General features: G+C 65.6%; 47 protein-coding genes and 1 pseudogene (1 of these 48 running past the window's edge). 25 read left to right on the top strand and 23 right to left on the bottom strand.

What is annotated here, in order from left to right:
• Together V6M56_RS07390 and V6M56_RS07385 are read right to left on the bottom strand one after the other, a co-directional pair.
• Positions 1–528, bottom strand: partial view of a hypothetical protein gene (locus tag V6M56_RS07390; protein WP_332682505.1) — the beginning only. It extends 3,048 nt beyond the left edge of the window; only the first 528 of its 3,576 coding nucleotides appear in the window; it begins with the start codon at positions 526–528; the stop codon falls past the left edge of the window.
• A gap of 115 nt (positions 529–643) precedes the next feature.
• Complete coding sequence (locus V6M56_RS07385) at positions 644–2,227, bottom strand: hypothetical protein (RefSeq protein WP_332682503.1); 1,584 nt, start codon at positions 2,225–2,227, stop codon at positions 644–646.
• A 388-nt stretch (positions 2,228–2,615) separates the two neighbouring features.
• Here V6M56_RS07385 and V6M56_RS07380 point away from each other — a divergent pair, with 388 nt between their 5' ends.
• Positions 2,616–3,731, top strand: coding sequence for a sensor histidine kinase (locus tag V6M56_RS07380; protein WP_332682502.1), 1,116 nt, complete (start codon positions 2,616–2,618; stop codon positions 3,729–3,731).
• Positions 3,719–4,504, top strand: coding sequence for a LytR/AlgR family response regulator transcription factor (locus V6M56_RS07375; RefSeq protein ID WP_332682500.1), 786 nt, complete (start codon positions 3,719–3,721; stop codon positions 4,502–4,504). Before V6M56_RS07380 ends, V6M56_RS07375 begins: the two co-directional genes overlap by 13 nt.
• 431 nt (positions 4,505–4,935) lie before the next feature.
• On the opposite strand, the gene V6M56_RS07370 is transcribed toward V6M56_RS07375, so the two are convergent.
• From V6M56_RS07370 to V6M56_RS07345, 6 genes are all read right to left on the bottom strand, one after another.
• Positions 4,936–5,823 carry a hypothetical protein gene (locus V6M56_RS07370; RefSeq protein ID WP_332682499.1) on the bottom strand — a complete coding sequence of 296 codons (888 nt, stop codon included), beginning with the start codon at positions 5,821–5,823 and terminating at the stop codon, positions 4,936–4,938.
• A complete protein-coding gene (locus V6M56_RS07365; protein WP_332682498.1) occupies positions 5,820–6,470 on the bottom strand; it encodes a hypothetical protein in 651 nt (216 codons plus the stop codon). The genes V6M56_RS07370 and V6M56_RS07365 overlap by 4 nt, the downstream gene beginning before the upstream one ends.
• A 562-nt stretch (positions 6,471–7,032) precedes the next feature.
• Positions 7,033–8,535, bottom strand: a complete 1,503-nt coding sequence (locus V6M56_RS07360) for a tripartite tricarboxylate transporter permease (RefSeq protein ID WP_332682496.1) — start codon at positions 8,533–8,535, stop codon at positions 7,033–7,035.
• Between the two features lie 5 nt (positions 8,536–8,540).
• Positions 8,541–9,008 carry a tripartite tricarboxylate transporter TctB family protein gene (locus tag V6M56_RS07355; RefSeq protein WP_332682495.1) on the bottom strand — a complete coding sequence of 156 codons (468 nt, stop codon included), beginning with the start codon at positions 9,006–9,008 and terminating at the stop codon, positions 8,541–8,543.
• Between the two features lie 125 nt (positions 9,009–9,133).
• Positions 9,134–9,889: an HpcH/HpaI aldolase family protein gene (locus V6M56_RS07350; protein WP_332682494.1), complete on the bottom strand. Its 756-nt coding sequence runs from the start codon at positions 9,887–9,889 to the stop codon at positions 9,134–9,136.
• 55 nt (positions 9,890–9,944) lie between these two features.
• Positions 9,945–10,913 carry a Bug family tripartite tricarboxylate transporter substrate binding protein gene (locus tag V6M56_RS07345; protein WP_332682493.1) on the bottom strand — a complete coding sequence of 323 codons (969 nt, stop codon included), beginning with the start codon at positions 10,911–10,913 and terminating at the stop codon, positions 9,945–9,947.
• 126 nt (positions 10,914–11,039) lie between these two features.
• Here V6M56_RS07345 and V6M56_RS07340 point away from each other — a divergent pair, with 126 nt between their 5' ends.
• From V6M56_RS07340 to V6M56_RS07330, 3 genes are all read left to right on the top strand, one after another.
• The gene (locus V6M56_RS07340) at positions 11,040–11,978 is read left to right on the top strand and encodes a 2-hydroxyacid dehydrogenase (RefSeq protein WP_332682492.1); all 939 of its coding nucleotides are present in this window, start codon (positions 11,040–11,042) and stop codon (positions 11,976–11,978) included.
• Between the two features lie 85 nt (positions 11,979–12,063).
• Positions 12,064–12,786: a GntR family transcriptional regulator gene (locus V6M56_RS07335; protein ID WP_332682491.1), complete on the top strand. Its 723-nt coding sequence runs from the start codon at positions 12,064–12,066 to the stop codon at positions 12,784–12,786.
• A gap of 207 nt (positions 12,787–12,993) precedes the next feature.
• On the top strand, positions 12,994–13,797 hold the full coding sequence (locus V6M56_RS07330; RefSeq protein WP_332682490.1) for an IclR family transcriptional regulator: 804 nt from the start codon (positions 12,994–12,996) through the stop codon (positions 13,795–13,797).
• Between the two features lie 101 nt (positions 13,798–13,898).
• Here the strand turns inward: V6M56_RS07330 and V6M56_RS07325 are convergent, their stop codons facing one another.
• Positions 13,899–15,230, bottom strand: coding sequence for an MFS transporter (locus V6M56_RS07325; protein WP_332682489.1), 1,332 nt, complete (start codon positions 15,228–15,230; stop codon positions 13,899–13,901).
• A gap of 242 nt (positions 15,231–15,472) precedes the next feature.
• On the opposite strand from V6M56_RS07325, the gene V6M56_RS07320 reads away from it, so the two are divergent.
• A complete protein-coding gene (locus V6M56_RS07320) occupies positions 15,473–16,282 on the top strand; it encodes an MBL fold metallo-hydrolase (RefSeq protein ID WP_332682487.1) in 810 nt (269 codons plus the stop codon).
• Between the two features lie 956 nt (positions 16,283–17,238).
• On the opposite strand, the gene V6M56_RS07315 is transcribed toward V6M56_RS07320, so the two are convergent.
• The 3 genes from V6M56_RS07315 to V6M56_RS07305 form a co-directional block, all read right to left on the bottom strand.
• The gene (locus V6M56_RS07315; RefSeq protein ID WP_332682485.1) at positions 17,239–17,895 is read right to left on the bottom strand and encodes a GntR family transcriptional regulator; all 657 of its coding nucleotides are present in this window, start codon (positions 17,893–17,895) and stop codon (positions 17,239–17,241) included.
• Between the two features lie 65 nt (positions 17,896–17,960).
• Positions 17,961–18,764: an IclR family transcriptional regulator gene (locus V6M56_RS07310; RefSeq protein WP_332682484.1), complete on the bottom strand. Its 804-nt coding sequence runs from the start codon at positions 18,762–18,764 to the stop codon at positions 17,961–17,963.
• Positions 18,761–20,026 (bottom strand): CaiB/BaiF CoA transferase family protein, encoded by a 1,266-nt coding sequence (locus V6M56_RS07305; protein WP_332682482.1) that lies wholly within the window; start codon positions 20,024–20,026, stop codon positions 18,761–18,763. Before V6M56_RS07305 ends, V6M56_RS07310 begins: the two co-directional genes overlap by 4 nt.
• 228 nt (positions 20,027–20,254) lie before the next feature.
• Here V6M56_RS07305 and V6M56_RS07300 point away from each other — a divergent pair, with 228 nt between their 5' ends.
• Positions 20,255–21,175, top strand: coding sequence for a hydroxymethylglutaryl-CoA lyase (locus V6M56_RS07300; protein ID WP_332682481.1), 921 nt, complete (start codon positions 20,255–20,257; stop codon positions 21,173–21,175).
• 19 nt (positions 21,176–21,194) lie between these two features.
• Here V6M56_RS07300 and V6M56_RS07295 read toward each other — a convergent pair whose 3' ends face one another.
• Positions 21,195–23,147: a TRAP transporter large permease gene (locus tag V6M56_RS07295; RefSeq protein ID WP_332682479.1), complete on the bottom strand. Its 1,953-nt coding sequence runs from the start codon at positions 23,145–23,147 to the stop codon at positions 21,195–21,197.
• Between the two features lie 267 nt (positions 23,148–23,414).
• On the opposite strand from V6M56_RS07295, the gene V6M56_RS07290 reads away from it, so the two are divergent.
• The 9 genes from V6M56_RS07290 (at position 23,415) to V6M56_RS07250 (ending at position 33,125) form a co-directional block, all read left to right on the top strand.
• Positions 23,415–24,419: a TRAP transporter substrate-binding protein gene (locus V6M56_RS07290; protein WP_332682478.1), complete on the top strand. Its 1,005-nt coding sequence runs from the start codon at positions 23,415–23,417 to the stop codon at positions 24,417–24,419.
• A 192-nt stretch (positions 24,420–24,611) separates the two neighbouring features.
• Positions 24,612–25,547, top strand: coding sequence for an amidohydrolase family protein (locus V6M56_RS07285; RefSeq protein WP_332682477.1), 936 nt, complete (start codon positions 24,612–24,614; stop codon positions 25,545–25,547).
• The gene (locus V6M56_RS07280; protein ID WP_332682476.1) at positions 25,547–25,852 is read left to right on the top strand and encodes a NifU family protein; all 306 of its coding nucleotides are present in this window, start codon (positions 25,547–25,549) and stop codon (positions 25,850–25,852) included. Before V6M56_RS07285 ends, V6M56_RS07280 begins: the two co-directional genes overlap by 1 nt.
• Before the next feature lie 61 nt (positions 25,853–25,913).
• Positions 25,914–26,342: a GlcG/HbpS family heme-binding protein gene (locus tag V6M56_RS07275; protein ID WP_332682475.1), complete on the top strand. Its 429-nt coding sequence runs from the start codon at positions 25,914–25,916 to the stop codon at positions 26,340–26,342.
• 57 nt (positions 26,343–26,399) lie between these two features.
• Positions 26,400–27,197 carry an oxygen-binding di-iron domain-containing protein gene (locus V6M56_RS07270; protein ID WP_332682473.1) on the top strand — a complete coding sequence of 266 codons (798 nt, stop codon included), beginning with the start codon at positions 26,400–26,402 and terminating at the stop codon, positions 27,195–27,197.
• A gap of 20 nt (positions 27,198–27,217) precedes the next feature.
• Positions 27,218–28,186, top strand: a complete 969-nt coding sequence (locus V6M56_RS07265) for a hypothetical protein (RefSeq protein WP_332682471.1) — start codon at positions 27,218–27,220, stop codon at positions 28,184–28,186.
• Between the two features lie 303 nt (positions 28,187–28,489).
• Complete coding sequence (locus V6M56_RS07260) at positions 28,490–30,076, top strand: AMP-binding protein (protein ID WP_332682470.1); 1,587 nt, start codon at positions 28,490–28,492, stop codon at positions 30,074–30,076.
• A 176-nt stretch (positions 30,077–30,252) separates the two neighbouring features.
• Positions 30,253–32,316: an acetate--CoA ligase family protein gene (locus V6M56_RS07255; RefSeq protein ID WP_332682469.1), complete on the top strand. Its 2,064-nt coding sequence runs from the start codon at positions 30,253–30,255 to the stop codon at positions 32,314–32,316.
• The gene (locus V6M56_RS07250; protein WP_332682468.1) at positions 32,313–33,125 is read left to right on the top strand and encodes an enoyl-CoA hydratase/isomerase family protein; all 813 of its coding nucleotides are present in this window, start codon (positions 32,313–32,315) and stop codon (positions 33,123–33,125) included. Before V6M56_RS07255 ends, V6M56_RS07250 begins: the two co-directional genes overlap by 4 nt.
• A gap of 69 nt (positions 33,126–33,194) precedes the next feature.
• Here the strand turns inward: V6M56_RS07250 and V6M56_RS07245 are convergent, their stop codons facing one another.
• The 7 genes from V6M56_RS07245 to V6M56_RS07215 all read right to left on the bottom strand — a co-directional run bounded on the left by V6M56_RS07245 (position 33,195) and on the right by V6M56_RS07215 (position 42,279).
• On the bottom strand, positions 33,195–34,286 hold the full coding sequence (locus V6M56_RS07245) for a polyamine ABC transporter substrate-binding protein (RefSeq protein ID WP_332682467.1): 1,092 nt from the start codon (positions 34,284–34,286) through the stop codon (positions 33,195–33,197).
• Positions 34,287–34,336: 50 nt separating this feature from the next.
• Complete coding sequence (locus V6M56_RS07240; protein ID WP_332682554.1) at positions 34,337–35,428, bottom strand: ABC transporter ATP-binding protein; 1,092 nt, start codon at positions 35,426–35,428, stop codon at positions 34,337–34,339.
• On the bottom strand, positions 35,425–36,204 hold the full coding sequence (locus tag V6M56_RS07235; protein WP_332682465.1) for an ABC transporter permease: 780 nt from the start codon (positions 36,202–36,204) through the stop codon (positions 35,425–35,427). Before V6M56_RS07235 ends, V6M56_RS07240 begins: the two co-directional genes overlap by 4 nt.
• A 6-nt stretch (positions 36,205–36,210) precedes the next feature.
• The gene (locus V6M56_RS07230; protein WP_332682463.1) at positions 36,211–37,128 is read right to left on the bottom strand and encodes an ABC transporter permease; all 918 of its coding nucleotides are present in this window, start codon (positions 37,126–37,128) and stop codon (positions 36,211–36,213) included.
• Positions 37,125–39,191: an NADH:flavin oxidoreductase gene (locus V6M56_RS07225; RefSeq protein WP_332682462.1), complete on the bottom strand. Its 2,067-nt coding sequence runs from the start codon at positions 39,189–39,191 to the stop codon at positions 37,125–37,127. Before V6M56_RS07225 ends, V6M56_RS07230 begins: the two co-directional genes overlap by 4 nt.
• A gap of 95 nt (positions 39,192–39,286) precedes the next feature.
• Positions 39,287–40,198 (bottom strand): beta-keto acid cleavage family enzyme, encoded by a 912-nt coding sequence (locus tag V6M56_RS07220; protein WP_332682461.1) that lies wholly within the window; start codon positions 40,196–40,198, stop codon positions 39,287–39,289.
• Positions 40,199–40,254: 56 nt separating this feature from the next.
• The gene (locus V6M56_RS07215) at positions 40,255–42,279 is read right to left on the bottom strand and encodes an FAD-dependent oxidoreductase (RefSeq protein ID WP_332682459.1); all 2,025 of its coding nucleotides are present in this window, start codon (positions 42,277–42,279) and stop codon (positions 40,255–40,257) included.
• A gap of 242 nt (positions 42,280–42,521) precedes the next feature.
• Here V6M56_RS07215 and V6M56_RS07210 point away from each other — a divergent pair, with 242 nt between their 5' ends.
• Positions 42,522–43,430 (top strand): IclR family transcriptional regulator, encoded by a 909-nt coding sequence (locus V6M56_RS07210; protein ID WP_332682458.1) that lies wholly within the window; start codon positions 42,522–42,524, stop codon positions 43,428–43,430.
• Here V6M56_RS07210 and V6M56_RS07205 read toward each other — a convergent pair.
• Positions 43,422–44,765 carry an aspartate aminotransferase family protein gene (locus V6M56_RS07205; protein ID WP_332682457.1) on the bottom strand — a complete coding sequence of 448 codons (1,344 nt, stop codon included), beginning with the start codon at positions 44,763–44,765 and terminating at the stop codon, positions 43,422–43,424. The two genes, V6M56_RS07210 and V6M56_RS07205, sit on opposite strands and share 9 nt — an antisense overlap.
• A 14-nt stretch (positions 44,766–44,779) precedes the next feature.
• Positions 44,780–46,366, bottom strand: a complete 1,587-nt coding sequence (locus V6M56_RS07200) for an aldehyde dehydrogenase family protein (protein ID WP_332682454.1) — start codon at positions 46,364–46,366, stop codon at positions 44,780–44,782.
• A 181-nt stretch (positions 46,367–46,547) separates the two neighbouring features.
• Here V6M56_RS07200 and V6M56_RS07195 point away from each other — a divergent pair, with 181 nt between their 5' ends.
• From V6M56_RS07195 to V6M56_RS07165, 7 genes are all read left to right on the top strand, one after another.
• Positions 46,548–47,849, top strand: a complete 1,302-nt coding sequence (locus tag V6M56_RS07195) for an NAD(P)/FAD-dependent oxidoreductase (protein WP_332682453.1) — start codon at positions 46,548–46,550, stop codon at positions 47,847–47,849.
• Positions 47,850–47,871: 22 nt separating this feature from the next.
• Positions 47,872–48,816 carry a hypothetical protein gene (locus V6M56_RS07190; RefSeq protein ID WP_332682452.1) on the top strand — a complete coding sequence of 315 codons (945 nt, stop codon included), beginning with the start codon at positions 47,872–47,874 and terminating at the stop codon, positions 48,814–48,816.
• A 25-nt stretch (positions 48,817–48,841) separates the two neighbouring features.
• Entirely contained in the window at positions 48,842–49,609 is a 768-nt protein-coding gene (locus tag V6M56_RS07185; protein WP_332682451.1) for an enoyl-CoA hydratase/isomerase family protein, read from the top strand.
• 608 nt (positions 49,610–50,217) lie between these two features.
• The gene (locus V6M56_RS07180; protein ID WP_332682449.1) at positions 50,218–52,005 is read left to right on the top strand and encodes a peptide ABC transporter substrate-binding protein; all 1,788 of its coding nucleotides are present in this window, start codon (positions 50,218–50,220) and stop codon (positions 52,003–52,005) included.
• 146 nt (positions 52,006–52,151) lie between these two features.
• Positions 52,152–53,111: an ABC transporter permease gene (locus V6M56_RS07175; RefSeq protein ID WP_332682447.1), complete on the top strand. Its 960-nt coding sequence runs from the start codon at positions 52,152–52,154 to the stop codon at positions 53,109–53,111.
• Positions 53,077–54,018 (top strand): ABC transporter permease, encoded by a 942-nt coding sequence (locus V6M56_RS07170; protein WP_332682445.1) that lies wholly within the window; start codon positions 53,077–53,079, stop codon positions 54,016–54,018. The genes V6M56_RS07175 and V6M56_RS07170 overlap by 35 nt, the downstream gene beginning before the upstream one ends.
• A 19-nt stretch (positions 54,019–54,037) precedes the next feature.
• Complete coding sequence (locus tag V6M56_RS07165; protein WP_332682444.1) at positions 54,038–55,885, top strand: ABC transporter ATP-binding protein; 1,848 nt, start codon at positions 54,038–54,040, stop codon at positions 55,883–55,885.
• 34 nt (positions 55,886–55,919) lie between these two features.
• Here the strand turns inward: V6M56_RS07165 and V6M56_RS07160 are convergent, their stop codons facing one another.
• Entirely contained in the window at positions 55,920–56,825 is a 906-nt protein-coding gene (locus tag V6M56_RS07160; RefSeq protein WP_332682443.1) for a cell wall hydrolase, read from the bottom strand.
• Between the two features lie 430 nt (positions 56,826–57,255).
• On the opposite strand from V6M56_RS07160, the pseudogene V6M56_RS07155 reads away from it, so the two are divergent.
• Positions 57,256–57,671 (top strand): annotated as a pseudogene (locus V6M56_RS07155) (hypothetical protein); the annotation flags it as partial.

The following is a 57,671-nucleotide window of genomic DNA, read 5'->3' as shown; positions in this document are numbered from 1 at the left end:
GGCGGGCTTGTCCGCGCTTCCCTGATTGCCCATCAGGATGTCCTTCGCGACCGCGCCCGGGACCGGCTTGGTTCCGTTTCCCGGCGCCGCGGCATCCAGCGGTATGTCGGGATCGCGCCGGGTCCAGTTGCCGGCGAAGGCCGACCAGTCGGTGCCGCAGAAATCGTTGCCCGACCAGCTGGAGACGTACACGACGCTGCTCGTCTGGTCCCCGGCCGGCGCGAGCGCCAGGGCGATGGCATATTCGCCGGTCGACAGCTGCGTCGTGTCGAAGGCGGTCACCTTCGCCTCGGAAGGCAGCCCCTCGCCGAGGGAAACCTGTCGCCAGCCGGTCGGCTCTGCCGGATCGCGAAAGCACACCCAGAGCCGATGATCGGTGCCGATCGAGAAGGCCGCCGGATCTCCGTTCCGGTCGTGAACGGCGCTGATCGGATGGAAGACCGACACCGTACGGCTGGCACGATAGTTCGGCATGATTTCGGCGTCTGTTTTGGAAACGATCGCGCCGACGGGCGTGGGCTGGCTCATCTGTCAAACTCCCCGTGTCTCTATGGTCGAGCGGCGCGGCGGCAGGCCGGCGCCGGGAGATTGCGTCGGCAAGCGATCACACTTCGACGCCGTGCGGAGGGCCGAAGCCCGTCGGTCAGTTGATGTAGGTCACGTAGGCGACCAGGCTCTGGTCCGAATCGAAGCGGACATCCTTGTAGGCAAAGCGGTTTCCTGCGGGGAAAACGATCGCGGCCGAGATGTCGCCCATCGCGGCCTCCAGTTCATCGGAGACATTCGCGAATGCGGACTGGGAAACCGACGCGGCCTTGTCCTGGAACTGCTTCTGATAGGTGTTCAGGAACAACGAGAAGACTTCGCTGATGCCCGCCCAGATGTCGCCGACGAAGCTGTTTCCCCAGGTGTCGCTCGACGATTCCCCCTCCTGGACCTCCGTGCTCTCGGTGACCAGGGATCCGTTGCTGCTTGCCTTCAGGCGAACGTCGAAACTCCACGGGAGGACATAATTGCCGCTGAAGCTGGAATCGGTTTTGTCCCAGCCGACGAACTCGACGGTGATCGTCGTTACCGCCGTATAGGTGACCTTCACATGATAGGTGGCGCTGGCTGGGTCCAGCGTCACCGTGCAGTCCAGCTTCTCGATGATGTTCTGATAGACGGCCTGGAGGAGGCCGAGCCCCTCCAGCTTCTGGCCCTTGCCACCGTTCTGATTGCCGTAAAGATCGACGGATTGAGACGTGCTCCATTGGGCCGGACCGGTTCTGGTGAAGGTCGGGACGCCTGGGCTGCTCGTGCTCACGGTCAAACCGGTGCTTGTCGGTTTGGTGGCGCTGACCGCTGCTGCGATCGCCGGCAGCAGCAATGGCTCGACATATGCCCTGTCGAACAGGGGGCCGTCGATGGCGACGGCGCCCTGGTACTGCTGCGTGTTGGGTCCAGCGACCCAGTTGAAATCGAAGATCCCGGCGCTGTTCGCCGTCGGCGCGCTCCTGCCTTCGGTCATCATCAGGTAGTTCAGGGTGCTCAGATCATCGTATGTGCCCGGCGGGTCGTATTTCGAGACCGAGAAGTTGTAGCTGGTCGGAACCAGATCGGTCAGGAGATCGGCGGACGCGTTGCCCGCCCCGTTGCTGCTGGTGACGACGTAGTTCAGAACCCATTGCTGCGCCGCGCTCTCGATGCTCCGGGCCCAGCTCTGGAGGGCGGTTTCGAGTGTTTGCGTGGCGACGGCGTCGGTCACCCGGTTGCCGTCGGCGTCAGTGATCGTGACATTTGCCCAGACCACCGTGCTCAGTTCCAGAAAGAGCTGCCCGACTGAAAGCCGCTCATTGGACAGGGCGTTCTGAACCTCCGCGGGAAGCTGGTCGATCTCGGCACTGCCCGGAATCGCGCCCTGTCCGATATTCGCCGCGAAGGTGATCGCCCAGCCAGCGATATCCTGGCTGACTGTCACGTAGTGGATGACATCAAGATATTGAAGCGCCCCGGCAGTGAACTGCAGGGTCACCGCAGCCTGGTTGCTGGCCAGATCGTGTCCGGAGAGCCGAAGCGTCGGCGCCGCGATTTTTGCATCGACAAGGCCCGGCGACTTGTCGACGGGGACATCAGGGTTGAGCTGACAGTTGATCGTCACCTTCCAGAAATTCGCATATGCGATGCTGCTGTTCAGTGCGCTCTCGGTGCTTGCCAGCACCAGGTCGTAGCCGCTCAGGTCAGGCATGTCCTACTCCCGGTCCGGTGAAGAAGGCTGGATTCGGAGATGCGCCTGGCTTTCCGACTGCTGATCGGCGCGCGCCCAGCCCGGGTCTCGCCATGCTCCGCGCTTCGGCGGGACCTCGATGCAGTCATGCTGGACCTCCCGCTACGGCCCAGCGGCTTCCGCATCGATCGGCGGAGACGCTGGCCTCTTGCATCGGCGGAAAGCTGTCGTCGGGTCCTTCGGGCGGACACGAAACATTAACCGCTCGGCCAAAAGCCTAAGGTCGTTGCGCCGATCGGCGCTTGCCCAATTCGATGAAACGGCCGATCCAGCCGATGAATCGACATTTCCACGGCCGAGCGGTCGCCGCATCGTGGCAGGCCGCGCGATCGGCAAGGAATGCGATTGGATGAACATGCCAGCCGGATATCGAAGGCTCGCTGAGCTGCTCCCCTTCGCGGCTGCAGCTGGAGCGGCGGACGGCATCTCATCGACCCCGGTATCCTTCTGGCGCGCGAATGCGGCGGCCTGGATCTTCATCGCGTTCTTCGGCCTGGTCTCGCGGCTCACCGCCTTCAACGATGTCGCGCTGGCGGTAACGCTGACCCTGGTGCTCGACCCGATCGGCTTCGTGCTGACGGCCGCGGCGTACAAGTTCTACCTGGAGCGGACCAGCCATCGCGGGGCCGTCGTCGCCGCCTGGGCGCTGGCCTGCTCCGTCCCCGGCGGGCTGTTGCAGATGGTGATCTCCAATGCGCTCAAGGACGGCCTGTTTCCCGACATCCCGGAGGGTAACATCGCGGTCAACGATGCCGTGCCGGCAGTCTTCTACACCGCCGTCTTCCTCGGCTGGTCGCTGGCCTATTTCTGGATCCGGGCGGATGTCGACGCCCGGTCGGAGCGGGTGTGGCGCAGCGAAGCGCAGGCGGCCGCGACGCGGGCCGAGCTGCAGCGCCTGCGCCTGCAGTTGGACCCCCACTTCCTGTTCAACGCGCTGAACACCGTGGCAATCGCGATTCCGGACAATCCCGAAGCCGCGCTGGAGATGATCCACCGCATCGCCGCCTATCTCCGCTACTCGCTGGACCAGCAGACCCGGCCGGTGTGCCCCTTGAGCGAGGAGATCGAGGCGGTGCGGGCCTTTGTCCGCATCCAGGAGTTGCGCTTCGAGGGCCGCCTGCGCTGCTCCGTGGAGATGGATCCGGCAGTGCGGGCCGTCGCCGTGCCCCATCTGGTCGTGCAGGGGCTGGTGGAAAATGCCGTGAAGCACGGGCTTCGGTCGTCCGCCGAGACGCTCGATGTCCGCGTGACCGCCCGGCGGATGGCCGGCGACGCCGTCGTGATCGAGGTCGTCAACCCCGGCCGGCTGGCCCCACGCGCCGGCGACCGGCCGGCGATGGGCCTGGCCAACACCCGGCGGCGGCTGGAACTGCACTATCCGTTACGTCACGAGCTGTCCCTGGTCCAGAACGGCGACGCCGTGGTGGCGCGGCTGCTGCTGAGGGGGAACGCATGCTTCGCGTGATGCTGGTGGACGACGAGCCGCCGGCCCGGCGGGGCCTGCGGCGGCTGCTGCGGGCGCATGCGGATATCGAGGTGGTGGCCGAGGCCGGCACGGTGTTGGAGGCGCAGGCGCAGACATCCGCGCTGCACCCCGATGCGATCTTCCTGGATGTCGAGCTGACCGACGGCTGCGGTTTCGATCTGGTCGCACTGCTGCTGCCGGTGCCGGCGATCGTGTTCGTCACCGCGCACGATCTCTACGCGGTGAAGGCGTTCGACGTCTCGGCCGTCGACTTCCTCCTGAAGCCGCTCGATGCGGGGCGGCTGGCCGTGACGGTCGAGCGGTTGCGCCGGCACCGGCAGGACACAGCACGCGCCGCGGTGCCCGATCGGGAACGGCGGGACGACGTCGAGCTGGATGCCGATCCCAAGCACGGCGATCCGCAGCAGCGCATCCATCTGCGCATCGACGGCAAGTCGGTGATTGCGCCGCTCCGCACGGTCACCATGCTGGCTGCGGAGGCGGATTTCACCCGCGTTTTCCTGAAGGGCGCACGGGACTATCTGATCTGCCGGCTGCTGCGGCATTTCGAGGCTCAGCTGCCCACCCCGCCCTTTGTCCGCATCAGCCGCTCGCTGATCCTCAACCTGGATCAACTGGAGCGGGTGGAGTGGCAGGAAGCCGGGCGCTGCAGCCTGTCGCTCGGTGGCGACATCGGACCGGTCACGCTCGGCCGGATCGCGGCCCGTCGGTTGCGGCAATGCATCGACAACCGCCGAATGATCAGCGCTTAGCCTGGACATGGTCCCGCTGTCCAAGAGTCCGATCGGGTCACGGCTCCTCCTCCATGAGGGCAGCCTCGGATCAGCCGAAAGGGGCTTTGAAGATTCGCGGAGCGGTAAGCGGACATTTGTCGTCGGTAAACGAGGTCTGGGCCCTCCGGACTTCGCATGTGGCGTTCATGCCAGATCGCCGTGCGTCCATCCGGACGCAGAGATGGCGATCTAGCTCTTTGTTGCAGCATCGGATTCAGCCGAAAACCGGATTCCACTTTTCGGTCCGATGCTCTAGTGAATCAACCACGGCACGGCCCTGCCCTGCCGCAGGCAGCACATGTGGTTCTCGAGACAGCCGATCCGACCTTCCTGCACGCATAGCTGATTGCGCCTGCAAGCCTCCGTTATGACACGTTGGCGATCAACTGAAGCAGAACAGCTGGCGCCAATCACACTGGGAGCGCGGTATAGTCTCGAGCTCTTGCGAACAACAGATCAATGGCGCCTGGCGTAAGAAGCCGCGCCTCAGCCTCATCATCGTTAAAATCGGAGAGAGCAGCAATCGCCTTCTTCAATATGCTCTTAAGTTCTTCTCCACGGACCAAAAACCAGTAGCGATAAAGATCGAAGGCAGCTTCTTGCAATTCTTTCTTACTCTCGACGCGGTCCAACAATTCCTGCAGATCGTCACAGAACAGCAGGAAAGCCTCAAGGCCCGCAATAGCTAATTGCAGTGGTGATCGCAGGTCACGTGGCGTGGTTATCGCCTCTATTATTACTTCTCGCTGTTGAACGGCGGCCACGAGCGATCGAAAATTTATCTCTCCAGACCAGTATCCGTCGACGATCAGCAGAAGGTCGACCATTTTTTTATCACGGATGTTTGCGTCGAGCCTTAACAGCGCTGCAAACCATGTCGGCTCGAAATAAAATGGGGTCACACGCTTGGCATGAATCCGTTCAAGAAACCGTTCCATATGTGCCAGCGGATATGTGTTCTGAAAGTAAGTGCAAACCTCGGGCAAAGAGAGGATGGCGTCCAGTTCTGCGGGAATAGGCGGGTCTGGAAAGGCCAAGGCGCCGGAGCACCACCCCGCCTCCAGTATTCCGCATAGATGAAGTAGCTTATCCAGCCGCTGCCGATAGTGAATTTCGATTTCGCTATCAATATCAGCAGTTTCGTGATGGCGCAGTAGCCGGCTCCGATCGTTGGCGGCCATTTGCGCGACCGGTGCCAGCTCCGCCATTCGCTTCTTACCGCGGTAGAGATTCCAAACCTGCGCGAGGTTAGCCCGGCGAAATTCGTCCAGTTGGGCGCCTTCCAATCCCTGATTCATAGCAGGACGCCAGCCAGGATATTGACGGGGTCCTGAAAGGAAGCCCTTACCGGCTTACAACAAGATGTATGACTATGCTTATCGTAAGCTACACATGGCGGATCGCGAAAGAAGGTATTATGATAAACAACCTTATCGTCGGATGCATGAATAACTATTTTGGCTTGCGTAGTGGAGTGAATACCAATTCTATTTGCCTTATCCATGAGCGCCTTCAGGTAATCAGAATTTTTTTCTAGATCAGCTAAAACTGGGCTTTTAATTTGTGCAATAGCTTTAAATGGCCCAATGTATTTTAAAAATCCCAAACTCATCTGGACAAGTTCGATAACATTTGCGCCGAGATGCGCTGGCGCGAAGAGCGCTAAGTGTAATTTGTCAGCCCAATTTTTTCCCATTTCCTTGGCGCTCATTGCAACATCACGCACGAGAGCCCCGCCAAGTGAATGGCCAACCAGAATAATCCGCTCGTAGGCAAATTTCTCTTCACGCTCCGGCCCGCCGACACGTTTTAATGCCGCCGGCGCTTCTTCAGCTAAGATTGAAACAGCCCTGTACAGCACTCCCACGTTGAACGCAGCGGTACGGGACCTGCTCTCATACCCGAGGAATACAAGGTCTACTTCTGCAAATTCCGGCTGTTCCATAGCGAGATCCGGGAATTCTCCCCAGGTCGCGACTGCCCGCCCCCCGTAGCCGTGAACGTATACCACGCAAACTTTAGCTGGACTGCGAGCCCATCGCGCTGAGCTTTCGAGGCTAAGGGACGCACCAAGCTTATCTAATGGTGTCGGCAACGTGTGATTCAGCATCGCGATCAACCAAGCTTGAAACCACGAAAGCCGGAAGCTGGCATTTTTGCAGCGATCTGTCGAATTAAACCATATTAAAGTCTAACGCTCTCGGATTGGCCGAAACTTGAGATAACCCGAATCTTAATCAGTAGAAGCACGGTCCGGCGTCAGTTGAGGTGCACCATCGACGGCTTCCCCGGCTCCAGAAGCAGTCGGCGCTGGTGAAACTGGAAACCACAGCCCATGGCGCGCTGTAGTCCGGCGGCGTTCCCTGGCAGTTTGATCCCAAGCCTTGATGATGCAGTCTCTTCGCAGGAATCGAGGGATGCGCCATGGGCCAGGTTCTCCACGGGAGCGCCACGACGACTGTTGCCCGGCATGCGCGCAACAGGGCGGATCGACCAGCACTGGCTCGTTACTCGGCGAAGGCCCGTTCGCGCTGGCTGCGGATGGCCGGCACGGCGACCAGGACGAGCAGGACAGCCGCCGTCGCCAGCAGCCCGCATGAAAGCGGCTCCTGGACGAAGATTTTCCAGCTGCCGCGCGAGAGAATCATCGCCCGACGCAGATGCTCCTCGAGCAGCGGGCCGAGCACGATGCCGAGCAGCAGAGGCGCAGCCTCGCAATCCAGCTTGCGCCAGAGATAGCCAAGCGCAGCGAGCGGAATCGTCATCCAGATGTCGAAGGTGCTGTTGTCCATCGAATAGGCGCCGATGATGCAGAACATCAGGATCGCCGGCGCGAGAATGCGCGGCGGGATCGCCAGCATCCTTACCCACAGGCCGATCAACGGCAGGTTCAGGACGACGAGCATGACGTTGCCGAGCCACATCGAGGCGATCAGCCCCCAGAACAGGGTCGGATTGCTGGTCATCACCTGCGGCCCCGGCTGAATCCCGTGAATCATCAGCGCGGCGATCATCAGCGCCATGATCGGATTGGAAGGCAGGCCGAGCGTCAGCATCGGGATGAACGAGGTCTGGGCGCCGGCATTGTTGGCAGCTTCGGGGCCGGCGACGCCGGCAAGCGCGCCCTTGCCGAACTGCTCCGGCGTTTTCGAGAGCTTCTTCTCCACCGCATAGGAGGTGAAGGAGGAGAGCGTCGCGCCCCCGCCCGGCAGGACACCGAGAATGGACCCGAACAGCGTTCCGCGCATCGCCGGCGCCGCCGCCTCGCGCAGTTCGGCGCGGCTGGGCAGCACCCGGTCGATGCCGGCATTGAAGGTGCTGCGAACCTGGCGTTCCTCAATGGCCGAGATCAGCTCGGCGAAGCCGAACACGGCGATGGCGATCACCGCGATCTCGAGGCCGTCATAGAGCTGCGGAAGGCCGAAGGAGAAGCGCGCGACACCGGAATTCACGTCGGTGCCGATCATCCCGATCAGAAGCCCGAGCACCACCATGGCGAGCGCCTTGAGGACCGAGCCCTGCGCCAGGACGACCGCCGCGATCAGCCCCAGCACCATGAGCGAAAAATACTCGGCCGGCCCGAACTCGAACGCCAGGCTCGCCAGCGGCGCGGCGGCGACGGCGATGAGCACGGTGGCGACCGTGCCGGCGAAGAAGGAGCTGAGCGCCGCGATGCCGAGCGCCGTGCCGGCGCGGCCCTTGCGCGCCATCTGATAGCCGTCGAGCGCGGTGACGATCGACGAGGGTTCGCCCGGGAGATTGACCAGGATCGCCGTCGTCGAGCCGCCATATTGCGCGCCGTAATAGATGCCCGCCAGCATGATGAGCGCGGCGTCCGGGCTGGCGACCTTGAAGGTCAGCGGCAGCAGCATCGCGATGGTGGCGAGCGGCCCCAGGCCCGGGAGCACGCCGATCGCGGTCCCGAGCAGGACGCCGAGGAAGCAGAACAGCAGGTTCTGAAGCTGGAAGGCCGTGGAAAGGCCGAGCGCAATGTTCGAAAGAAGATCCATGGCCATCACCCGCCGATGAAGGTCGGCCAGGACTCGATCGGCAGGCCGAGGCCGCGGACGAAGACGATGTCGCAGATCACCGCCAGTGCGACCGCAACCAGCGCGGTCTCCCGCGGCCGGTATTCACGGCCGGCCCAGGCGCAGATCACGACGAGGCAGATGATCGAGACCACCGCGCCGAAAGAGGGCAGCAGCAGCGCAAACAGTGCGATCGCGAGCAGCACGAGTCCCAGCTCGCGCCAGGCGAGCGGCTCGACATCGGCTTCGCGCGCCTGCAGGCCGCAGGCGCCCAGCCCGATCAGAAGGCCGAGCAGCGTCAGGAGAGCGCCGAGCACGACGGGAAACCAGCCGGGGCCCATCTGCGCCGGCGCGCCGAAGTCGTAGCGCGCGGCCGCCCCGGCAAACAGCACGCCGAAGAGGATGAACATCAGGCCCGAATAGAAATCGCGCTTGTTCTTGATCTGCAGCGTCATCCGCTATGGCCTTCTTCCTGAGCAGCCGCGCGACACCCGTCGCGTGGCTGGCCCGCCACCAGCCCCGATGGTCCGGTGCTGGAATTGCCCCTCGCCGGACCATCCGGGCCAGCGGCGCGGCCGCATCAAGCGCGGAGCGCGGCGAAAGTCTGCTGGGCACCCATCCTGATCAGGCGAGTGTCTGCCATGACCGTGATGAAGCGGAAGCCCTGCTCGGCGCGGCGCTTCGCATCGTCGATGCTGAAGGCATGGATCCCGGCGATCTTGCCGAGTTCGCGCGCATGGCGGGCGATGCTCGCGATCCCCGCCTCGGTCTCGGCCGCCAGGGGACCATCGGGCGAATGGCCAAGCGAGATGTTGAGGTCGGCCGGGCCGACGAAGCAGCCGTGGATGCCTTCGACTTCGAGGATATCGCGGGCATTGGCGAGCCCCTCGGCGGATTCGAGCATCGGCAGCGCCAGCAGTTCCTCGCCCGCCTTGGCGAAATAGTCCGACCCGCCATAGATCGTGCCGCGGATCGGCCCGAAGCTGCGCGATCCATGCGGCGGATAGGCGATGTTGTCGACGATCGCCTTCGCCTCGCGACGGTTGTTGATGAAGGGGACGATCACGCCATAGGCGCCCAGATCGAGCACGCGCTGGATATGGATCGCGTCGTTGGCCGGCACGCGCACGATCGGGATCGTCGCGCTGGCGCTCAGCGCCTGCATCAGGACCTGCACGGTCCCGAGCCCGTTCTCGCCGTGCTGGAGATCGATCACCACGAAATCATAGCCGCAGAGGCCGAGCGTTTCCGCACCGATCGGGCTCGCCAGATTGCACATGATACCGATGGCGGTTTCGTCGGCGAGCGCACGCTTCTTGGCGGTGTTGATACGCATAGTCTGGCTCCTGTCTGAACGCTTCGTGGCGATGGGCGGTCGGCCCTGCCTGCTGCTATTTCGCGGCGATGCCGGCCTGCTTGGCGACTTCGCGCCAGCTCACCATCTCGTCCTTCAGCATCTGGCCGAACTCGGCCGGCGTATTGACTGCCGGCTCGGCGCCGAGCGTCGCCAGCTTGGTCAACACCTCGGGAGAGGCCATGGCCTGCTTGAGCGCCGCATTCAGGCGATCGACGACTTCCGGCGGCGTCTTCGCGGGCGCCAGCATGCCGAACCAGTTGTTGAGCTCATAGCCGGGCATCCCGGATTCCGAGAAGGTCGGAACCTCCGGAGTCGCGGCCGCGCGCGCCTTGCTGGTGATGCCGAGGATCTTCAGCTTGCCGCTGGTGACGAAGGCCTGGACAGGCGGCAGCGAGGTCCACAGCAACTGGACGCGGTTGGCCACGAGATCGGTGATCGCCGGGCCGTTGCCGCTATAGGGCACATGCGTCAGCTTGACCCCGGCATGGCTCTGGAAGCGCTCGGCCGCCATGTGGTTGCTGCCGCCGATGCCGCCCGAGGCGAAATTGATCTCGCCGGGCTTCGATTTCGCAAGCGCGATCAGGTCGCCCACGGTCTTCACCGGCAGCGCCGGGTTGGCTACGAGATAGTGCGAATAGCGCAGCACCAGCCCGACCGGCGCGAAATCGCTTACCGGATCGAAGGGCGCGTTCGGCTGGACGATCGGCGTAATGGTGACGTCGGACGAGGTCAGCAGGACGGTGTAGCCGTCGGGCGCCGCCTGGCTGACACCGACCGTGCCGATCGCGCCTGCGGCGCCGGCGCGGTTCTCGACGATGACCGGTTGGCCCAGGCTCTTGCCCATCGCCTCGCTGATGACGCGGCCGACGAAGTCCGAAGTCCCGCCCGGCGGGAACGGCACGACCATCTTCACCGGCTTGTTGGGAAACCCTTGCGCCGCCGCAGGCGCGCCGAGCGCCACTGCCATGGCCGCCGCAATCGCGGCGATGCGAGTGAACGACATGTTTTCCTCCCGGAGCTTTTCCGGCGCACGTTGACGTCCGGATGGTCAAACGGCTAATTGATATTTGATCAACAATCAAGCGCGCCGATATCGGACACGACAGCGAACACTGAGGGCGAAGTCGCGATGCAACCGGAAATCCTGCAGATCGGGCCACTGCTGCCCGAGACCATGCATGCGCTGGAGGAGACCTATCGGGTCCACCGCTACGATCTGGCCCCCGACAAGGACGCCCTGCTCCGGGAGATCGCCCCACGCGTGACCGCGATCGCGACGCGGGGAGACTATGCGCTCAGGGGGGAAACCATGGCCCGCCTGCCGCTGCTCAAGCTGATCGCCTCGTCAGGCGCGGGCTATGACGGGATCGAGGCGAGCGCGGCGCGGCGGATGGGCATCGCCGTCACGCATACGCCGGGCATCGTCTCGGAATGCGTCGCCGACATGGCCTGGGCATTGATGCTGGCCACCGTCAGGCGCGTCCTCTTCCACGACCGCTTCGTGCGCAGCGGCACCTGGCTCCGCGAGAAGCCGATGCTGACCGACAGGGTCTGGGGCCAGCGGCTCGGCATTGTCGGGCTCGGCGGAATCGGCAAGGCGATCGCCCGTCGCGCCGAGGCATTCCGGATGGAGGTCGCCTATTGCGGCCGTCGCCAGCAGCCCGGCGTCGCCTACCGCTATTTCGACGATGTTCGCGACCTCGCGGCGTTCGCGCAGATCCTGGTGGTCGCGGTGCCAGGCGGCGTGGCCACCTCGGGGCTGGTCGGGCGCGAAGCGATCGACGCGCTCGGCGCCGGCGCCTATCTCGTCAACGTCTCGCGCGGCTCTGTCGTGGACGAGCCGTATCTGATCGACGCCTTGCAGAACAAGCGGCTCGCCGGGGCGGGGCTCGACGTCTTCGCCAATGAACCGCATGTACCCGACGCGCTGATCGCGATGGAGAACGTCGTCCTGCAGCCGCATATGGGCAGCGGCTCGAACTACACGCGCATCGCGATGGGCCAATTGCTGCTCGACAACCTCGCCGCCTTCTTCGACGGGCGCCCGCTTCTGTCGCCTGTGCCATAGAACCGGGGGCACCGGCGCCGCTCTGCCGGTGCCGAGCGGCAGGATGCGCGGCGGAGCCAGAGATATCGTGATAGGATCGAACCCAGTGATTCACGGCAATCAAAATCATATGGATCACGCAGGCGAGCCCTCGACGCATCTGTCCCCACTGCTGCGGCTGGGCGCGACGACCTCAATGCAGGTCGCGGCCGATTTGCGTCGCCGCATCCTTCAGGGCGAGCTGGTCCCCGGACAGCGGCTGAAGATCAATGAGATCGCGGCGATCTGCCAGGTCAGCCACATGCCTGTCCGAACCGCCTTGCAGGAGCTCGAAGCCGAAGGCATCGTCGAGCTTCATCCGCATCGCGGCGCCGAAATCCGCAGCATCGACGCCCGGTACATCAAGAACGTCCTGGACGTGCGCGCCGCCATCGAGGTCATGCTGACCGGCCAATGCGCCGCGATCATCGACGATGCCGGCGTAGCGACGCTGGATGCCCTCGTCCTCGACTTCGAAGAGAAGGCTGCCACGCGCGACCCGACCGCCATGCTCCGCTGCAATTTCCGGCTCCACAACTTCATCAACCGGCTGGCCGACAATTCAGAGGCCCTGAGAGTGCTCGACCGCGGCCGGCTGCTGATCGAGGCCGTGCGGGTCAAATATGCCTATGGCGGGTCGCGCGTCGACAAAATCGTCAGCGAGCACCGGCTTTTGCGCGACGCCATCGCCAGGCATGACGTCAAGGCTTCCCGCGAGATCGCGCAACGGCATTGCGAGGGCGCGCGCAACGAACTGCTCAAGCTTCTGCAGGGCAATCTGGTGGAATGAGCGAAACGCGGGCTCGCTTCGTGTAACGAACGCCTCGGTACCCGGGAATTCACGTTCACTGCAACGCGGCTGAATCAGCAGCAGGCCGAACTGCGCCCGACCAACTCCGCTTCACGATTGCTGGATCAGAGGTTGATTGGTATCCTTCCAAGGTGAGATCCCCGAAGATGGGACCAGAGCTCTTGGCGGCGCTCGGGAGGTTCGGGAATGGCGACGCAATCCAACAAGTCCATCGCGAAGGCCTTCCGGCTGATCGAGATCGTCTGTTCGGAAAGCGAGCCGGTTTCACTGCGCCACATCGCGACCAAGGCCAACCTGTCGCTTCCGACTACCCACCGGCTGCTGAACACGCTGAAGTCCGTCGGCGCACTCCAGTCGACCGCCGAGGGCACGTTCAAGCTCGGAGAAAAGCTCGTCGGCATCCACAACGCGATCTCCGATAATGTCCGTCAGGTCCGCAGCATCGTCGAGCTGCGGCTCAAGGGCCTGCTCAGCAAGGCCGGCATCAGCGCCCGGCTGAGCCTGTTCGACGACGGCGAGCTCATCATCATGGCCGGCAATGACAGCGGCGTGCACCAGAAGATGCGCAGCACCATAGGCTATCGCTACGAGGCTTACTGCACCGCGCCGGGGAAGATGCTTTTGGCTGCCTTGGGGCCCGAGCAGTTCAACGCCTATATGAGCTATGCGCCGCTGGTGCGGATCACGCCGAACACGATCTGCGACCCACATCGTTTCCGCGACGAGATCGCGCATATCCGGACGGTCGAATATGCGCTCGATGACCAGGAGTTCATCGAGGGCGTGCGCTGCGTCGCCGTACCGCTCAAGGACAATGCGGGAAGAATTGTGGCGGCCCTCAGCATTGCGGGCGAGTCCCTGGAGTTGCGCGACCTCTCCACTCTCATCCCACAACTGCGCCAGAGCGCGAGCCTGCTTTCCGCGCAGTTGCGCGAATTGCCGCGCGGGCTGAGCACCCTGCTCGACGTCGACAATCTCGAGGTGGCTTAGCGCCCCGAGGCCGGCGACCGCGCGCCGCGACAGAAAATGGACGGGCGCATCTGCGTCCGCCCATTTTCTGTCGCCCATATCGATGCAGTCACGTCCCTGCCCTACGCCTTGGCGTCATCGGGCTCCCGCGGCATGGCGAGGATGATCAGGCCTGCGACGAGCGGGCCGACAGAAAGGCAGAGCAAGGCGATGTCGAAGCTGCCGGTCAGGTCACGCAACCAGCCGACAAGATAGGGGCCGATGAAGCCACCGAGGTTCCCGATCGAGTTGATCAGTGCGATACCGGTCGCCGCGGCCAGCCCGACCAAATAGTTGCTCGGGATGCACCAGAACACAGGCAGCGCTGCGTAGACCCCCATCAGCGCAATGGAAAGCGGGATGATCGCGAGCCAGTGCGTGCCGATCAGCGCGGCGATGGCGAAGCCGCCCGTCGCCGTGAAGCAGGCCAAAGCGAGATGCCAGCGGCGCTCCCGCTTGCGGTCCGAGCGCCTCGGCCAGACGATGCAGGCTACCGCGGCAAGACCATAGGGAATGGCGACGACGAAGCCGACTGCAAGATTGCTGAGACCGAAGGTGCGAATGATCTGCGGCAGGAAGAACGCGATGCCGAGCGTGCCGATGACCAGCGTCAGATAGCAGAGCGTCAAGGCGATGACCTTGGGCGAGCGTAGCCCATCCCAGAGATCGCGGGAGCCGTGCTTGGCGACGACGTCCTCCTCTGCGGCGATGGTCTGCTCCAGCCAGGTGCGCTCTTGCGCCGTCAGCCATTGCGCCTGCGCCGGGCGGTCGGTCAGGTACCAGAGCGTCACGAAGGCGAGCACGATCGCCGGCAGGCCCTCCATGATGAACATCCACTGCCAGCCGCGCAGGCCCATGATGCCGTCCATCTCGAGCAGAAGCGTTGAAATCGGACCAGCGAGAACCGGGGTTGCCGGGGCAGCGAGGATGAACAGCCCGAGCGCCTTGCCGCGATAGGCCTTCGGGATCCAGTAGGTCAGGTAGAGGAACATGCCCGGCACGAAGCCGGCCTCGGCGAAGCCGAGCAAAAAGCGCATGACATAGAAGGTCATCGGCGAATTGACCCACGCCATCGCCACGGAGACCGCCCCCCAGGTCAGCATGATCCGGAAAATCCAGATGCGAGCCCCGAAACGATGAAGGAGCAAGTTGCTCGGAATCTCGAAAATGAAGTAACCGACGAAGAAGATGCCGGCCCCGAATCCATACATCTGCGCGGTGAAGCCGAGGTCCTTGTTCATCGTCAACGCCGCGAACGAGATGTTCACGCGGTCGAGCTGGTTGATGAAGTAGAGGAGCGCCATGAACGGCAGCAGGCGCCAGATCACCTTGCTGACGACACGATCTGCGCTGATGGTGCCGGACGCCCCGGAATAAGGCGCGTCCGTCTCGATCCGGCTTGCGATCGAACTCATTTCCATCCCCTTTTGTCACGGCATCTGAGTGGCCGCTTCATCCGCGTCCGGAGCCTGACTCCCAACGCTTGCCCCCGATCGACGCATGCGAGCACCAGATCGGCAATCCGGTTGTTGCACCGTCTCACTTTCTAAGACTGACGCCGGGAAGCCTTGCGGACGTAGCAACGATCGAAATCATGCGCCTCACGACGAAGCGAAGCGCCGCATGGTGCCCTCGCCGCACAAAGCAGGGAGCGCCCATGATCGCCAGCAAGCCGACAGGCGGAAAAGCCGAGCTTCCCCGCCTGGTCACGCCGAGCCTGCTCTGGGCCGGCGGCTGCATGGAGCTCGAACTCGACGGCGAGTTGGTCCACTCGCATTTCGGCATGTACGCCATCAAGGGCTCCAGGCGCTCGGTCCTCGTCGATACCGGTCATCCAAGCCATGCCGACCGCATCGACGAGGCGCTGGACGCCTTCGTCGGCAGCCGCGGCATCGACTACATCTTTCCGACCCATGGCGAGTTTCCACATTTCGGGCTGATGCCGAAATGGCTTGCCAAGTATCCCCAGGCCATGGTCGTCGGCGATGTACGCGACTACAGCCTGTACTATCCGGAGCACGCGGATCGCATGATCCAGCTCGGTATCGGCGACGCCGTCGATCTGGGGGATCGCAAGCTCGTCCTGGTGCCGGCGATCTGGAACGACCTCAAGGATACGCTCTGGGCCTTCGAGACCGGAAACCGGGCCCTGTTCGTCGCCGATGGCTTCTCCGTGACGCATCATCATCGCCCTGGCACCTGCGGATTGACGGCCGGCGAACAGCCGGTTCCCGACCGGAAGATGGTGCGGCTGCTCTCCGAGCTCGCGCTGCAATGGACGCGCTATATGAGCCCGTCGGAGACCTTCGCGGCACTGGACGGGCTGATCGACATACTCGGCCCGCGCTTCATCTGCCCGGCTCACGGCTCGGTCATCGAAGCGCCCGAGGCGATGTTGCCGTTGATCAAGCAGGGCATGGCGCTGCCGAGCGTAACGAATCCGCCGCGCGCCGGCGCTGGCAGCTGACCGCGACGGAGACTGATGCAACCATGACCATGGCCTTTCAATCTGCCACTGCGCCGGAATCGCGCGCCGAGCCAAGTGCCGTCACCCAGATCAGCGAAGGCGTTTTCGCCGTGAGCGGTTATCTGCCGACCTCGCGACCCGCGACCTGGATGATGCCCGGGCTCGACGGCCTGCTGGCGGTGTCCTGCTATGTGCTCCGGGACGGCGACCGGGCCATGGTGATCGACACGGGGCTCGCCCTCCACCGCGACGAAATCCGGCAAGGCATCGCCTCACTGCTCGAGGACGCCCGGATCCGCGAGTTGATCATGACGCGCCGTGAGCCCGATGCGATCATCAACCTGCCCTTCCTGACCAAGGAGTTCACGCTCGACGCCGTCTATTGCGGCGGAGTGCTCAATCCGCTCGATTTCTTCGAACGCGTCGACCAGAAAAGTCTCGAATCGCATATCAGCGCCATCGCGCATGCGAGCGTCGAGTGGGCGACGCCGGGCAGCGCGCTGAATGTCGGCAGGTTGAGCCTGGAGGTGCAGCGCACGAAGATCGTCGTCCTGCCGAAAAACCACTTGTACGAGCGGCGAACGGCGACTCTCTTCGGCTCCGATACCTGGGGCTTCCTCTCGCAGCCTCACTCTGCTGCACTGGACATCGTCACATGCTGGGACGAGCGACTCTCGCGGCACAACATCGCCGCCTATCTGCGTCATAAGTTCGACTGGCTTTGCGGCATCGACACGTCGCCGATCGAAGAGGATCTCGCCCAACTCCAGCAATCCTGCGAGATCAGGCGAATCTGCTCGACCTATGGCGGCGTGATCGAGGGCGCCCCCCTCGTGGCGCGCGTGCTGGACGAAACCATCGCCGCGGTGCGCCTCCTGTCGCATGAGCCGATCGTCGACCGCCTCAAGGGCTTCGATCGCGCCAGGTTCGAGGCGGCGCTGGCGAGCTGAGCTTGCTCAGCCGCGATCGGCCGGCCCATCCTCGGCGATGACGACATTGCGGGCGGCAAGGATGTGGCTTTGCATGATCGCGCTCGCCCAGGCGCCGTTGCGGGCGCGGAAGGCTGCGACCAGTTCGCTGTGATGGGCCATGCTGCGCGCGAAATCGGCAGGCGCATAGTTGCGGAAGGTCATGCCCACGAGATGGGTTTCGACGACCATCGAGATCAGGGCCGCGAGGCGCTGGTTCATCGAGCCGTCAACGATGATCCGATGAAACTGGCTGTTGGCCGCGGTGATGGCTTCGATGAAACCGGCAGGCCTGGCATCTGAGAGCTGACGCATCTCGCCATCGAGCCGTTCGAGCTCGTCGACAGCGCTTTCGGAGAGCGCCGAGGCACCGAGTTCGGCGGCATAGCTCTCGAGCCGGACCCGCAGGTCGAAGACCTCCTCCATGGCGCGCCTGCTCCAGCCGGTGACGCGGGCGCCCTGGTTGGCGACGATCCGCACGAGCCCCTCGGCGTCGAGCCGCCTGAGTGCCTCTCGCACCGGCGTGCGGCTGACGCCGAGCTGGCCCGCCAGGCTCTCCGCGCGAAGCGGCGTGCCGGACGGATACGTGCCGTCGATGATGCCGCTCCGGATGGCGACGTAGACGCGTTCGACGGCTTCGGCCATGGAGCCTCTGGCAATTGTGCGGACCGTGCCCGCCGAGTCCGACCTTATGAGACCAATCGGCAAGCTCAAACCTCGGCAAGGAGCGCGCTGACATCGAGGAATTTCGGCGAGGCCGCGAGCACCTGCTCCAGATCGCGCGCCGCCTCGTTGAGACGACCGACCATCTCCAGCGTGGAGCGCTGCGGCAATCGCCCGGCAAGGTCTTCGACGGCGAGCGCACCGACCATCGTACGGGAGGGATTGCGCAAGGCGACGGCCACCCCGCGTATTCCCTCGCGGCACTCTTCGTTGTCGGTGGCATAGCCGCAGAGCCGGATCTGCCTGATCTCGCCGACCAGCCTCGCCGGATCGACGAGCGTGTTTGGCGTCAGTTCGACGAAGGGCGCCGCCGCGATGTAGTCCGACAGCCGTTGCGACGGCAATCCGGACAGCAGCATCTTCCCCGGAGCGCTGAAATAGGGCTCGTAGCTGTTGCCGACATCGCAGACGTCGCGACTCCCGCTCTCGCCGGCGATCAGCATCAGGTTGATCTCGTTCAATGCCGACAGCGAGACCCTGCCGCCGCTCTCCTGCGACAGGTCGTCGAGCGCGTCCTGCACTCTCGCGCGCATCTCCTGAAGGCATTCCAGATCGCGATTGCGCAGCGCGGCGATCCGAGAGCCCAGCTCGTAGCTTCCGCCGCGCGTCAACCGGACGGCTCCAAGGCTCTTCAGCGTGCCGAGGATGCGGTGCGTCGAGGCCAGCGACAACTCGGCCTCGGCAGCAAGTTCCCGAAGCGAGCGGGATTGGGCAGAGGCGCAAACGATGGCGATGATGTCGAAGGCCTTGACGATCGACTGATTGATGGGTGTGGCCATGGCGCGCCTCAAGCCGGGCCGTGGGCGGCCGCGACTGCACCCTCGACGCCAGGATGACTTTCGACGGGCATCCGTCCGGGGAGCGGCTCAGCCGAAATGACGCCGAGCCCGACAAGGCGGGCGATCTCGTCCTCGCCGAGTCCAAGCAACTCGCGCAGGATCGCACGATTGTCGCCGCCGAGATCGGGCCCTGGCGCGCGGACGAAACCCGGCGTGTCGGAGAGGCGCGGAAAGACATTCTGCATGGCAAGCTCGCCCAAGACCGGATGGGCAAGGCGGACGATCGCTTCCCGCGCTGCGAAATGCGGGTCGGCGAGCATATCGGGCGCCCGATAGATGCGCCCGGCGGGCACCCCTTCGCCATCGAGCAGGCGCTCCAGTTCCGCGGCTTCGAGGGTCACCGTCCAGTTCCCGATGAGCGCATCGAGCTCGACCTGGTTCTGGCCACGCGCTCCATGCGAGGCGTAGCGAGGATCCTGCGCCAGTTCGGGCCGGCTCATGGCCACGCATAGTCTCGCAAAGACCGTGTCCTGATTGGCGGCGATCAGGATGTCGATGCCGTTGCGCGTCGGATAGACGTTGGAGGGTGCGATGTTCGGGAGCGTCGCCCCCGTCCGCTCGCGGACATAGCCGGCGCTGGCATACTCGGTGACGAGATTCTCGGTGATCGCCAGCACGGCTTCGTAGATCGCGCTGTCGACGACCTGGCCGCGGCCGGTCCGGCTGCGCGCGAGCAGCGCGACCAACGCCCCAAGGCAGCCGAAGGTGGCCGCCACGGTGTCACCGATCGAGAAGCCGACGCGGCTGGGCGGCGATTTCGGATCGCCGACCACATAACGCAGCCCGCCCATCGCCTCGCCGATGGCGCCGTAGCCGGCACGCTTCGAATAGGGGCCGCTCTGCCCGTAGCCGGATACGCGAACCATGATCAGGCCGGGGTTGAGCGCCGACAGCGCCTCATAGCCAAGGCCCCAGCGTTCCATGGTGCCCGGCCGGAAGTTCTCGATCAGCACATCGGCGCCGGCGATCAGATTCCGCGCGAGCTCCTGACCTTCCGGCTGGCGCAGGTCGAGCGTCAGCGACTTCTTTCCGCGGGCGATGACCGGGAACCAGAGCGATTTCCCGTGTGGCTTCTCCCTGCCCCACACCCGCATCGGATCGCCGTCACCGGGTGGCTCCACCTTGATCACCTCTGCGCCGAAATCGGCGAAGAGCTGCCCGCAGAACGGACCGGCGATGAGTTGTCCCATCTCGATGACGCGGATGTCTGACAATGGCCCGCTTCTCGGCTCGCTGTTCACCATCGACTCCAGCCTGAGGTTTTGCGCCCTCACGATTGGATGCAATTGCGATTGCGTCAAAGCGAACGTCCGACTGTCTCGCTATTCGAGACGGAATTTAATTCCGCTTATTCAAAGCGTTATCGAGAATGTCCTTTCAAGGGAATGCGTCGACCGGGAGGCTTCTCTCAAGTTTGCATCCATAACGGGCAAAGGCATGCGATGAGCTGGATCGATATCGTCGAAGTCGCACCGCGGGACGGCCTGCAGAACGAAAGGCGCCACTTCGCGACACCACGGAAGATCGAGTTGTGCAGGCGGCTGCTGGGTGCGGGCGTACGGCGGATGGAGGTTTCGAGCTTCGTCAATCCGCGGCTCGTACCGCAGATGGCCGATGCCGAAGCGCTTTTCCAAAGCGTTGGAAAGGACGATGAGCGCGAACTGATGGGGCTCGTACTCAATCGCCGCGGCTTCGAACGCGCCCGGCTAGCCGGCGTGGGCAGCGTCAACTTCGTCGTCCTGGCATCGGAGAGCTTCAGCCAACGCAACCAGGGCAGTTCGATTGCCGAGGCGCTGGCGATCTCGCGCGAGCTTGCCGCCGAGGCGCGCAGCAGCGGAATGCGCTATTCGGTGACGATCGGCGCGGCATTCGGCTGCCCATTCGAAGGCGAGGTGCCACTGGCCCGCGTGCTCGATCTCGCAGAGCGGCTGGCCGGCGACGGGCTCGACGAACTCGGCCTGGCAGACACCATCGGAGTAGCTGTCCCCAGCGCGGTGGAAGCCATGGCCGGCGCGTTGGCGCAGGCGGTTCCGGGCACGCGGCTGCGCGGACACTTCCACAACACCCGCAATACCGGCCTCGCCAACGCCTATGCCGCCGTCCGCAGCGGTTTTGCAGCCCTCGACAGCAGCCTCGGCGGAATCGGCGGCTGTCCGTTCGCGCCGGCGGCGACCGGAAACATTCCGACGGAGGACCTCTGGTACATGCTGGACCGCATGGGGATCGAGACCGGGCTCGATGGCGAGGCGCTGCTTGCTGCTTCACGCTGGCTCGCCGACGAGCTGGGCCGGCCTGTGCCGGCCATGCTTGGGCGCGCCGGCCTGTTCCCGCCGCGCCAGGGACCCGCCGACGGCTGCCACTAAAGCCGCCGTCGGCCGCTCTTTACCGAGCCAGGAATCCAGTCGAGATCCAGGGCACCGCTGCCACGATCGCGACGCCGAAGATCAGCACGCCGAGATAAGGCCAGATGCGCAGCATCCCCTCGCTCGGGTCGATCCGGCTGATGGCGCAGGCGGTGTAGTAGCCGACGCCGAACGGCGGCATATAAAGGCCGACGCCCATGGCGAGGACCGCGACCATTGCGTACTGCACCTCGTGGATGCCCAGCGCGCGTGCGATCGGAAACAGCAGCGGACCGAAGATCACCAGCGCCGGGATCCCTTCCAGGAGGCTGCCGAAGACGATGAAGAGCAGGATCGACATCGCCATGAAGCCGGGAACACCGCCCGGCATCGCGGTGATGCTCTGCGCCAGGTCCTGGGAGAACCCCGTCTGGGTCAGAGCCCACGAGACCGCGTTGGCGGCCCCGAGGATGATCATGATCGCTCCCGACAGCGCGGCCGCTTCCTTGAGCACGCCATAGAACCGGACGAAATCGAAGCGGCGGTAGACGATGATCGCGGCGAGGAAGATGTAGAGCACGCCGATGGTCGCGACCTCCGTTGCCGTCGCGACGCCCTCCACGACCGCGGTGCGAATCACAATCGGCAGGATCAGGCCGGGAATCGCCGCGAAGAATGCCTGCGATGTCGCCTTCCAGGTCGCGCGTGCCGGCATGCTCAGATTGTCGCGTCCGGCATTGTAGCGGGCGACCGCGCACATCAGCAGCGCCAGCACCAGTGCCGGCAGCAGGCCGCCGGTGAAGAGCGCACCGATCGAGACACCCGTCACGACGCCGATGGTAATCAGCACCAGGCTGGGCGGAATCGTCTCCGACATGGCGCTCGAGCCGGCCAGCAGCGAGACCAGCTCGCTATCGGGCACGCCGCGGCGGCGCATTTCCGGCACCATCGCTGGTGCGATCGCCGCCATGTCGGCCGCCTTTGCACCGGAGATGCCGGAAACGAGGTACATCGCCGCCAGCATCACATAGGACAGCCCGCCGCGAAGATGGCCTACCAGAGAGGCGAGGAAGGAGATCATCGAACGCGCCATGCCCGCCATCTCGAACATCAGGCCGAGCACGATGAACATCGGCACCGAGAGCAGGATCAGGTGCGACATGCCCGCCTCGAACCGCCCGACGACGATGCTCAGAGGGATCGAGGTCGTCCAATGCAGGAAGGCGATGGCCGCCAGGCCGAAGGCGAAGGCGATAGGCATGCCGATCAGCACGCAGGCGCTGCCGAGCAGGAGAAAGAACAGGACGAGGTCGTAGCGTCCACCGGTCGCAATGCTGAGCCCGTAGAGAAAGGCCGCGGTCAAGGCGATGCAGCCTCCGGCGATCAGCAACTCCCTGAGATGGCCGCGCGCGCCGACAACGATCTGGGCGAAAGCGACCAGCGCCAGCAGGAAAAGGCCGACATTCATCGCGCCGGAGCGCCATGCGTCGGAGATGTGCAGCATCGGGTTGATCGAATAGAGCGCATCTTCCAGGTGCTCGATGGAGACGAAGAGCAGCCAGCCCAGCATGGAGACGACCAGAAGGCGCGATATGAGGCCGAGCACGATGCGAGCCCGCTTGCCCACGCGCCGCTCGATCGCCGTCAGGCGCAGATGGCCGTCGCGGGCGAGCGCAATGATCGAGCCCAGCATCGTCAGCCAGACGAACAGGAAGGACGCGACCTCGTCCGACCAGCGCAGCGGCAGGTTGAAGAGATAGCGTGACGTCACGCCGGCGAGCAGGATCGCCGTGACCACCAGAACGATCACCGCCGCGACATGCTCGGCGGCGACGGCGATCCCCCGCGCGACCCTCGCGACGAACGAGACAATCCGATGAGCGTCCGGACCGGCATTGCCGGCAGGCGGGCTCAAGGTGCCAGAGGCCCGGCCCGGCGCGGTGACGCCTTCCGGCGGCTTTGTCGCGATGGCCGCCGAAGCATTGTCCTGCATGGTGTCTGACCCCTCCCATCGTGGCCTGGCTGCTGCGCAGCGCGCATGCCGGCCGGCCTGTTCTTGGACGGGAAGGCAACTGGCGAGGCCCAGCGGCCGCAAGCGGTGATCGTCATGTGTCTCGCTTGCTGAGACTGCGAAGCTTTCCGGATTGTCGAACACGCCGGCTACGCGATGCTCCGATGCACCACGGCGAACGCGCATGCCGGCAATCGATCCGCCGGCCCCCAAGAAATCGCGCTCCGTGACATCGGGAGGATGAAGATCGTGGGAATTTCCAGACGTCAGTTTCTAGCCGGCGGCAGCGCGACCGTCTTCGCCGGCCTCTCCGCCGGGCGCGTTCGCGCCGCCGAGTTCACCTACAAGCTGGCGAACGACCTGCCGCCGGACGACCCGATGAACGTCCGCTTTACCGCGGCCCTGCGCGCGATCGAGCAGGACAGCAACGGTCGCATGCAGATCAGGCTGTTTCCGAGCAGCCAGCTCGGCACGATTACCGAGGAACTCAACCAGGTCCGCAACGGCGCGCTCGAGTTCTACTGCTGCGGCTACGGCAACCAGATGCCCGTTGCCCCGCTCGCGGGGATCAACTCGCTCGCCTTCGCCTGGACGGACTACGACAAGATCTGGCCGGCGATGGATGGTGAGCTCGGCGCCTTCCTCGCGGCCGAGGTCGCGAAGGTCGGGACGATCCAGCATATCGGCAAGGCGTTCAATGTCGGCTTCCGCCAGATCACCTCCGGCAGCCGGGTCATCCGCGAGCCCGGCGATCTCAAGGGCTTCAAGATCCGGGTGCCGCCCGCGCCGATCCTGGCGAGCCTGTTCTCGGCGCTCGGCGCCTCGCCGACCAGCCTGAGCTTCGGCGAGCTCTACCCTGCCCTGCAGACGGGCCTCGTCGACGGCTCCGACAACCCGCTGTGGACGCTGAACTCGATGCGCATCCACGAGGTGCAGAAGAACATCACCATCACCAACCACAGCTGGGACGCGTTCATCCCGGTCGCCAATCGCCGCGCCTGGAACCGGCTGCCGGCCGATATCCGGGAGATCGTGGCAAAGCGCTTCGCCGAAGCAGCGCTCGGCCAGCGCGAGGACATCGCCAAGGCGGAGGCGAATGCCGAGAAAGCCCTGAGCGGCAACGGCGTCGCCATCCACCGACCGACGCCCGGCCTGTTCCGCGAGGCCCTGGGCAAGACCGCCTACTACAAGGACTGGCGCGAGAAGATCGGTCCCCAGGGTTGGGCGGTGCTGCAGAAGACCGCCGGGGTCTGACTGGCGTTCCGCTTTTTGAGACGCGCCCGGCTTTCGATTGACCGGCGGGCTCCAGGCGCCACACTCGCAGCAACGACGAAGAATTATATTGGAGAGGAATTCGCAATGTACGACGACTACTTCATTTTCGATAATGTCGTTCACATGTTTGACAACCGACCGTCAAATAAACTCGGCGAAGAAGGTCGCAAGATGATCGATTCCATTTGGGGAGCGGCGAAGCTGTTCTCCAAAGGACCCTATATTGCGCACCCCGATTTTGGCGAAGGCTATATCGAGCCGGCAGAGGCACACCGCATCCTCTTCGAGGAGTCGGACACCGACATGTGCGTCGCCCAGACCGTGCCGCTGATGGGCTGGTTCAAGGAAGGCTTCTCGCCGGCGCGCGCCAACCACAGCCTCGCCGCCGCCTATCCCGACCGCGTGGTGTTCTGCGGCGGCACCGACCCGATGTTCCAGGGCACGCGGGGCGCCATCGACGAGATGCGGCGCCAGAAGGAAGAATGGAACGCCGTCAGCTTCAAGTTCTACCAGTCGCAGCTCAGCGGTGCGGCCTGGCGCGCCGACGACCGCTATATCGCCTATCCTCTCTGGGAGGAGGCTCTGAGGCTCGGCGTCAAGAGCGTACAGTTTCACAAAGGCCTGCCCTTCGGCCGGCAGATGCTCGAGCATCAACGCCCCAATGATCTCGAGCAGGCCTCGATCGACTTTCCCGAGCTGACCTTCATCATCCACCATCTCGGCATGCCGTTCATCGACGACACGATCAACATCGCGTCGCGGCACGAGAACATCTGGCTGGCGCTCTCGGCCTGGATCAACATTTATCCGATCCAGCCGCGTGTGGCGCTCGACATGATGGGCAAGGCGCTGATGTTCGTCGGCGCGGACCGGCTGATGTACGGCTCGGAGGCCTTCGTCTGGCCGGCGCTGCAGCCCTATATCAAGCTTTTCGCCGACCTGGAGATGCCCGAGGACATGCAGGAGGGCTACGGCTATCCGCAGATCACGCGCGAGATGAAACGCAAGATGTTCGGCGAGAACCAGGCGCGCCTGCTCGGCATCGACATCGAGAAGAAGAAGAAGGAACTGCGCAAGAAGAAGACCGCGCTCGCGGCGGCTTCGTGATGGGCGTTGCCTCGCAGGCCTGCGCGTCCGGGCTCGACAGACGCAATCTCGAAGAGGCGTTGACCGGCATCCGGGGCCGTCTGCGCGCTCATGCCGGCGATGTCGAGATCCTCTCGATCTCGCCCGAAGGCGACGTGACGCTGACCTTCACCGGAGCCTGCGTCGCCTGTCCGGCGCAGGCGATGACCTTCGGCGCCGCCGTGCTGCCTATCGTCGAAACGGTCGCGGGCATCCGCAATGTCAGCGTCGACGGCATGAATGTCTCGCCCGCCGCCATGCGGCGCATCAGGGCCATGGCCGGCTGAAGGCCGGCCTCCCTCACCCCTGCTTACCCATCCGCGAACCGACAGCGAAGAAGGATATCCCATGAGCAGCATCGCCACGCGCGCGATCGACAGTGCAACCGCGATCAAGGCGGCGCAGGCCGCAGCGGAGAAGGCCAAGGAGATCGGCATCGCCGTCTGCATCGCGATCTACGACAGCTCCTCGCAGCTCAAGGCGTTCGTCCGCATGGACAATGCCCCTGTTCTCGCAGCCCGGATCGCCGAAGACAAAGCCCATACCTCGGCGAGCTTCCGCAGCCCGACCCATTCGCTGTTCGAGTGGATCCAGAAGGATCCGCCGCTGCTGCACGGCATCACCCAGTATCCGCGCTTCATCGTCTTCGGCGGCGGCTACCCGATCATGGAGGGCGAGGAGCTCATCGGGTCGATCGGCATCAGCGGCGGCCATTATTCGCAGGACATGGAATGCTGCAAGGCCGGCCTCGGCGCCATCGGCGCACCGGTCCCTTGAGACTTCTACGGCGGCGGGCATCGAGCCCGCCGCCTTGTGCTCCCGAGGACAATTCGCATGGCATGCCCGGACTGCGACAAGGCCACCGGCCGGTTCCCCCGCAAGCTCAGCGATACCCTGCTGTGGACCGGCGGCTGCCTCAATATCGATTATCACGGCCGCAACGTGCATTCGCATGTCTGCACCTATCTGATCCGCGGCTCCGAGAAGACGATGCTGGTCGACACCGGCAACGCCTATGACTCCCGGCGCGTGGAACAGGACATCGAGGCCTTCCTCGACGGCCGAACGCTCGATTACATCTTTCCGACGCATGGCGAGCTGCCGCATTGCGGGCTGCTGACCAGGTGGATGGACAAGTACCCCGAATCCATCGCGGTAGGCGCGCTGCGCGATTTTCCGCTCTACTATCCCGAGCACGCCCATCGCATGCGCAACGTCGCAGCGGGAGACGCGATCGATCTCGGCGACCGGCGCATCGTCTTCGTACCGCCGATCTGGCGCGACCTGCGCGACACGCTCTGGGCCTTCGACACGACCGAGCGCTCGCTCTTCGTCTCGGACGCCTTCGCCTATCTGCACTACCACGAGGACGGCCAGTGCGACCTGCTCACCAGCGAGCAGCCATTGCCCGACGTTCGCATGATCCAGTTCTTCAACGAGCGCGCCATGTACTGGACCCGACACACCGACCCGCAGCACAGCTTCGAGGACATCGACGAGATGATCCGGGTGCTCGAGCCCGAGATCATCGCGACGGCCCATGGCGGCGTCGTCGATGAGCGCGAGGCGATGCTGCCGCTGGTGAAACGCGGCATGACCGTGCGCCCGCGCCTGGCGGAGGCTGTCTCGTGAGCGCCGCCGGAAACGTCGCGATGGGCCTCGCCCGCCCGCAGCCCCGTGTCGCCCTGCCACCTGTGGTCGTCGAGATCGCGGCAGACCTCTATGCCGTCGCCGGAGCCATCCCCGCCGATACGTCGATCAGCTGGATCGCCGACGGTCTCTCGGGCTGGATGCCGATCCAGTGCTATGTGTTTCGCGGCGCGCGGGACGCTCTCATCCTCGACGGCGGCCTCGGCATCCACCGCGAGGCGATCGGGCGCGGGCTCGATCATCTGCTGGCTGGCTGCGACGAGGTCAGGCTGCTGGTCAGCCGCTGGGAGCCCGATGCGATGGTCAACCTTCCCTGGCTGGTGCGCCGATATCGCATCGGCTCGGTGCTGTCGCTGGGCGGTATCAATCCGCTCGACTTCTTCGATGGTTTCGACGCCGCCGCTTTGCAGTCGCATGCCGAGACCCAGGCCGCTCCGGCGACACTCGTTCCGATCACGCCGGGCGACAGCCTGACCGCCGGCCCGTTCGAGATCGAGGTCATCAACCCGAGCCTCAGGCTGCTGCTCACGACATGGTTCTACGACAAGCGCAGCCACAGCCTGTTCACCGCCGATTCCTTCGGCTTCCTGACGAACCCGGACGCGCCTTGCCCGCTCGTCGCCCGTCCAAGCGCCAGCGACATCACGGTGGACGTTCTGGAGAACGCCCTGGCCAAGAAGTTCGACTGGCTCTGCGGCGCCTATTGCGACACCCTCGTCGCCGATCTCGAGAGGCTGATGTCGACCTATCGGATCGATCGCATCTGCCCGACCTTCGGAGCCGTCATCGAAGGCAGCGATCAAGTCGCTGCCGTTATGGCCGCGACTATCGCAGCGCTGGAACGGCTTGCACGACGCCCGCGGCAACGCGCGCTCGCAGGCTTCGACTGGGAGGCTGCACTGAGTCCCTATGCGGTGGTTCAGGACGAGCGCATGGCGCGCGCCGTCATTCCAGTGACAACCAGCACCTGACAATCTCAAGACTCGAGAAGCATGTAAGCGTCGGGCTTCCCGGCGCTTTTTTGCTTTTAGGGCTTGGAGAATTCGGAGGCATCCTCCAGGGGCTCGGCCTCGCCATAGGCTTTGGTCTCTGCGAAGCGTCATGGACAGCACCCTGGTCGTCGCATCCGCAACGGCGACCGGAAATGCGCGGGAGCGATCGACCATGCGATCACGAAACTCCCGGGGTCGCGAAGTTGGCTGAAAACTTTATTGCAATCTACCATACCTCAATGCGATACTATCGTGGCTATCACCCGACTGGTTGGGGCGGTCATGGACGACGTGAATTACCGCCCATGGGGCGCGAGCGATCTCACGACAGGCGCATTGCTCGACCAGCGCTCCGGGGACGATGGCGATTTCACCTATGCACTGGTCGATGGGCGACCCGTGACCGTCCGCGAACTGGCGCAGTCGGCGAACCGCGTAGCGAACGCGCTAAGCGAGCTGGGCGTGCGCCAGGGCGACCGTGTCTGCCTCATGCTCGACAATCACTTCGACCATGTGATCGTCTTCTTCGCCCTGCTGAAGCTGGGCGCCTGCATGGTGCCGGTGAACATCCACCTCCGCGGCGATGGACTGCGCTTCATCCTCGAGCACTCGCGCCCACGTGCCTGGATCGCCGATGCGCGCTTCGCGGAACAGCTGCAACCTCTCGCCGCCGCGCTTGATCCGCCGATCCTGATCTGGCGAGGCAAGGGCGAAGGCGAAGGCGCCGGCATCGAGCTTCAGGCCCTGCTGCGGCACCAGGATGCCACGGCGCGTCCCTGCCCGGTGTCGCCGGACGATCTGGCGGCGCTGCTTTTCACCTCCGGAACCACGGGCCTGCCGAAAGCCGTCATGGTCACCGATCGAATGTTGCGCTGCTCTGCGCATGCGGCGGCGCGGATGACTTCGCCGCGGCCCAATGACGTCTTCTATGCCTGGGAGCCTTTGTACCATATCGGTGGCAGCGAGGTTCTGGTCCTGGCTCTCCAGCATCGCATCACCCTGGCGATGGTGCCTCGCTTCAGCGTTTCGAACTTCTGGAGCGAAGCGCGCGCCTTCGGCGCCACGCACATCCATTTTCTGGGCGGCGTGCTCGCGCTTCTGCTGAAACAACCCGAAAAGGCCGACGACCGCGACCACCGGATAAGGCTGGCCTGGGGCGGCGGCTGCCCGCCCGCCGTCTGGCAAGCCTTTCAGGAGCGTTTCGGCATCCCCATTCACGATTCCTACGGGATGACGGAAGCGTCGAGTTTCACGACCCAGAACCGGGGCGGCAAGATCGGCTCGATCGGCAGCCCGGTGCCATGGTTCGAGGTCGCGGTCGTCGACGACGCCGGACAGCCCCTCGGGCCCCGGGAGCGGGGCGAGTTGCGGATTCGCGAGCGGATACCCGGGCTGCTCACCAAGGGGTATTTCGGCAACCCCGCCGCGACCGCGACGCTGCGCGACGACGAATGGCTCTGCACGGGCGATATCGGCTACCGCGACGAGGACGGCGACTACTATTTCGTCGGCCGCAAGAAGGACAGCATCCGGCGCCGCGGCGAGAACATCACCGCATTCGAGATCGAGCGGATCGCCAACGAGCACCCGCAAGTCGCGGAAAGCGCCGCCCTCGGCATCGCCAACGATCTCGGCGACGAGGATGTGATGATCGTGCTGGCTCTGAAGCCCGGCGCCACGCTCGAGCCGCTCGACTTCATCGGCTGGACCGAAGGCCGGATGGCCTATTTCCAGGTACCCCGCTTCGTGAGCTTCGTCGCCGAATTCGCAAAGACGCCCTCGGAGCGCATCCGCAAGGACGCCTTGTCGCGATCGACCGACGGCGTCTTCGATCTCGAAAAATCGGGCTATCGGCTGCAGCGCCGGTAGCGCCCGGAGGCATGGCCTGGCGCAGCAAAGCCATCCTTCGAAGACTTGCTTCCTGTGGAATTGATCGTCGAGCGCAAGAGCGTACGGGGGGATTCATGGACGGGACACCAGGAACGGGCCAGATCGACGATATTCGACGCCGAAGATCAGAGGCCTACCGCCCGGACGCGGCGGCGATGCGGGCGCTGCTCGCGCCACGGGCCATCGCGATCGTGGGAGCGAGCGCGCAGCCCGGCTCGCTCGGGCAGCGCCTGCTGACGAACATCCGGAAATGCGGATTTGCCGGACCGATCTATCCGGTGAACCCCGGACAGGATTCGATCGACGGGCTGCGCGCCTATCCGAGCGTGGCGGCCATTCCGCAGCAGGTCGATTGCGCGGCCTTTGCCGTCTCCGACACGCGCATCGAGCAGGCCCTGGCAGAAGCCGCCCAGGCCGGCGTCCGGGGGGCGGTCGTCTACGGGCGGCTCTACGAGCCGCCCGGCGGCTCCGGACCCAACCGGCCCCAGCGCCTGGCCGGGATCGCGCAGGCAGCCGGCATGGCCATGTGCGGCGGCAATTGCATGGGCTTCATCATTGCGCGCGACCGCGTCGTGCTCTCCGGCAATCCTCCTCCCCTTGCCTTCCGCCCGGGGCGCATCGCCATCATCTCGCATAGCGGCTCGACATGGTCGGGCCTGGTCGGCAGCCAGCGCGATCTCGACATCACCTATGCGGTCTCGATCGGTCAGGAACTGGCCGGCACGATGGCCGACCATATCGACTACATCCTGGCCGAGGAGGAAACGCGTGCGATCGGCCTGGTGATCGAGACGATCCGCGACCCGGAAGGCTTTGCCGCGGCCGCCAGGCGCGCCCTCGCCAAGGGCGTGCCGATCGTCGCCCTCAAGCTCGGCCGCAGCGCCCTTGGCCAACGCTTCGCGCTCTCGCATAGTGGAGCGCTGGCCGGCTCGGCCGAGATCTACATGGCATGGCTCGCCGAGCTCGGCATCCCGGTCTGCACCACGCTCGACCAGATGACGGACATGCTGGAACTGATGTCGTGCCGCCGGAGGCCGGCGCCGGGCGCGCTCGGCGCAGCGACGGATTCGGGCGCCGAGCGGCAGCTCGTCGTCGACCTGGCGGCCGATATCGACTGTCCCATCGCCAAGCTCGGCCCCGCGACCGAAGCCAGGCTGGTCGACATCCTGGATCCGGGGATGGTTCCGGAAAACCCGGTCGACGTCTTCGGCGACGGCAAGATGGTCCTGGGCGATTGCCTCGACGCGGTCGCCGACGACCCGGCCGTCGCCATGGTCGCGATGGTCACGAACATGGTCCATGGCCGGCCCTACCTGACTTCGGCGGTCACCGCGATCGAGGCGTCGGCGGCCAGGACCGACAAGCCGATCGTCGTGCTGGCGAACCTGCACAGCACGATCTCGCGGGAAGCTGCGACGCGGCTGCGGGATCAGGACATTCCCGTCCTGATGGGAACCGAAACCGGCCTGCGGGCGATCCGCGCCTGGCTGCGCTGGAACGCCGGTCGCGATCGCAGGCCGGAGCCCGCGCCGGCGGCTTCACCCGCGATCGCGGAGAGATGGCGCGCGCGGCTGCGTGGCGGGGGCATCACTCCGGCGCAGGCGCTGGAACTCTATGGCGAATTCGGCGGCCCGGTCGTGGTCGATGCCCAGACCACCGGCCTCCCGGCGACGCTGGCCGCCGCCGAGAGGCTCGGTTATCCGGTCGTGCTCAAGACGGCCAACCCTGCCATCGCCCACAAGACGGAAGCCGGCGGCGTCGTGCTCGGCATCGCGGACGGCGCCGCCCTGGCAGCGGCGCATGAACGCGTGGCCAGGGCCTGCGGGCCCCTGATGACGGTCCAGAAGCAGGTCGCGCCAGGCGTCGAGCTTTTCCTGGGGCTGATAACCGACGAACAGCTCGGCCCCGCGATCACCATCGGCTTCGGCGGCATCTTCGTCGAGGTCTTCCGCGACACCGTGACGGTGATCCCGCCGATCTCGGCAAGGAAGGCGCAGGAGGTGATCAAGCAGTTGCGCTGCTACCCGCTCCTTGCCGGCGCGCGCGGAAGGCCACCGGTCGACCTTGCCGCTCTCGGCGAGGCCATCGCCGCCTTCAGCCGGCTCGCGGCGGCGCTCGCCGGCGAACTTGCCGAATTCGACATCAACCCGCTGGTCTGCAGCCCATCGGGTCTGGTCGCCATCGACGCGCTCGCCGTCACGAAAGGACAGGCTACATGACCGAGATGATCCGCAGCCGCATCGAGAACCGGATCGGCATCATATCCTTCGACCGGCCCGACCTGCTCAACGCGATGAACCGCCAGCTCAAGCGGGAAGTCAGCGAGACGATGGCCGCCTGGGCCAAGGACGACAACGTGCTGGTGATCGTTCTGCACGGCGCCGGGCGCGCCTTCTCCGCCGGCTTCGACATGAAGGAGTCGGCAACGCGCAGCCTCTCGACGATCGCCGAATGGCGCAGCGCCCTGAAGGAGAGCTTCGACTTCATCATCCAGTTCTGGGACTGCCCCAAGCCGACCGTCGCCGCCGTGCACGGCTTCTGCCTGGGAGGCGCCTTCGAGCTGACGCTTTCCTGCGACATCGCCGTGGCGGCGGAAGGGACGCGCTTCGGCGAGCCGGAACCGCGCTTCGGCTCGGGCGTGATCTGCATGCTGCTGCCCTGGGTGACCACGCCGAAATTCGCCAAGGAGATCGCGCTGACGGGCACCGACCGCATCGACGCGGCGCGCGCGCTCGCAATGGGCCTGGTCAACCAGGTGGTGCCCGCCGGCCAGGAACTCGATGCGGCAATGGCGATCGCGCGCGACATCGCGGCGGCGGCGCCGCTCGCCGTCCAGATGACCAAGCAGGCCATGAACCGCGCCTATGACGTCGCGGGCCTGCGCCAGGCGCTCGCCATCGCGCTCGACGCCGATGTGATGCTGGAGGCGTCGGGCGGTCCCGAGCGCGCCGAGTTCAACCGGATACGGCGCGAGGAAGGGTTGAAGGCAGCCCTGGCCTGGCGCGATTCCCGCTTCGCCGGCGCCTGACGACCACATATCCCGAGACGACAAAAAAGTGGCGGGCCGAGTGCCCGCCACTTCCCGGTGCAACCCTCCTCAGCCGGTAAGGAGCCATTCCTTGAAGCGCGGCGCGACCTTGAGATAATTGTCGGCCCACCAGTCGTCGTTGTTGACGGCGACCTTGGGCGAGTTGACGTCCGGCAGCGATTTCAGGATCTCCGGCTTGACCAGCGGACCGGCATTGCTGGTGACGATGCCGTTGCCTTCGAGGTTGTTGACGAAGGCCGCCTGCATCTCCGGACTCAGCATCTCGTTGAGGAAGCGCATCGAATTCGTCTTGTTGCGCGTCCCCTTGGCGACCGCGACCAGCGTCGTGCTGATCAGCGGGTATTCGTCGGCCACGTCTATCGATATGCCTTCCGCCTGCGCCGAGAGCACGCGCCCCTTGTAGAGGTAGTTGAAGTCGATCTCCCTGCTCTGGATCAGGGAAATCGTCTGCTGCGTCTGGGCGATCCAGTGCGCGACATGGGGCTTGATCTTGTCGAGCGACTTGAACGCACGGTCGACGTCGAGGGGATAGAGGTCCTTCGGGGCGACGCCGTCGCCGAGCAGAGCGACCTCGAGGATCTCGTCGGGGCGGTTGCGCAGCCCGCGCCGGCCGGGAAACTTCTTGACGTCCCAGAACTCCGGCCAGGTCGCCGGGAACTTGCCGGGTGCGAAGCGCTTGGGGTCGTAACCAATGCCGCCCCAGTACAGATACCAGGGCATGCAGGCCTCGCGCTTGGTCAACGTCAGATACTGGGCATTGGTGACGATCGAGTAGTCGATCGGCTCCACGAGCTTGTCGCGTTCCGCCCCGACCGCCATCGCCCCGGTCAGGGACATGATGTCCCACTCGACCTTGCCTGCCATGACCTGCGCCTTGAGCTTGGCGAGATCCGGGCCGTAGGCGTTGATCAGCTTGATGCCGAGCTTCTTGGCGATCGGCTGCAGGACCGCCTCGTCATAGAGCTTCTGCGCCGTGCCTCCCCAGCCGACGAAGACGAGACTGTCCTCCGCCCTGGCAGGGCCGGGGCGCAGGATCGCCGGCGCCGCGATCGCGCTGGCGGCGCCAGCCAGGAAAAGCCGGCGCGACGGCGACGAGAGGCGCCTGGCGCTACGGCATGGGCTAACGAAGTCATTACTCATTTTATACCTCCCCTGTTGGTAGGCACGAGCAGCGACACACGTCTTGTGTCTCACCGAGTGAGGACGACCGTGTCCTCCGGTCTCCAGAGCAGCCGCACGCGGTTGCCCAGCGCCAGCGGCGGAGCCAGGCGCGAAAGGCTTTGAACCAATACCTTCGTCTGCGGGTCGATCTGGACCAGGGTCCGCCAGGTGGCGCCCTGGAGAGACTGGTCGACGACGTCGCCTTTCAACTCGTTCTCGCCAGGCCTCGGTTGCCCGGCAGCTTCGATATCCAGGGCTTCGGGCCTCACCATGACCTGAACCTGCTGGCCGGGACGGGCGTCGCCCGGTGCAAGGCTGCGCACGACCGCGCCAGATTCCAGGACGACGATGGCCGCGCCATCCTCCTGGCCGCGGTAGACGCCCTTCAGGAGGTTCGAACTCCCGACGAAACCGGCGGTGAACGAGGTGCGCGGCCGGAAATAGATGTCGTGCGGCGCGCCGACATCCTGGATCAGGCCGCCACTGACCAGCGCAATCGTCGTCGACATGGACAACGCCTCCTCCTGATCATGCGTCACATAGATCATCGTCGTGCCCAGCATGGTGTGGAGATGCCGGATCTCGTTCTGCATCTCCTCGCGCAGCTGCTTGTCGAGCGCGCCCAGCGGCTCGTCCATCAGGATGACCTTGGGCTCGTAGACGATCGAGCGTGCCAGCGCGACGCGCTGCTGCTGGCCGCCCGAAAGCTGCCTGGGCCTTCGCTCGGCGAAGCTGCCGAGCCGGACGAGCTCGAGCGCGTTCAGAACCTTGGACCGGATCGTATCCTTGTCCACCCCCCGAATCCGAAGCGGAAAGGCGATGTTGTCGAACACGCTCAGATGCGGCATCAGCGCATAGTTCTGGAACACCATGCCGAGCCCGCGAAGATTGGGCGGCACGGCGGTGACGTCGACGCCGGAGATGAAGATGCGCCCGGTCGTCAGCGGCACGACGCCGGCGATCGCATTCAGCAAAGTGGTCTTGCCGGAACCGCTGGGGCCGAGCAGCGTCAGGAACTCGCCCGGCGCGATGTCGATCGTCGCATCGCGCAACGCGGTAACGCCGTTGTAGACGACGCTGGCGCCACGGACGCTGACGATGGGTTCGACTGCCGGCTTCATGCTTCCTTCTCCCGAAGGGCAAGGCCGATCACGCAGATGACCAGCGAGAGAACGGTCAGCAGCGTCGAGATCGCCGCGAGGACGGGCGACACCTCCCATTGAATGCTGCTGTACATCTTGATCGGCAGCGTCATCGCGCGAGGAGAGCTCAAAAACCATGCGATCACGACCTCGTCGAAAGAAATGAGGAAAGAGAACAAGCCCGCCGCGATGATGGAGGGCCGGATGATCGGTACGACGACGGAGAAGAAGATCCGCAGCGTCGATGCGCCGAGTACCTGGGCTGCGATCTCGATATTGGGATTGACCTGCCGCAAGCCGGCAATCGCGACCACGGTGACGAAAGGCAGGTTGTGGACCGCGTGGCCCAGGATCAATGCGAGGGTCGAGCCGGAAATGCCGATGCGCGCGAAATAGAGGTAAAGGCCGAGCGAGAAGACGATGGTCGGGACGAGCATCGGCATCAGAACCAGGGCCCGGATGATCCTGACGCTGGCCAGGCGGCTGCGCGCGATCGCATAGGCGACCGGGATGCCGGCCGCCAGTGACAGGACGGTCGCGCCGATCGCCACGATCGTGCTTTCGATCGTGGCCGCAACCCATTCCGGCCCCGCGAAGTACTCGCGATACAGCATGAGCGAAAACCCGCGCGGCGGGAACATGATCTCGCGCGAGTCGGAGAACGACATCGGAATCACGACGAGGCTCGGCGCCAGCAGGAACAGGAAGATCGCCCCGGCCAGCAGCTTCAGCGGAAGTGAGATGCGCTCGGTCATCGGCGCTCAATTCCTGTCCAGGCTGTCGACGGTGGACAGGATCCAGATGAGCGAGCCAGAGACCCCCAGCAGCAGCACCGACAGCGCCGCGGCCATGTTCCAGTCGAGCGCTTCGCGGGTGTAGTAGTCGATCAGGTTGGCGAGCATCATGTCGCGGCGCCCGCCGAGCAATGCAGGCGTCACGAAGACCCCGATCGAGAGAACCGCCGTCATCACCGCGCCTGCGACCATCGCCGGCAGGCTGAGGGGCAAGGTCACGCGCAGGAAGGCCTGCCTGCGGCTCGCTCCCATGATCAGTGCCGCGCGGCGCAGTTCCGGCGGCTGCGCGAGAAGGTTGTTGACGATCGGAAACACGCAGAACGGGATCAGGAAGTGGACCATGCCGATCATGACGCCGATCCGGCTGAACATCAGCGGCGTGGCGAGCTCGTAACCGAAGACCTGCGACAGCATCGACTTGACGATGCCGCGCTCGCCGAGGATCACGATGAAGGCGAAGCTCTTGACGAGGATGCTCGTCCAGAACGGCAAGAGCACCACGATCATCGCGATGGCCCGCTGCATCGGCCGCAGCTGCGCGATGAAATAGGCGATCGGGTAGCCCAGCAGCAGGCTGAGCAGGACCGCGCCGACCGTGATCTCGAGCGTCGTCTGCAGGATACGCCAGAACAAGGTGCTGCCGAGGATGCGCTGATAGCCCTCGAGCGAAAAGCTGTCGCGCGTGACGCTCTGGAACAGGACGATCAGCAGCGGGACGATGAAGACGCCGGCGATGAGGAGCGCTGCCGGCGCCGAGAACCAGGCCTTCTGGTAGTCGGGCGAGGCGCGCCTGGCGGCGCGCGCAAGACGGCGTTCATCGCCCTGGCTGCCGGTTATCGGCATCACCGCGGCGCTGACGGCGGGAGGGTTGCGCGCGTTCGTCATAGCGTCAGGCACAGCCGCGTGGAATCGTAGATGGCCGCGTGAATGTCCCGGCTGGCGACGGCATCGCCGACGCGATAAAGCGCAAATCCCTCGCCCGGCCAGTCCGGTTGGGGCTCGCACGCCTTCAGGGCGAACAGGTCGATGCGCCCGCCATTGCGCGATGCCGCGACAAGCGCGGTGTAGAGCGCTTCGCTCGGTCGCGTGCCGTTCTCGGCGATCACATGATCGGCTTCCTCGACGATCCGCTCCTCCGAGTATTCGTTGGCGAGCGTCACCTGAAGGCGATTGCTGGCGCGCTCGAGCGCGTCGAGCCGGTGATCCGTCGTGATCCTCGCCTGCCGGCGGTACAGATTGCGCTTGAATACGGCCCAGTTGTTGGGGCCCATCTCCTCGCCGAAGGCGCGGTCGGGCGTCACGATATGGACGGACGCCCCTTGCGTCGCCAGGTGCTCGGCGGCGGACGCCGCCTGGGCGCCGCCATGATCGTCATAGACCACGACGCGGGTGCCCTCCGACACGGTCAGCGCCAGCGCTTCACTGGTGGAGATCGCAAGGTCCGCACCGGCGAAGTCGCCCTTGTGGGGCAACCCGCCGGTCGCGAGGATCACGATATCCGCGTCGCTCGCGGCGATGTCGGCAGGGCTCGCCTCGGTTTCGAAACGCAGGGTGACGCCGAGCCGCCGCAGTTCGGCCAGCCGCCAGGAGACGATGCCGAGGAGTTCGCCGCGCCAGGGGGCGCCGGCCGCTACCCTGATCTGACCACCGGCCTCGCGGTTCTTCTCGAACACGACCACCTGATGCCCGCGCTCGGCGCAAACGCGCGCCGCTTCCAGACCGGCCGGTCCGGCGCCGACCACGAGAACGCGCCTGATCTTTGCAGCGGGCGGGACCTTGTGCGGGATCGTTTGCTCGCGGCCGGTCGCGGCGTTGTGGATGCACAGCGCCTCGCCGCCGAGAAAAAGCCGATCGAGGCAATAATTGGCGCCGACGCAGGGCCGGATCTCGGCAGAGCGCCCTTCATAGATCTTACGGCCGAGATGCGGATCGGCGATGTAGGCCCGCGTCAGGCCGACCATGTCGATCAGGCCGTCCTCGATCGCCTTGGCGCCGACGGCGGGGTCGTGGATCCGTGCCGCGTGCATCACCGGCACGCGGACGTGCTGCTTGATGGCGTGGGCGACGCCAAGATAGGGCCCCATGGCCGACCACATCCCCGGGGAATAGCGAGCCCGGTTCATGTGATTGTAAAGCTGGCCGGCCGTGACGTTCAGGAAGTCGACAAGGCCCTCTTCGGAGAGCAGCCTGGCGATTTCGCCGCATTCTTCCGGCGAGAGACCATCTTCCAGCCGCTCGTCGCCGACCAGCCGCAGGCCGATCACGAAGTCGTCGCCGCAACGCCGACGGATCGCGGACAGCACTTCGCGCGCAAAGCGCATCCGGTTCTCGAGACTGCCGCCCCACTGGTCGACGCGCTTGTTGGTGTGCGGGGAAAGGAACTGGTCCACCAGCTGCTGGGCGTGCGCTGCGACCTCGACGCCGTCGAGGCCACCTTCCTGGCAGTTGACCGCGCTCTGGGCGAACGCCTCGATGATCCGCCGGATCTCGTGCTCCTCGAGCACTTTCGGGAAGCTGCGATGATTGCGTTCGCGCGTCAGCGACGGGGCCGCCGGCGGCATCCAGTCGGCGGCCGACCACTTTGTCTTCCGGCCCATATGCGCAAGCTGGCACATGATTGCTGCGCCCTGAGCGTGGACGCGAGCCGAAAAGCGCTTGAGGTGTGGAATGATGCGCTCGTCGTAGATGCTCAGCTGATAGCTCGAGCCCTTCGACTCCGGCGCGACCGAGCCCCCTCCCCCGAAAACGATCAAGCCGATGCCGCCGCGGGCCTTTTCCTCGGAGTAGCTCTGATAGCGCTCCGTCGGCAGGCCGCCCTCGCCATAGCGACTGTTATGCGCCGTGCTGACCATGCGGTTTCGGATGGTGAGATTGCGAAGCACGATGGGCTGCAGCAGCGGCGACAGCCCATCCGCGACCCTGGTCTCCACTAGATCGGCCGTGGTCATCAGCGTACCTCCAAGTACCGCATTGAGATACCAAGAACCTTAGTTCGATACTATTGGTTGGAACCCCTCCAGGGTCAAGGCCCGCTCTCGCGCTCTCATCGGCCAGGGAGCCCAAGCATCGTCCGCGCCTCGGCCGTCGTTGCGACCCGCCGGCCGAGCAGGCGGATGATCGCGCTGGCCTTTTCGACCAGCGCGCCATTGCCCGGGGCCAGCTTTCCACGTTCGAGATAGATGTTGTCCTCCAGCCCGACACGGACATTGCCGCCCAGCAGCACGGCCTGCGCCGCCATCGGGAACTGGTGCGCGGAGATGCCGAAGGCGAACCATGGCGCTCCCTCCGGCAGAAGCGAGCGCATGTAGGCCATCGCCCCGGTCGTCGCCGGCTGGCCCCAGGAGACCCCGAGGCAGATCTGGAACACGCCCGGCCCGCGCAGGACCCCGCGCCGGATCATGTCGACGGCCAGCCTGACATGGCCGGCCTCGAAAACCTCGAGCTCGGGAACGACGCCAGCCTCGGCGGCTGCGCGCGCCATCGCCTCGAGATGCGACGGGGTGTTCACGAAGACCTGGTTGCCCATGTTCATCGAACCCATGTCCAGGCTGCAGATCTCGGGCCGCAGCGCCAGGATGTGCCGGGTCCGGACCTCGGGCGTCGCGAGCGTGGTTCCCGGCCCCGCCGTCCGGGGCTCGGGCTCGCCCGGGACGAAGCGCGCGCCTGCCCCCGTGGTCAGGTTCAGCACGACATCGGCGTTGCGCTGCCGGATGCGGGAGACGACCTCTTCGTAGAGCCCCTGCTCCATGCTCGGCGCCGCCGTCTTCGGATCGCGGACATGGATGTGGACGATCGCGGCGCCGGCCTCCGCGGCCTCCAGGGCCGAGTTGGCGATGGCCTCCGGGCTGACCGGCACGGCCGGGTTCTTGCGCGGCGTATCGGCTGCGCTGCCGGTCACGGCGCAGCAGATCATCACCGGCCTGTCGTCGCTGCTGTTCATCGCCATCTCGGCCATCACCTTGTCCTTGCGATCGATCGTCCAGGAAGCGATCCGGCAGGCGGAGCGCGTGGTCAGGCCGCGGCAGACATCGCGCTGCAGCGTTCGAGCAGCGCGTCCGCCGCGAGAGTTCCGATGTCCGTGAGCCCGCCTGGCCCGGCGGCTTCGCGCAAGGCGTGATCGAGCCCGATCAGGTATTCGCTCGGCGTCTCGATCTCGAACGCTTCTGCATTTTCGCTCAGGCGCCGAATCCATGTCGGAGCGAAGCCCAGATCGACAGCCTGGCGACGCCCGGGAGAAATGCCCGCGGCATCGAAGCCACGCGTCGCGATCGCCTCGAGAAGAGCGGTCGCGCCCGCGCCGGCGAGAAGCAGCAGGCCTGTCCGCCCCCCGCAATTGGTGATCGCGACAGCCTCGGGCTCGTGCGCGAGCGCTTGCAGGCGCGACAGCAATCGCAATTCGGCCTCGGGTTCGGCGGAGACCGAAAAGGCGTGCGGCCCGGTGCGGCATATCGCGAGCGGGATGGAGCGGTCGGAGCCGCGCAAGGCGAGCCGCGCTTCCGCAACCTCGCCGGCTTCCGATGGAATCCGGTCCCCGACCAGGCGGGCGAGCAGCGCCGCAGCAGCCGCGCCGGCAACTTCGATCAGCGTTCTGGCACTCCTGTCGGCGAGCACGGGCCCGCCGATGGCGGCCTTGCATTCGACCGCCACGGCCTGCTCTCGCGTCGCGACGCCCTCGCTCCTGAACCAGGCGGCGCACTCCCAGCCGGCGCGGGCGACGAAGACGGCCCCGCCTCCATGCTGGCGATGATAAAGCGGCGTGGTGCGGGCGGGCCGGCCCGCCGCCCGGTCCTTTCCCACCTCGATGGAGCCATAGGTATGAGCTTCGCCAAGGCACTGGCGCATGTAGGAATAGGTGGCGAAGGGGCCGAAGCGGGCGACGTCGATGGGCGCGACATCGAGGCTCGGCTCGCCGCGCACGATCCATTCCGCCATGAGCCGCGCGACGCCGGCGCTCTGGCCGACCCCCGCACTGAAGCCCGCGAGGACATGGAGGTTCCGATGGTTCCAGAGCGGACCCATCAGGCCGTTGAAGTCCACGGTGCGGCTGGTCGGACCGCAGATCACGCGCTTGACGCCGGCCTGGGCGAATGCCGGCAGCAGGCGCATCCCGGCCGCGATGCAGGCCTCGCCGCGATCGAGATCCGGCGGCAGAAGCTCCTGCCCGAAATCCTCGGGGATTCCGTCGACGAAACAGTAGGGCGTATGCGGCTCGTGCACGCCCATGATCAAGCCGTTACGCTCCTGGCGAAAGTAGAGCGGTGCGTCGTAGTCGCGCAGGATCGGCAGTTCGCGCTCCAGTTCCTTCACCTCGGGCATGTCGTCGGTGACGATGTATTGCCGCTCTGCCGGAAGCACCGGCAACGAGATGCCGAGCGTGCGCGGCAGTTCGGGCACCCACATGCCGGTCGCAAGAACGACATGCTCGGCGGTCATCGCGCCCTTCGTCGTCTCTACCCGCCATTTTCCGGCATTGCGCGACAGTCCGGTAACCCGCGTCTGGCGGTGGATCTGCGCGCCCTTCTCGCGAGCCAGGCGAGCGAAGGCCTGGGTCGCCATGCTCGGATCGATATATCCCTCCCCCGGCGCCCAGGAGGCGCCGATCAAGCCGTCCGGCTCGAGCAGCGGGAATAGCGCCACCATCTCGTCGGGGCCGACCATGCGGCAGAAATGGCCAAGCGCCTGCATCTTGGGCAGCAGCTTCTCCAGCCATTCGTGACGGGCGCGCGTGGACGCGATCTGGAGGCTGCCGCAGGCATGCAGGCCGACCGATTCACCGGTCTCCTCCTCGAAACCGGCATAGATGTTGAAGCTCAGCGCGTTGATGCGGGCGATCGCGGGATTGTTCTCGAGCACCACGAGATGGCCGGCGGAGTGCCAGGTCGTTCCGGCCGTCAGCTCCGTCTTTTCCAGAAGGACGACATCGCTCAGGCCTTGCCGCGTCAGCTCGTAGAGCAGCGCGCAGCCGATGATCCCTCCTCCGACGACCACAACCTCGGCGTGCGGCTTCACGGCTGCCTCCCAGCGCCAGGACTCCATCGAGGCGCTGACGCCCCGCCTTGTCCGAGTTTCATCGTTTCAGAAGTTGGAGGTATCGTAAAGAAATTTTTCTAATTCTTATGCGATATTCGACAGCGCGCCCGAAGCAGCGCATAAACCGGGGAACGGCGCCATGCGGATGGACTTCCCTTCCGGAGCGTCCCCATAGTCCGCAGGGCGCACTCGCCGGTTCCGATCCAGCCGGCGAGTTCGTCAGAGCGGTGACGCGAGACAGTTCGACGATGAGCAGCAAGCCAGCCGCCCCGACCTGGCGGGAAGACGACGAGGAGACAAACAAGGCCCGCGAATCCAGCCTGTTCGTCGGCTCGCTCGAAAAGGGGCTGCAGATCCTGCGGGTCTTCGATCGCGAGCGCCGCAATATGGGGCTCAGCGAGATCGTCACGGCGAGCGGCTTCGACAAGAGCTCGGTGCAGCGCTTCACCTTCACGCTGCATGCGCTCGGCTTCCTGCGCAAGGACGAGGCGACGCGGAAATATGCGCTCTCGCCGCGCGTGCTCGAACTCGGCTTCGCCTATCTCCAGACCGACAAGCTGCTGGAATACGCCATGCCGCTGCTTTACGAAGCCAACCGGGTCTGCGGCGAATCCCTCAACATCACCGAGCTTCTCGGCAGCGAGGTCGTCTACGTGGCGCGCGTGCCAGGGCGCTTCGTGATCTCGGTCGACATCTTTCTCGGGATGCGCGTGCCGGCCTATGCCTGCGCGCCGGGACGGGCGATACTGGCCTTCCTCGAAGACGGTGCCGCGGCCACGATCATCGACCGCTCGAATCTGCGGAAGTTCACGCCCAAGACGATCGCCAGCCGGACCGGCCTGCTGCGCGAGCTCAAGAAAATCCGCGGGCTCGGCTACGCGATCGCCGACGAGCAGTGCTATTCCGGCGAGCTCTCGATCGCGGCGCCGATCTTCAATGGGCAGAACCAGCCGATCGGCGCTCTCAACGTCTCGGTGCCGAACTCACGCTGGTCGACCGAGCGCGCAGAGCAGGAACTCGTCCCGCTGGTGATCGACACGGCACGGGCGGTCTCGCAAGCGCAGGGCGGCGCCGGCCACCCGTGGTTTCACCAGATGCCTGCCGCACCCGTCTCTGCGCCCGGCAAATCCGCAAAGGCCCGCGCCGGATCAGGCTGATCGCGCGAGCTCGGGCGTCATCGCAGCCGCCACGGCACGCGTCAGTCGCTCGACGATGGCCTCGACCGCCGCGCCATCGATCGTGAAAGGCGGCGCCAGCATGACGTGATCTCCGCTGACGCCGTCGATCGTGCCGCTCATGGCGTAGACCATGAGCCCCTCCGCCATAGCGGCATCCTGCACCAGCCGGTTCACCTTCATTGCGGGAGCGAACGGCGCCATTGTCTGCCGGTCCGCGACGAATTCGATGCCGATGAACAGGCCGCGCCCGCGAATATCGCCGACATGGCGGTGGCTTCCGATCCGCTCGTCCAGCAGCGCGGCCAACTCCGCACCGCGCCGTGTCACATTGGCGATGAGATCCTCGCGCTCGATCACCTCCTGCACGGCCAGCGCGGCCGCGGCCGCGAGGGGGTGGCCCATATAGGTGAAGCCGTGCTGGTAGATGCCCGAGCCGCCGGCGATGGCATCGTGCACGCGCGCGCCGACGAGGACGGCGCCGATCGGGGCGGCGCCGGCGCCGAGCCCCTTGGCGATCGTCATGAGATCGGGAGCGATCCCCTCCTGCTCGCAGGCGTGAAGCGTGCCGGTGCGCCCCATGCCGCACATCACCTCGTCGAGGATCAGCAGCACGCCGTGGCGGTCGCAAATCTCCCTCGCCCGCCGGAAATAGCCGGGAGCGGCGGCAACCGCGCCACTGGTCGCCCCCACCACGGTCTCGGCAACGAAGGCGAGAACGGAATCGGGGCCGGCCTCGAGGATGGCCGCCTCGAGCTCGGCCGCGGCGCGCGCGCCATAGGCCTCCAGGCTTTCCCCCGGTTCGGCATAGCGAAAGGCGAAACAGGGCCCGATGAACCGGGCGGGGAAAAGCAGGGGCGCGTAAAGCTGGCGCCGATTGACGTTGCCGCTGACCGAAAGCGCTCCGAGCGTATTGCCGTGATAGCTCTGTCGTCGCGAGATCACGATCTCCCGGCCCGCCTCCCCGCGCTCGACCGCGGCCTGGCGCGCCAGCTTGAGCGCCGTCTCCATCGCCTCCGAGCCGCCGCTGACGAGGCTGACATGGGTGATCCCCTTCGGCGCCCGCGCGACCAGATGGTCCGCCAGCCGCTCGGCCGCCTCGGTCGAGAAGAACGAGGTGTGGACGTAGTCGACCGAGCGGAGCTGGCGCTCCATCGCGGCGATGACATGCGGATGGCCGTGGCCAAGGCAGGAGACCGCCGCCCCGCCGCAGGCGTCGAGATAGGAACGCTGGTCGCCGGCGCGCAGTTCGAGGCCCGCGCCCGAAACGGCGAGAGGATAGCTGCGCTTGAGATTGCGATGGACGAGACGGGACATCGGCGCTCGCAGCCTCAATAGGCCATCAGGGTGTGGCTCTGCTCGCGCATGAACAGCGGCAGATAATGCGGCCCGAAGCCGTTCTTCCCGGTCAGCCCGGAATTCTTCCAGCCGCCGAAAGTCTGGATCCCCGGCCAGGCGCCGGTGGTCGCGCCGCTACGCCGGTTGGCATACAGGACGCCCGCTTCCGCCTGATCGAGGAAGGTGTCGAGCTCGGCCTGGTCGCGGCCGTAGAAGCCCGCGCACAGGCCGTAATCGACTGCATTGCCGCGGCTGATCGCATCCTTGAGGTCGCTGAAGCGCTGCAGGGTGACGTAGGGCAGGAACAGTTCGCGCTTGACGTGGGCGTGATCGCCGGGGAGCCCCTCCACGATCAGCGGCTCGACATAGACGCCGCGGTCGAACGGCGCCGAGGACAGGCGGTTGCCGCCGAAGACGATCCGTCCCCCGGCCCGCGCATCGCTTACGGCCCTGGCGTACCGCGCGCCGGCATCCTCGCTGATCAGCGGCCCAACGAAAACGTCGCGCTCCTCGGGATTGCCGACCTTCATCGCCTCTGTCTTCTGCTTCAGACGCGAAAGCAGGTCGTCGTAGATCGCGTCGTCGACGAAGGCGACCTCGCAGGAGCTGCACTTCTGTCCCTGGAGCCCGAAGGCGGAGCGCGCCAGCCCCTCGGCCGCGACGTCGAGATCGGCCGAGCGGGTGACATAGGTCGGGTTCTTGCCACCCATCTCGGCGATGACCGGCTTGACGTAGCCGCCGGTCGTCAGCTTCGCATGGATGTCGCGGCCGGCGGCGGTCGACCCGGTGAAGGCGGCGCCATCGACGGCGCCGGCGATCAGGGCGGCGCCGGTCTCGTCGCCGCCGCAGACGAGGTTCACCGCGCCCTCCGGCAGGCCCGCCTCGAGGAAGCAGCGCATGAACAGGGAACTGGTCAGCCCGGCGCCCTGGCTGGGCTTGTAGACCACGGTGTTGCCCGTCATCAGCGCGCAGCAGATCATGTTGATCGGAACCGCGATCGGGAAATTGAACGGCCCGACAATGCCGAAGACGCCGATCGGCTTGAGCCGGGTGCTGCCCGTCTCGCCGGGAATGGCCGAGGTCAGCCCACGATGGAAGCCCTCGTTGCGGCGCATCTCCCCGGCATAGAACGGGATCATGTCGAGCGCTTCCTCGGCTTCGCCCACCGATTCGAAGCGGGACTTCCCGACCTCGAACAGTGCGGCCATCCCGAGCTCGAAGCGCATGGCGCGCAGCCGCGAGCCGACCCCTTCCAGCAAGCGCAGGCGCTCCTCCCACGGCACGCGCGACCAGATCGGGAAGGCCTTGCGCGCCGCGGCGATCGCCTGCGCCACGGCCGCAGGCGAGGCCTCGAAGCAGGTGCCGAGCAGGATTTCCGAATCGATCGGGCTGCGCATCTCGAAACGCGCGCCCTCGGTGCTCTCGCGGCCGCCGATGAGATTGGGGATGACGCCGCCGAGCCTGGCGCGGAAGGCCGGAATCTCGGTGTCGAGCATGGCCTGCAGGCCCGTGAAGTCAGCGTTGATGTTGGTGTAGGTCACCCGCGGGAGCGCGTCCCGTGTTGCCGCCGAGATCGTCATGCGTCGCTCCTCATTCCCCATGAATCCGCCTGAAAACCCCACCTGCCTGCGGCTCCTGCGAGCTGTCCCGGCGCTCCGTCGCTTCGCAGAGAGGTATTGTATTTCGATATTGTCTACTTTATAGAGCTACGTCAAGCGATCCTCCTCGCCGGGCATCCTCATAAGCCACGAGCCCATTCCGATGCGAAACGACATCTTGTCGGCGGACTTCACGACGCAGCCCTACTGGACCGACGGACTGGCGCCATTCGCCGAAATCCCGCCGCCGAGCGCGCGGCATGTGGAAGTCGCCGTCATCGGGGGAGGCTTCGCCGGCCTCTCGGCGGCGCTGACATTGGCTCGCGCGGGGCGTGGCGTCACCGTCTTCGAGGCGACGACGATCGGAAGCGGCGCGGCCGCCCGCGCGGCCGGCTCCCTGGGCCACGTGCCCAAGGCGAGCCTGAGCGAACTGGAAGCCCTGTATGGCCGCAGCGCCGCGCTCGCGGCCTACACCGAAGCCCGGGAGGCCAAGGAATTCGTCGCCGACCTGATCCGCGAATATCAGATCGCCTGCGGTCTCAAGGTCGTCAACCGCTTCATCGCCGCGCATTCTCCGCGCGCCTTCGAGCGCCAGCGCAAATCGCTCCCCAGCCTGCAGGCGACCATGGGGGCGGTCGAGCTCGTCTCGCGCGAGCATCAGCGCGACCAGGTCGGCTCCGACGCCTTCTTCGGGGGCATCCGGATTGCCGGCGCCGCGACCCTGCAGCCTGCCCTGCTGCAACGCGGAATCGCGACCGCAGCCCAGGCCGCAGGCGCGTCCATTCGCCAGAATACGCCCGTCACCGACGTCCGGCAGAATGGCGCGCGTTTCGAGATCGAGACGCCGGGTGGCAGCTTCTCCGCCGATCATGTCCTGCTCGCGATCAATGCCGAGGTCCGGTTCGGGCCGCGACGCTTCCGTGATCTCGCCCGCCGCCTGGTCGTGATCCCGGCCTATGGCCTGGCAACGGAAGAGGTCGAGCCGGAGATGATGAGCCGGGTTCTGCCCATCGGAGGACCGGTCTCGGATACCTACAAGATCATCAACTACATCGCGCCCAGCGATAATGGCCGGCGCTTCATCATCTCCGGCCGGGCCGGGCGCAGCGAGGGCGGTCTCGAGCAGAAGGCCGAACGGATGTTCGGCTATTTCGCCGAACGCTTCCCGGATCTGCGTGGCATCAAGGTCTCTCATTGCTGGGCCGGACGCTTCGCCGTCACCTCGGACTGGGTTCCTCATATGGGCCTGGATGAGGGCGTCCATTACGTGCTCGGCTGCTGCGGAACGGGGATCCCGATGTCGACCTGGCTCGGCCACCGCGTCGCGCTGAAGATCATGAAGCAGGATGACAAGAATTCCGCCTTCGACCGACCGCTGCCGGCGATGAGCTTTACGGCAGCGCGCAATGCCCTGCTCCCCCTCATGGTCCGCGCCTACGCATTGCGCGACCGCCTGTTTCGCTGAGCACCGCCAGGGAGTTCCCCGAATGCGCTTCATCGCCAGAGAAGAAATCGATGCGTTGCATCTCGACGATGCCATGCTGGTCGACGCGCTGCGACAGGCCTTCCAGGCCAGCAGCGCCGGCGAAATCGCGATGAAGCCGAAATCGACCGTCAGCCAGCCCGATGGCGCTTTTCAGATCAGCACGCTCGCCGCCTGGCCGAAGCGCAATCTCGGCATCTTCCACAGCATCCTCGGCGCGCCGCCGGCAAACCTCGCTCCCGGCGAGGCGCATTACCGCAGCTACCAGCTCGTCACCAACTACGAGCGCGGCACGGCGAGAGCCGTGGTCGACGGCTCCTTCACCTCGACGATGCTGCCGGCTGGAGTCACGGCGCTCGCCGCGCAGGCCCTGGCGCGCGCCGACAGCCGGATTGCGACCTTTATCGGCGCCGGCCTGCAGACGCGCGTCAATCTGGCGGCCCTGCGGGGGCTGTTTCCCCTGGAGGAGGTGCGCATCCTCGGCAGATCGGCTGCCAATGCCGAAGCGCTGGCCCGCGAAATCGCTGCCAGCGGCCTCAAGGCGAGCGTGACGGGCGACGCAGAGGCCGCCATCAGCGGCGCCGACATCATTGTCTCGACGGTGCCGAGCGGGCCCCATCTCGTGCCCTTCCTCGAGCCGTCCTGGGTCTCGCCCGGCGCCTTCGTCAGCGCGGTCGATCTCGGGCGCAGTTGGCGCGACGGCTTCGAAGCATTCGACCGCGTCATCAGCGACGATCGAGCCCAGGCCGCGGTCCAGCATGCCGAAGGGCGCCTGCGCTATGGCGGCAGCTATGACAGCGAGCTGCCGGAACTGGTCACGGGCCAGCGCCCTCCGCGCCAGGACGCAAAGGAGCGCATCGTGCTCATCCACCCCGGCAATATCGTCGGCGTGATGGCGATCACTGCGCTGATCCTGGATCGGCTGCCATCGCTCCAGGCCGCCGCGTGATCGCATTCTAACGGGAGAGGATTTCATGACGGACTTCATCTTGACGGAACGGCGCGGGCGCGTGGGGATCATCACCCTGAACCGGCCGGATATCCTGAATGCATGGCATCGGCCGATGCGCGGCCGGCTGATGGAGGCCCTGGAGCAATTCGATTCCGACGCGACCATCGGCGCCATCATCCTCACCGGGGCCGGCGACCGGGCCTTCGGTGCCGGGCAGGACCTGAACGAGACGAAGACCTTCGATGAAGACGGGGCCGAAGGCTGGATGCACGAATGGGACCGCCTCTACGATCAGATCCGCTCCCTGACCAAACCCCTGGTCGTCGCGCTCAACGGGCTCGCCGCGGGATCCGCCTTCCAGATCGCCCTGCTCGCCGATTTCCGCATCGGCCACGCCGGCGTCAAGATGGGCCAGCCGGAAATCAAATCCGGCATCCCCAGCAGCACCGGCCCATGGATCATGAAGGAGATACTCGGCCTCGCCCGCACGATCGACCTGACGCTGACCGGCCGGATGATGAACGCCGACGAGTGCGAGCGCATCGGCGTCATCAACAAGCTGGTCGCCGCCGACAAGGTGCTGGATGAAGCGATGGCCTTGTCGGAACTTCTGGCCGACCAGCCGCCGGTCGCGATGCGTTTGACCAAAGCGCGCTTCCGCGAGTCGACGCAGGCGGCTTACGAAGACTGCATGAAAGCCGGGATCCGGATCCAGCGCGAGGCCTACAAGACCGGGGAGCCGGCAAGGATGATGGAAAAATTCCTCGCAAAGAAGGTGTCGTCTCGCTGATGGGCGCAAATCGCCGCGCGGCCCGCTTGGCCACCCGCCTGTTGGGGACCGTTTGAGCTTTCACACAGCCCTCATCCTGAGAGCCGGGCCGACAATGATACGAAACATTTCAAGACATTAGAGCACGCGCCGATCAGGTTGAATCAACCTGATCGGCGCGTGCTCCAGGTTTCGGGATCCATCGCGGCGTCATCCCGGACGCAGCGAAGCGAAGATCCGCATCCCTGCCAGAGCGCTGATCGGGAAGGCTCCGGCATGGGTCCCGGGTCTCCCTTCGGTCGCCCGGGACGACCCGCATCTGGTTCAAACGTCATCCTCGGCCTCCACGTTAGATCGACATGACGGTCCCGAACACGACGATGTCGGTACCGCCGCGATCAATCGGGCCGCGGTGCTACAGCGAACGCCAAGCCAAAAATGCAGGGTCGCGCCGGCATCTGCGAGCGCGTTCGGCCTGATCCATAGCGTCGGTTCCTCATCGTCTCCTCGCACCCCCCGTTGACGCTTTTTGTGGCGCGTGCCTTGCTGGGCGGGCCGACGACAAAAAAGCAGCAGGGCGAAAAGCCCCATTCGGATCGATCCGAGCAATGTCAGCGAAGGGGATGAGTATGGACGAGCAAGACCTGCGCAAGCTGACCGAGGGTGTTAAGCAGGGCGCGATGTCGCGCCGCTCCTTCATCCGGAGACTGGCCGCCATCGGCGTCACGGCGCCGATCGCAAATCAGATCCTGGCATGGCATGGCGTTGCCATGGCGCAGCCGGCGAGCGGCTACAAGCCGACCAAGGCCGGCGGCGGCGGGCCGCTGAAGCTCCTGTTCTGGCAGGCGCCGACGCTGCTGAACCCGCATTTCGCCAGCGGCACCAAGGATCAGGAGGCTTCCCGCATCTTCTACGAGCCTCTGGCCGGCTGGGATGCCGAGGGCAACCTCATCCCCTGCCTGGCGGCGGAGGCGCCCTCCAAGGCCAATGGCGGGCTCTCCGAGGACGGCAAGACCGTCACCTGGAAGTTGAAGCGCGACGTCAAATGGCATGACGGCAAGCCGTTCACCGCCGACGACGTCGTCTTCACCTGGGAATACGCATTCGACCCGGCGACCGCCGCCTATACGACCGGCTCCTACAAGGACATCAAGGTCGAGAAGGTCGACGACCACACCGTCAAGGTGATCTTCGCGCAGCCGCAGCCCTTCTGGGCGGACGCCTTCGTCGGCGTCGCCGGGATGATCATCCCCAAGCATCATTTCGGCGACTACAAGGGTGGCAAGTCGCGCGAGGCGCCGGCCAACCTGAAGCCGGTCGGGACCGGCCCCTACAGGTTCGTCGACTTCAAGCCCGGCGACATCCTGACCGGCGAACGCAACCCCGACTACCATGTGAAGAACCAGCCGCATTTCGACACGATCGAGATGAAGGGCGGCGGCGACGCCGTCTCGGCGGCGCGCGCGGTGATCCAGACCGGCGAGTTCGACTATGCCTGGAACATGCAGGTCGAGGACGATGTCCTCAAGCGCATGGAGAGCGGCGGGCGCGGGCGCGTTCTGGCGGTGCCGAGCGGCAATATCGAGTTCATCATCCTCAACACCACCGACCCCTGGACCGAGGTCGACGGCGAGCGCTCCAGCGTCAAGACCAAGCATCCGACGCTGAGCGACCCGGCCGTGCGCCAGGCGATCAACCTGCTGATCGACCGCGACTCGATCCAGAAATTCATCTACGGCCGCGGCGGCACCGCGACGGCGAGCTTCGTCAACGAGCCGAAGATGTTCAAGTCGACGAAGCTGAAATACGAGTTCAGCATCGACAAGGCGAACAAGATCCTCGACGAGGCCGGCTGGAAGCGCGGTGGCGACGGCGTCCGCGAGAAGGACGGCAAGAAGCTCAAATACGTCTTCCAGACCTCGATCAACGCCCCCCGCCAGAAGACGCAGGCGATCATCAAGCAGGCCTGCCAGAAGGCCGGCATCGACCTCGAGCTGAAATCGGTGACGGCGTCGGTGTTCTTCTCCTCCGACATCGCCAATCCCGACACCTATACCAAGCTCTATGTCGACATGGAGATGTACACCACGACGCAGCCGCAGCCCGATCCGGAGCGCTTCCTCAACCAGTTCGTCTCCTGGGAGATCGCCACCAAGGAGAACAAATGGCTCGGCCGCAACGTCTCGCGCTACTCCAGCAAGGAGGCGGACGAGGCCTATAAGGCGGCGCAGAAGGAACTGGACCCGGCCAAGCGCGCAGCGCTGCTGATCAAGGTCAACGAGATCTTCTGCGAAGCGAACGTCATCCTGCCGCTGCTGTCACGCACCCGCGTCGCGGCGGCGGCGAACACCCTGACACCGAACTATAGCGGCTGGGACAGCGACGTCTGGAGCCTCGCGAGCTGGTATCGCAGCTGAACGCAAGCGCATCCTCCGCGGGAGGCCCCCGCGGAGGATGGCTGTGCCCGGCGCCGCCCTGACGGCGTCATCGGGCGTCGATGGGGGACCGCAGGCAATCGCGGTCCGCCTCCATCACCGCTTCGCGTGCCCAGAGAGATCCACTCATGGTCAGCTACCTGCTACGGCGACTGCTCATCGCCATTCCAAGCCTGCTCGGCATCAGCCTCATCCTGTTCACCGTCCTGGCACTGGCGCCGGGCGACCCGTTCGAGGAACTGGCGACCAATCCCAACGTGCCGCCCGAAGTGCGGATGGCGCTGCGCGCCAAGTTCGGCATCGACGACCCCGTGATGGTCCGCTACTTCCGCTGGCTCGCCGCCATGGCGCAGGGCGACTGGGGCTTCTCCTTCGCCAGCCGCATCGATGTCGATACGCTGATCCTGCAGCGCGTGCCGGTCACGCTCTTCATCGTCGGCACGTCGCAACTGCTGGCGCTGGCGATCGCGCTGCCGGTCGGCATCTACGCGGCGACGCGGCCCTATTCGATCTTCGACCAGATCGCCAACACGCTCGCCTTCGTCGGCTTCTCGCTGCCGACCTTCTTCACCGGCCTGCTGCTGATCCTGCTGTTCTCGATCAAGCTCGACTGGCTGCCCTTCGTCTACCGCTCCGACATCGCCGCCAGCGGCTGGCGCTGGTACTGGGAGCATGTCCGCCAGGCGATCATGCCGATCACCGTGCTCGGCCTGTTCCAGGCCGCGTCCTATACCCGCTATGTCCGCTCGGCCGTGCTGGACGTGATCAGGCTCGACTACGTCACGACCGCCCGCGCCAAGGGGCTGGGCGAGAAGACGGTGACGCTGCGCCATGTCACGCGCAACGCCCTCATCCCGGTCGTCACCCTGGTCGCCCTGCAGATGCCGGCGGTGTTCGGCGGCGCGATCGTCACCGAGCAGATCTTCCGGATTCCCGGCATCGGCTCGCTGCTGATCACGGCGATCCTCGCCAACGACACGCCGGTGATCATGGCGGTCACCTTCGTCTTCGCCTGCCTGGTCATCCTTTTCAACCTGATCGCGGATCTGCTCTATGGCTGGCTCGACCCTCGCATCTCCTTCCGTTGAGCCGCTCGCGGCAGCGGTCGGCCGGCCCGTCGCCGTCTCGCCCGGCCGCGAGACCTGGCGCCGCTTCCGGCGGCACCGGCTCGCCATGGCCAGCGCGGTCGTGCTGGGCCTGCTGATCCTCGGGGTGATCGTCGGCCCCTGGTTCTGGACGGTGCCGATCAACGAAATCGATTTCTCGGCGCAGTTGCAGGGCCCGTCCTGGGCGCATCCGCTCGGCACCGACGATCTCGGCCAGGATCTCCTGGCCCGGATGATGTATGGCGGGCGCATCTCGCTCGCCGTCGGCCTCGCCGCAATGGTGGTGGCGACGGTCGTCGGCGTCGTGGTCGGCGCGCTCGCCGGCATGTCGCGCCGCTGGCTCGATCCGTTCCTGATGTGGCTGACCGACCTCTTCCTCTCGCTGCCGCAGCTGCCGCTGCTGCTCCTGGTGATCTACCTGTTCCGCGAGCAGCTCAAGGCGCTCTTCGGGGTCGAGGGCGGGGTCTTCCTGCTGATCGTCGTCGTCATCGGCGGCCTGCGCTGGATGCCGGTGGCGCGGCTGGTCAGGGCGCAGTTCTTCTCGCTGCGCGAGAAGGAGTTCGTCGAGGCGGCGAGAGCCCAGGGCGCGACCAAGATGCGCCAGATGGTCGTCCACATCCTGCCCAACGCGATCGGCCCGGTGATCGTCGCGGCGACCATCGAGGTTTCCTCGGCGATCATCGCGGAATCGACGCTGTCCTTCCTCGGCCTCGGCTTCCCGCCCGATATCCCGACCTGGGGCCGCCTGCTGTTCGACGCCAAGGACCAGCTCGACGCCGCCGCGCATTGGGCCCTGTTCCCCGGCGCCGCGATCTTCCTCACGGTGCTCTCGATCAACTTCATCGGCGATGGCCTGCGCGATGCGCTCGACCCTCGCCGCGTCATCTGAAGCGACAGGACGCGATGCGATGAGCTCCCCCATCCTCTCCGTTTCCAACCTGACGACCGCGTTTCGTGTCGAGGGTATCTGGCGGCCCGTGGTTCGCGACGTCTCCTTCGAGATCGCGCCGAAGGAGACGGTGGCGCTGGTCGGCGAATCCGGCTCGGGCAAGAGCGTCAGCGCGCTCTCGATCATGCGGCTGACGCCGCAGGGGTCGAGCCGGATCGAGGGCTCGGTCAAGCTTGGCGGCAAGGAGCTCCTGACGTTGCCGGAGGCGCAGATGCGCAAGATCCGCGGCAATGAGATCGCGATGATCTTCCAGGAACCGATGACCTCGCTGAACCCGGTCCTGACCATCGGCTTCCAGATCGCCGAGGCGCTGATACTGCATCGCGGGCTGTCGCGCGCGGCCGCCGAAGCCGAGACGGTGCGCCTGCTCGAGAAGGTCCGCATCCCGGCGGCGAAGGCGCGCTTCCACGACTATCCGCACCGCTTCTCCGGCGGCATGCGCCAGCGCGTGATGATCGCGATGGCGCTGGCCTGCAAGCCGAAGCTGCTGATCGCCGACGAGCCGACGACGGCGCTCGACGTGACGATCCAGGCGCAGATCCTCGCGCTGATCAAGCTCCTGCAGGAGGAGGAGGACATGTCGGTCCTGTTCATCACCCATGACATGGGCGTGGTGGCCGAGATCGCCGACCGCACCGTGGTGATGTACAATGGCGAGGCGGTGGAGCGTGCGCCGACGGCCGAGCTCTTTTCCGGTGCGAAGCATCCCTACACGCGGGCGCTGCTTTCCGCCGTCCCGAAGCTCGGTTCGATGACGGGACGAACGCGCCCGATGCGCTTCCCCGTGGTCGACCGGGCGACCGGCCTTTCCGACACGCCGAGCGAAACGCCCGACACCGTTGCGGCCTCCGAGCGGCCGGTACTCGAGGTCAGCGGCCTGACGACGCGCTTCGATATCCGCTCCGGCCTGCTCAGCGGCATCAGCGGCCGGGTCCATGCGGTCGAGAACGTCTCGTTCAGCCTGCAAACGGGCGAAACCCTGGCGCTGGTCGGCGAATCCGGCTGCGGCAAGTCGACGACCGGCCGCTCGGTGATGCGGCTGATCGAGCCGGTCGCCGGCTCCGTCCTGCTCGCCGGCGAGGACGTGCTGAAGCTCGACCAGGCGACGCTGCGCCAGCGTCGTGCCCGCATGCAGATGATCTTCCAGGACCCGTTCGCCAGCCTGAACCCGCGCATGACCATCGGCACCGCCATTGCCGAGCCGCTGCTGATCAACAAGCTCGCCAATCGCAAGCAGGCGCAGGAGAAGGTCGCTGACCTACTCGATCGTGTCGGGCTGCTCCCGGACATGGCGAGCCGCTTCCCGCACGAGTTCTCGGGCGGCCAGCGCCAGCGCATCGCGATCGCGCGGGCGCTGGCGGTCGAGCCTCGCCTGATCGTCGCGGACGAGGCGGTCTCGGCGCTCGACGTCTCGGTCAAGGCGCAGGTGATCAACCTGATGCTCGAGCTCCAGGCCAGGATGAAGCTCGCCTATCTCTTCATCTCGCACGACATGGCCGTGGTCGAGCGCGTCAGCCATCGCGTCGCGGTGATGTATCTCGGCGAAATCGTCGAGATCGGTCCGCGCGTGGCGATCTTCGGCAATCCGCAGCACCCCTACACGAAACGGCTGCTGGCCGCCGTGCCGGTCGCCGATCCAGCGAGACGCCATGAGAAGCGGCCGGTTTCGAACGACGAGATCCGCAGCCCGGTGCGCGCGCCCGACTATGTCCCGCCCGCCCGTCAGTATCGCGAGGTCTCGCCCGGCCACGCCGTGATGATCTGGGGCCAGGAGTGGGCGCCGCCGGCCATCACCAAGGTGGCATGAGAGCGCAATGAGGATGCAACCGCCTCAGTGCGGGTCAGTCCAGCGGCAGGCTGCCGCGAAGGCCGCGGGAGTCGGGCATCAGCGCAGCTAGACGGGCGTCGCTCCGCGGCGGCGCGGTGAAGGTCCGTGCGATCTTCCTGGGCAGGTCGAGATCGAACGGCCGGCTGGGCGGCAGCGGCGCATTGTCGACGAGATTCGAGGCCGCACTTGCGGGCGCGGCGGCTGCCGGCGCCGGAGTGTCCGGTGCGAAGGCCAGCGGCGCGGTCGCGGAGGATGTCGGCACTGTCGAGGCGGTGGCGGCGACTGGCGCGGGCGTGGAGACCGCGGCGAGCTGATAGCTCGGCTCCTCGATGCGATGCCGCTCGGGCCGTTCGCCCTTCACATAGAAGGCGTTCCCGCCTGCCACCGTCACATAGTGCATGTTGGCGTAGGAAAAACGCAGGCCGGCCATATGAAAGTGCTTGGCGTTTCCGACAGCCTCGTTGCGCCGCCCGTTGAGGATGGCTTCCGCGGCGGCCTCGACCTTCGGCAGGTCGCGTGCAGCCATCTTGCGGGTCAGCACGCCGGCGGCGAACTGCTTGGGTGCGCCGACGACGCCGCAGATCGTCTCGGGATAGCGCGGCGATCCCACCCGGTTCATCACGACCGTGCCGACGCCGAGCAGACCCGCATCGCTCGACCGGTTCGATTCGAAATACATCGCGCGGACGAGGCATTCCTTCTCACGCGGATCGGCCTTCGCCAGGGCGATGGCGCGCTTGCGCGTCTCGTGGGGCTGCTTTGCCGCGGGGGCAGCAATCGAAGCGGTTTCGACAGGCGACATGCTGCAGGCGCCCAGAGCCGGCGCGGCCAGTGAAATCAGAAGCGGGATCGCCTTGCGGTCGTAGCGGCTCCTTCCGATGGAACGGACAGCATTGGTAGCGATCACGGTCCGCTTCATGCGGCAATCTCCTGATTACGGGATCTGGGCTGCCGCAGGCGGCGGACCGTAGTCACCGGAAAGGAATCCGGAAACTCTTAACAGAAAGTTAATTTGAGAAGGAAGAGGCAAAGGTGCGCGACGGCTACCTGGCCATCAACGTGGCGAGGCTGTCGGCCTGTTCCTGCTCACGGACACCCATCATGGAGGGTCTTATCCAGCGAATCTCGTAGAGACCGCTCGAGAATGGAACCCTCATCCTGAGGCGCTGCGCAGCAGCGTCTCGAAGGATGAGGTTGCGTGCAATCACAAGGAGCTCCAGCCGCCGTGTTCCTGCTACGGGCTCGACAGGACGGCCCGGACGCCGTCCATCACGGAAGCGTGAGGCGGCAATTGTCGGCGGAATAATCGGCGCGCCGGCGCATCTCACCTGCTCAACCAGGAGCAGGACATGTCGAGCAGAAATCCAAACGAGCCGAGCCGTCGCGCAGTGCTCCAGGGGGCCACGGCGGTCGCGCTGAGCTCAGGTCTGGCGAAAGCGCAGGGCAAGGCCACGGGGACGGGTCCGCGCGCCGGGGACCGCGTCTTCCTGACCAATGAAGATTCCAACACGTTGAGCGTGATCGATCCGGTGTCGGACGCGCTGCTGCCGACGGTGAACCTGACCAGCTTCGACGAGGATCCGCGCCCTCCCTTCCGTTTCGTGACCGGCAATGTCACCCCGACGCATGGCGAGATGGTCCAGAAGCCGCTCTATCACGGCGCGATTTCGATCCATGGCTGCGTACCGTCGCCCGATTCCCGGATGTTCGCGACAGCCGGCCGCGGCACGAGCAATCTCTATCTCGTCGATACGATGAAGCTGAA

It is taken from the genome of Allobosea sp. (assembly GCF_036675845.1).
Classification (GTDB): Bacteria; Pseudomonadota; Alphaproteobacteria; order Rhizobiales; family Beijerinckiaceae; genus Allobosea.
This window is presented reverse-complemented; position numbering and strand designations above follow the sequence as displayed.

What these genes read in the sequence shown, in the direction of transcription:
- V6M56_RS07170 (WP_332682445.1), top strand. Translation starts at nt 53,077, where the DNA reads ATGGCTGGCTCGACCCTCGCATCTCCTTCCGTTGAGCCGCTCGCGGCA.
- V6M56_RS07360 (WP_332682496.1), bottom strand. Translation starts at nt 8,535, where the DNA reads ATGGATCTTCTTTCGAACATTGCGCTCGGCCTTTCCACGGCCTTCCAG.
- V6M56_RS07350 (WP_332682494.1), bottom strand. Translation starts at nt 9,889, where the DNA reads ATGCGTATCAACACCGCCAAGAAGCGTGCGCTCGCCGACGAAACCGCC.
- V6M56_RS07190 (WP_332682452.1), top strand. Translation starts at nt 47,872, where the DNA reads ATGCGCTTCATCGCCAGAGAAGAAATCGATGCGTTGCATCTCGACGAT.
- V6M56_RS07370 (WP_332682499.1), bottom strand. Translation starts at nt 5,823, where the DNA reads ATGAATCAGGGATTGGAAGGCGCCCAACTGGACGAATTTCGCCGGGCT.
- V6M56_RS07315 (WP_332682485.1), bottom strand. Translation starts at nt 17,895, where the DNA reads ATGGCCGAAGCCGTCGAACGCGTCTACGTCGCCATCCGGAGCGGCATC.
- V6M56_RS07175 (WP_332682447.1), top strand. Translation starts at nt 52,152, where the DNA reads ATGGTCAGCTACCTGCTACGGCGACTGCTCATCGCCATTCCAAGCCTG.
- V6M56_RS07280 (WP_332682476.1), top strand. Translation starts at nt 25,547, where the DNA reads ATGGGCGTTGCCTCGCAGGCCTGCGCGTCCGGGCTCGACAGACGCAAT.
- V6M56_RS07250 (WP_332682468.1), top strand. Translation starts at nt 32,313, where the DNA reads ATGACCGAGATGATCCGCAGCCGCATCGAGAACCGGATCGGCATCATA.
- V6M56_RS07340 (WP_332682492.1), top strand. Translation starts at nt 11,040, where the DNA reads ATGCAACCGGAAATCCTGCAGATCGGGCCACTGCTGCCCGAGACCATG.
- V6M56_RS07380 (WP_332682502.1), top strand. Translation starts at nt 2,616, where the DNA reads ATGAACATGCCAGCCGGATATCGAAGGCTCGCTGAGCTGCTCCCCTTC.
- V6M56_RS07235 (WP_332682465.1), bottom strand. Translation starts at nt 36,204, where the DNA reads ATGACCGAGCGCATCTCACTTCCGCTGAAGCTGCTGGCCGGGGCGATC.
- V6M56_RS07255 (WP_332682469.1), top strand. Translation starts at nt 30,253, where the DNA reads ATGCGGGCGCTGCTCGCGCCACGGGCCATCGCGATCGTGGGAGCGAGC.
- V6M56_RS07385 (WP_332682503.1), bottom strand. Translation starts at nt 2,227, where the DNA reads ATGCCTGACCTGAGCGGCTACGACCTGGTGCTGGCAAGCACCGAGAGC.
- V6M56_RS07165 (WP_332682444.1), top strand. Translation starts at nt 54,038, where the DNA reads ATGAGCTCCCCCATCCTCTCCGTTTCCAACCTGACGACCGCGTTTCGT.
- V6M56_RS07210 (WP_332682458.1), top strand. Translation starts at nt 42,522, where the DNA reads ATGAGCAGCAAGCCAGCCGCCCCGACCTGGCGGGAAGACGACGAGGAG.
- V6M56_RS07365 (WP_332682498.1), bottom strand. Translation starts at nt 6,470, where the DNA reads ATGGAACAGCCGGAATTTGCAGAAGTAGACCTTGTATTCCTCGGGTAT.
- V6M56_RS07225 (WP_332682462.1), bottom strand. Translation starts at nt 39,191, where the DNA reads ATGACCACGGCCGATCTAGTGGAGACCAGGGTCGCGGATGGGCTGTCG.
- V6M56_RS07285 (WP_332682477.1), top strand. Translation starts at nt 24,612, where the DNA reads ATGATCGATTCCATTTGGGGAGCGGCGAAGCTGTTCTCCAAAGGACCC.
- V6M56_RS07200 (WP_332682454.1), bottom strand. Translation starts at nt 46,366, where the DNA reads ATGACGATCTCGGCGGCAACACGGGACGCGCTCCCGCGGGTGACCTAC.
- V6M56_RS07240 (WP_332682554.1), bottom strand. Translation starts at nt 35,428, where the DNA reads ATGAAGCCGGCAGTCGAACCCATCGTCAGCGTCCGTGGCGCCAGCGTC.
- V6M56_RS07195 (WP_332682453.1), top strand. Translation starts at nt 46,548, where the DNA reads ATGCGAAACGACATCTTGTCGGCGGACTTCACGACGCAGCCCTACTGG.
- V6M56_RS07220 (WP_332682461.1), bottom strand. Translation starts at nt 40,198, where the DNA reads ATGGCCGAGATGGCGATGAACAGCAGCGACGACAGGCCGGTGATGATC.
- V6M56_RS07185 (WP_332682451.1), top strand. Translation starts at nt 48,842, where the DNA reads ATGACGGACTTCATCTTGACGGAACGGCGCGGGCGCGTGGGGATCATC.
- V6M56_RS07230 (WP_332682463.1), bottom strand. Translation starts at nt 37,128, where the DNA reads ATGACGAACGCGCGCAACCCTCCCGCCGTCAGCGCCGCGGTGATGCCG.
- V6M56_RS07270 (WP_332682473.1), top strand. Translation starts at nt 26,400, where the DNA reads ATGGCATGCCCGGACTGCGACAAGGCCACCGGCCGGTTCCCCCGCAAG.
- V6M56_RS07215 (WP_332682459.1), bottom strand. Translation starts at nt 42,279, where the DNA reads ATGGAGTCCTGGCGCTGGGAGGCAGCCGTGAAGCCGCACGCCGAGGTT.
- V6M56_RS07325 (WP_332682489.1), bottom strand. Translation starts at nt 15,230, where the DNA reads ATGAGTTCGATCGCAAGCCGGATCGAGACGGACGCGCCTTATTCCGGG.
- V6M56_RS07295 (WP_332682479.1), bottom strand. Translation starts at nt 23,147, where the DNA reads ATGCAGGACAATGCTTCGGCGGCCATCGCGACAAAGCCGCCGGAAGGC.
- V6M56_RS07330 (WP_332682490.1), top strand. Translation starts at nt 12,994, where the DNA reads ATGGCGACGCAATCCAACAAGTCCATCGCGAAGGCCTTCCGGCTGATC.
- V6M56_RS07275 (WP_332682475.1), top strand. Translation starts at nt 25,914, where the DNA reads ATGAGCAGCATCGCCACGCGCGCGATCGACAGTGCAACCGCGATCAAG.
- V6M56_RS07180 (WP_332682449.1), top strand. Translation starts at nt 50,218, where the DNA reads ATGGACGAGCAAGACCTGCGCAAGCTGACCGAGGGTGTTAAGCAGGGC.
- V6M56_RS07265 (WP_332682471.1), top strand. Translation starts at nt 27,218, where the DNA reads ATGGGCCTCGCCCGCCCGCAGCCCCGTGTCGCCCTGCCACCTGTGGTC.
- V6M56_RS07300 (WP_332682481.1), top strand. Translation starts at nt 20,255, where the DNA reads ATGAGCTGGATCGATATCGTCGAAGTCGCACCGCGGGACGGCCTGCAG.
- V6M56_RS07375 (WP_332682500.1), top strand. Translation starts at nt 3,719, where the DNA reads ATGCTTCGCGTGATGCTGGTGGACGACGAGCCGCCGGCCCGGCGGGGC.
- V6M56_RS07205 (WP_332682457.1), bottom strand. Translation starts at nt 44,765, where the DNA reads ATGTCCCGTCTCGTCCATCGCAATCTCAAGCGCAGCTATCCTCTCGCC.
- V6M56_RS07160 (WP_332682443.1), bottom strand. Translation starts at nt 56,825, where the DNA reads ATGAAGCGGACCGTGATCGCTACCAATGCTGTCCGTTCCATCGGAAGG.
- V6M56_RS07245 (WP_332682467.1), bottom strand. Translation starts at nt 34,286, where the DNA reads ATGAGTAATGACTTCGTTAGCCCATGCCGTAGCGCCAGGCGCCTCTCG.
- V6M56_RS07320 (WP_332682487.1), top strand. Translation starts at nt 15,473, where the DNA reads ATGATCGCCAGCAAGCCGACAGGCGGAAAAGCCGAGCTTCCCCGCCTG.
- V6M56_RS07345 (WP_332682493.1), bottom strand. Translation starts at nt 10,913, where the DNA reads ATGTCGTTCACTCGCATCGCCGCGATTGCGGCGGCCATGGCAGTGGCG.
- V6M56_RS07355 (WP_332682495.1), bottom strand. Translation starts at nt 9,008, where the DNA reads ATGACGCTGCAGATCAAGAACAAGCGCGATTTCTATTCGGGCCTGATG.
- V6M56_RS07260 (WP_332682470.1), top strand. Translation starts at nt 28,490, where the DNA reads ATGGACGACGTGAATTACCGCCCATGGGGCGCGAGCGATCTCACGACA.